The organism is Cohnella sp. OV330 (assembly GCF_900112065.1).
Lineage (GTDB): Bacteria > Bacillota > Bacilli > Paenibacillales > Paenibacillaceae > Cohnella.
Map to the genome: position 1 here is coordinate 172,089 of NZ_FOKE01000013.1, position 57,671 is coordinate 229,759.

A 57,671-nucleotide genomic window follows, 5' to 3' on the forward strand; every position below is an offset into this window, starting at 1 on the left:
AGCTCAGGCGCATTTACGCGCAGTTGAACGCGCATCCGTCCTTTGTCCTGTTCGCGATGGGCAACGAGCTCGTCGAAGACAACGGCCACCCGCGCTTGAACGAGCTTGTCCGGCTCGCCCGCGAGCTCGATCCGACGCGGCTCGCCACGGACAACACCGGCTTCGGGCAACTGCCGGAGCAGGACCGCGAGGGCGACTTCTTCATCCCGTCGTTCAACTGGCACGCGCCGCTCAAGACCGAGGAGATCGCGATGCCCGCCACGGAACGCGACTTTTCCGCCGTCGCCAGGCTCAGCGCCAAGCCGGTTATCGGGCACGAGCATGCGCAGTTCGCGATGTACGCGCGCCCCGAGGAGAAGGCCAAGTACACAGGCGTCCTGCGTCCGACTTGGCTGGAGACGATCGAAGAGACGTTGGCGGAGAAAGGATTGGCGTCGCGCGTGCCCGCGTTCATTGAAGCGACCGGCACCCATCAGGCTCGGGCGCTCAAGGAAGCGATGGAGCGGGCGCGCCGGACGCCGGACGCGGCGGGCGTGCAGCTGCTGGACATTCGCGACTTTCCCGGACAAGGCCATGCGACGACGGGGCTGCTAGACGCGTTCTGGGACAGCAAGGGGACGATCGAGCCGGCGCGCGTGCTGGATTTCAACGGCCCTACGGTACTGCTGATGTCCTGCGCCACGCGTACGCTTTTCGCCGGCGAGCGCATATCCGTCCGATTGTCCGTCTCCCATTACGGCGAGGCGCCCGTACTGGAAGGACGCGTAGCATGGCGGTTGTCCTCTGGCGGGCGAACGCTTGCGGAAGGGGAACTGGCCGTGGCAGGTCTAAACGCCGGGGAAGTGACCGAGGCCGGCGTCGTTCAGGTCGGATGCGGCGCGGACGCCGAGGCCGCCGAGCTTGTGCTCGAGGCGCGGTGGGCAGACCTCGGCACGGCGACGGACGCGGCGAAGATCCGCAATGCCTGGTCGTTCTGGGCGTTTCCCCGGGTCGCGTACGGCGATACCGAGGCGATATGGACCAGCGCGCCCGCCCTTAAATCCGTGTTGTACGGCGCGATCCACGAGCCGAACGCGCGCTTCGATCCCCGCCTCGATCCCGTGCGGCGCGGCGTCCGCCTCGCGATCGTCGAGCGTCTCACGACCAACGTGCTCCAGTACCTCGTCGCGGGCGGCCGCGTGCTGCTGCTCCCCGGCGAATCCGAGCTGTACGACGCCGTCATGACCAAGTACCTGCCCGTGTTCTGGAACTATCTCATGTTCTCCGAGCAGGCGGGCGGCACGATGGGCGCGATCGTACGGGACCATCCGGCGCTCGGCGGCTTCCCGCACGACGGCCGTTCGGACTGGCAGTGGTACCATCTGCTGAACGGCACGCCGGCCATCTGCCTGGACGCGGCGCCGGGCATTAGTCCGATCGTCGAGATCGTGGACAACTTCAACCGCGCCAAGCGCCTCGCCGCCGTCTTCGAGGCGCGCGTCGGAGCGGGCCGCCTGCTCGTGTCCACGCTGGCTTGGCGGACGCCGGCCGACTTCAAGCGACCCGAATCCGCCTATCTGTTCGGCGAGCTGCTGGACTATGCCCTCGGCGATCACTTCGAGCCCGAAGCAGAGTTGACCGTCGGGCAGCTGCTCGGCATGGTGCGACTGCGCGGCATCCATTCGTTCTTATAGCGATCACGGCGCAGTTGCTGTCCCTTCTCTCAACCGGCGGGGACAATGACTGCGTTTGTCTTTGCTTTCGTCCCGATTTGTATCGCGCAATTGTGCATGATCCCGCAACAGCGGCGCGTTCATCGGGGGGCTATCAAGCAAAAGTGCATCATTCAGCGCTTAATATTTGCAAAAAATGGCCATTTGCCGGGATGCATCATGCAGATTTGCGCGATAGACACGGTAAAACCCGCTTGTTGGCTGCCTATCCTGCACTTTTGCACGATGCAAGAATTCTTGTCTATTCCTGCTTGTCTATCCTGCACTTTTGCGCCATGCGCGAGGTCTTGCTTTTTCCGCCCTCGCATGACGATCTCCCGCCCCGCCTCAGCTCCCCGTCTGCCGATACTCCGCCGGCGTCAGCCCGGTATATTTCTTGAACACCTTGTAAAAGTACGTGCTGTTGTTGTACCCCGTCCTCTGCGAGATCTCCTCGATCGAGTGCGGCGTGGCGACGAGCAGCTCCTTGGCCCGCTCCACGCGATACTCGTTCAAATAATCCGGCACCGACTTCAACGTGAGCTTTTTGAAAATACGGCCGAGATACGCGGGAGACATATCGAGCATCTCCGCGATCTTGTACAGCGACAGCTCCCGGTCGGCATACTGCTGCCGGATGATGTCGTCGATCGAGGCGATCAAGTTATCGTGCTTCGCATTGTTTTTCTTTTCCCGGAAGCCCTGGCACAGCTGATCGATCAGCTCGCCGAAGTGATCGCGGACATCCTGCAGCGTCTCCAGCTGGTGCATCCGCTGGACGAAGGCGCCGAAGTCGTAGTCGGCCGCCGCGCCGGAGCCCTTGTCCATATAAGCCGTCGCCGAGCTGATCGAGAAGGCAAGCTGGTTGAACAGCATGTTGTAAACGAGATAAACGGGCGGATCGACGCAGCGGACGATCTCGTCGAACCGCCTCCTGGCTTCTTCGGCTTTGCCCAGCTTAAGCGTCTCCAGCATATTGTGCTCGAGCGTGGCCGGATAGATGAAGGCCGCGGTCGCCTGCGGCCGATGCCGGCGGCCGTGCAGCAAGCAGCGATAGCCTTCGGTGAACTTGAACTCCCATTGCAGGTGCGCCTCCTCGTACAAGTCGGACACCTCCGCGAGACCGTCGCCGATCCGGCTGACGGACGCGGACAACGACAGGCGTAAATATCGCTCGGTCGCATCCTGAACGCGCCTGACGGCTTCGTGGATCGACGGCTCGGCCAGCGCGCCGCCGTTCACGAGGACGGCGATCGTCTTCTCGTCCATATCGACGCACTCGCGGGCGCCGCCCATCGCGGCGAAGCACTCGGAGACGATATTCATGACGCCGTACTTCAGGAGCACCCGGTCGTTGAACGGATACTGGCCGGCGAACGCGTCGAACCGGTCGATCTCGAACAAGACGACGACGAAGTCGCCGGCAGGGTCCAGCGCAATATCGAGCGCCTTCATTTCCGATTCAAGGTTCGGCCGCCATCGGTGTCCGCCGTGACGCAGAAGCTGGCGCATGAAGTTCTGCTTGAGCTGGTAATCGTTGTTGCGCTTCTCTTTCACGAGCGCGTTCAGCTTGGCGAGCACTCTCTCGATCGGCTTGTAGAGCGATCTGGACAAGAAGAAGGATACGCTCAGTCCTAACAGTAGGATGATGAAGCAGACGATCAACACGGTCTTTTTCATCGCGTCGATTTTCCCCATGATCGTGTCGTAGGGGAGCACGCGCATGAAAATCCAGCCGGTGGCCTCGTGCTTGGAATAGACGACGAGCGAGCGGGCCCCCTCCACTTCGCCCACGAAGTAGCCTGTCTCGCGCTCCGCGGAGCCGTTCAGCGCTTTCCGGACATACGGCTTGCCGCTCAAGTTTTTAAGAAAGGGATACGACTCGGTGCTGGTCACGAGCGTGCCCTTGCCGTCGACGACGAACGTCGATCCGTTCTGGTTGCGGTCGAGGCTCGCGATCGTGTCCTTCATCCAACTCTCGGGCACGTTCAACATGACCATATTATCGATATCGCGGGACGCGCCCTGCAGATCGTAGAAGACGAACGTATAGACGTTGGCCGTCTTCGGGTCCTGAAAGGGCGTCGGGACGGGTAGGATTCGCGGAATCGGGGCGAGCCGCTTGTAATCGCCGAACCGCTCGACCAGTCTCTTCGCGTCTCCATCGTAAAAGTCCTGATAAGCTTGCACCGCGTTGGCGGAAGACATGGAGGCGGTGTAGAACGTTTTCGAGTTTTTACTATAAATGTAGATCGAATGGAAGGAGTAGTTCACGTTCAAATAGGTCTTCAGCCGGTTAAGCGCGTTGTTCGTCTCCATGACGGTGCCTGGGGACGCATAATGAAGCAGCTTGTCCAACTGGGGATCGGCATAGATCTGCAGCGCATAGTTGGTCGAGTAGTCGATCATCGACTTGGCGCCGTAGCTCGTCTGGGCCAGGCTGCTCTTCTCCGAGGCATAGATGTTGGATAAGGCGATCTTCTCGAAGCTCGTATACAGCGCGAAAGACAACGTCGCGATTGTGAGGACGATGCACACGCAAAACGAAAGAAAGATCTTGGCGTAAAGCTTGTTGGAGGTGCGTGCCTCGGCGGGGTTCATCGGAAGTCCAGGCTCCTTCGTCGGGCGGGTTATGTGCTCATTATTATAATGAATAACGCGGCGACAAGTAAGGGAAGGTGCAAAAAGTGTAGCGCGAATGCAATTCGTATAATCCTCCTTTACGAACAACAGTTGAGAATAACATACAAGCGATCCGGCACCGGAAGCTCTGGTGCCGGACCTTCATGTCAGTACCTGTATCGTAATTCGCTACATTGACGGTGTTCCTTTGGCCCAGAGACGATTTCGCGGTGATACAAGTTTAGGACTGGCGACAACCGATTTACCGCCGATTGTCTACATATTCCGTATCCCTGCACATCCTTTAAAAGGCGCGGAGCTGAGCTGGGCTCCGCTCATGGCGTCGTGCCGTAGGCCTGCAACTCGACAAATTGATTGTAAGGGTCTGCCGAGTTCCCGCCTATCCAATACCTCGCGTATCTAGCCAATACCGGCTGAAAGTTGACGGTTTTCCCACTGCCGCTTTCCGCATATACGGCGTTGACGCCATAACCTTGGCCGGCACTGTTGTCCTTGTCGTTATTGAATACGGTCGTCACGTAACTGCTGAAATCCGCTGTTTGCGAGAGTTGGACGATGACGTCCCTGTACGTTCTTCCATCGGAGAAAAAGTGCCACATCTTCACTTTGCTGACCTCATAAAGCACTCCCAAATCGATCTGCGCATAGACACTCTCATTGATTCCGCCTACTCCAACGTAGTCCGTCGTACTGCCATCCGTCAGTCGAGATGGCGAGCTCTCGTAGAGAACGGAACTGCTGCTGTACGTTGGCGTAAGGCCAGCTGAGAGAAGAGATGGAGCCGCCCCGTATTGGATCGCGCCGATGCTCGGGTTTGTGGGGTCCCACGGATAGCCGTAGTAATCAACGAAGCCGCTGCCTAGTGCAGATGCATATGCATTCGTTCCCGAGGCCTTGATGGGCGAATTCGCGCTCAATCGGAAATCCCGGTTCGCAAAGTCCACGAATAGCGGGTCGCCTTCCGTGTTTGCATTGCATGTGTCCGGAGTCGTATTAGGGCACGTATTCAACTCCGCGACGGTATAGTGAGCGGCGTTTGCCGGATCCTTGAAGCGAGCGACCACTGTACTGGAATCCCAGAACGCGTTGTTATTCACATGCAGTGTCCCAGTCACTTTGGGCGTAACATCGAGCGCCACCTGCGCATTCACGTCTCCGTTGTAGCCGTATTGCCCGAATATGTTATTGGCGATCACATTATTCGTCACATTGCTGGGTGCGGCATTGTAGTCAGTCACTTGAATGGAAAACTGGTCCGTATTGAGAAACGTATTGTTTACGATATACAAATCACGAGCTTCCAAAGGGATTTTGTTTACCGTACTCCCTTTTTCGTTCACTGGCCAGGGAGCGATATCGAGCGCATAAGGCTGCTGTTTTTGCGTAGATTGCGTGGTTAACGGAACCCCGACGAAAAGGTTGCTGTAAATTTGGTTGTTGCTTCCTCCAGCATGACTTACGCTTGTGAAATCATGAAAATAGTTGCGCCTGATTATGTTATTGGTCGTTTTTCCAGGTAACCCGATCACGCCGAAGGCATGCATGTAGCCGGACTCGCCTGCCGAAACGTCATTTAATTCGACGATCACGTTATGAACGCCGTGCGTGCTTGAGGTTGCAGATGCAGTACCCGTCTCCAGCGAAATGCCGCCGTGCCCGAAATTGACGACTTTATTTCCGCGAATGAGTCCCCCCTGCACCGCATCGAGGAGATAGATGCCTTCTCCGTTCAATTTGATAGCGGGATCGTTTTCATACGTCGTCCATACCTTGTCGATCACATTGTTCGTAATCGTAATGTCGGACACGTATTGATTCCATTCGGTTGGAGTAGGGTCCGCTTTATTGTAGGCATCGTTTTTCCATACCCGAACCCCGGTTTGAACCATTTGCCGAATCGTATTATTATCGATCGTGATATGGGAGCTTGGCGCGTCGATATCGACGATTCCGCCCTTAATATCCAGGTTCTGAATGGTTACGTAGTTTGTGTTTTTCATATTAACGGTGGATTTGCTGTCGCGAATAAGCTCCACGTTCTTCGGTGCGCCCGTCGTGGAACCGACGTATACCCAGCCGGATTTGATGTACCATTCGTAGGATTGGTCAACGTTGGCTTCGTTGGCGCTCGTATTCGTCGTATTCACCTTGTATTTGGATACGCCGTTAACGAACAGGCGCAACGCAGTGGAGAAGTTTATCGCATGTTTCCAACGGTTGCCGCCATCGTTAACCCAATTGTCGTCAAGTCGGGTCAGGGTGGTGATGATCGGGGCGGCTCCGGCACCGTACGCACCGATCGTGATGGGCGAAGCGCTGCTCCCCGATTTATTTCTAAGATCAAGGCTGCCTTCCCAGACATCTCCTCGTTTGAATAGAATGGTTACTCCGGGGGCGATCAGGCTGATCGCCGCATTAATCGTTTTTTTGGGCTGGTCGATGGTACCTGAATTCGAATCACTGCCGGTCGAGCTGGAGAAGTAGTACACGGTTCCGCTGGCGGACGCAACCCGGGCCTGTGGGAAGGCAAAGGAGCCGACCGACATAACGAGGGTCAGAAAGGCAAACAACACGATTTTGAATGTCGACGCTTTAAATACTGATAACATGAAATCACTCCTCCAAAAATGGTACGTGCAAGGAACTCAACCTGCGCTGACGTTTTCACGGCCATTCGGATGCAAGTTCAAGCTGCTATTGCATGTAAGGAGAGCGATCACCTGCCTTTTCGAACATTCGTTCGAAGGATATCTATATCAAGCCAACCGTACAGACCTTCCTCGCAGTGCGAGCAAGCGGCAGGTTGGCGGGATACTCGGATTTCGTGATCGGTATGGAAGAAGCTAGAACGGGTAGGCGATCGAAAACGCCAGAAAAGAAGAGTGGGTATATCGCTGAGGATAATCGCATTGTAACGAATGCATCCATTTCATGTAAGTCGATGTACGAAAAGTATACGGAAAGATGTAATTTGTATAGATTGAAACACGAAGACCTAACGGCGTTTTGCTGCCGCTAGGTCTTCGTGTTTACGCTACGACTCCAACCGGTTTTCCGCGCGGAATTCACCGGAAACCTAGCCTTAATCGGGTGTTTTGGGCTCGCTATTATACCGAAAATGCAGATTCAAATTCAGTAAAGATGCGAAAAGTGTAAAGCAAGTCGGATTTGTATAGTTCGGATTCGCAAAAAAGTAGAGCCTTTTCGTCGATTTGTGAAGTATACAGGCCCCCCGCCGCTCTTCTAGTATGGAATCAGGAAATCGATTGTCCCCAGCAACGGACGGACGGAGGGCTTCATGAAAAAAAAAGCACGGATAGAAATGTATTCGTTTCAGATCATCGGCTATGTCTTCATCTCGTTGTTCGCGGCCTTGTGCCTGATTCCGTTTCTCATGATCGCGGCCGGCTCCTTAACGGAGGAGTCCCATATCGTGAAAAACGGCTACAGCCTCTTCCCGAGCGCTTTTTCATTAGAAGCGTATGCGCTCATCTTCAAAAATCCGAAGCAGATCATCGGCGCCTACGAGATCACGTTGCTCGTCACAGCGGTAGGCACGCTGGCCGCGCTGCTGCTGACGACGATGACGGCTTACGTCCTTCAGCGCAAGGATTTTGCCATGCGCAACGCGTTCGCTTTCTACTTTTTCTTCACGACGCTGTTCTCCGGCGGCCTGGTGCCCTGGTACATCCTGATCGTCAAGTACCTGGGCTGGAAAGATTCGGTGCTCGCCTTGATCGTGCCTTCCTTGCTCAACGTGTTCTATATCATCATCATGAGAGCGTTCATTAGCTCGACGATTCCCGACGCGATCAGCGAGTCGGCCAAGATCGACGGCGCCGGGGACTTCCGGATCTTCGCGTCGATTATCCTGCCGCTCAGCAAGCCCGCGCTCGCGACGATCGGACTGTTCATCGCGCTCCACTATTGGAACGACTGGTATCTTGCCACCCTGTTCATCAACAAGGACCATTTATATCCGCTGCAATATTTTCTCTATAAAATTCTAAGCAGCATCGCGTTCGCCAACTCGTCGGTGGCGCAGCAGGGCTCGTTCGTCGTCGACGCGCCGAAGGAATCGTTCAAGCTGGCCATGACCGTCGTCGCGACCGGACCGATCGTGCTGCTGTATCCATTCGTGCAAAAGTACTTCATCCAGGGCATCACGATCGGCGCCGTCAAAGGATGAATCCGGCCTCAAGCCGGTTTATCGCATATAAACAATAGGATCTGAAGGGGTGCGTGCGTCAATGATGAAAGGATCGAAAGCGCTAATGGCCGCTGGGCTGGCAGCGGCGGTACTAGCCGGTTGTTCGTCCAACTCGGGAAACAATTCCTCGGCTTCGCCCACGGCGAGCGAGAGCGGGAGTCCATCCGCAAGCCCAAGCGCAAGTCCAAGCGCGAGCGCGGCGCCGGAAGCGAACAAACCGGATACGTCCAAAGAAGTAAAGCTCAAAATGTACCTGATCGGAGACGCGCCCAAGGATCTCGGGCTCGTGTACGACGAGGTCAACAAGCTGATGAAGAAAGACATCAACGCCACGATCGAGCCGATGTTCCTGTCTTGGGGGGATTACGCCCAGAAATACCCGCTGCTGTTCGCGACGGGCGAAGACTTCGACCTGGTCTTCTCCGCCAATTGGAACAAGTACGGAGCGCAAGCGGACAAGGGGGCCTTCCTTGAGCTCACCCCTGAGATGCTGAATACCTACATGCCGCAAACGATGCAGGAGATGCCTCCGGAAGCTTGGGAGCAGGCGAAGGTGAAGGACAAGATTTACATGGTGCCTTCTTCGTACAAGGAATTCTCCCATACCGTCGTCGGCGTCCGAGGCGATCTGCGGGAAAAGTATGGCATCGCGGAGCTGAAGACGGTCGACGACTTCGAGAAGTATCTGGATGCGATCGCCAAAAACGAGCCGGGTCTGGTCCCGTTCGATGCAGGCGCTAGCACTTATGCGACCGGCGATCTGATCATCAATACCGAGTTCACGCCCAAGCTGATCATCGGCAGTTCGGGCGTCTCGATCGACCTGAAGGATACGTCCGGCAAGCTGATCGACATCTCGCAGACGCCGCAATACATGGAATACGCTAAGAAAATGGCCGATTGGAACAAAAAAGGCTACTGGTCCAAAAATGCGCTGCTCAACAAAACGCCGATCAAAGACTCGTTCCTGGCCGGCAAGAGCGCCTCCATGGCCGGCAATCTGCTCGATATGAGTCTCGGCATCGCGACGGCCAATCAAAACCACCCGGAATGGAAGGCCGAGCTGTTCGACCTGTACAACGGGGCGGCGACCTTCGTCAATCCGTATACCGGTAACGGCGTGTCCATTAACGCCAACTCGAAAAATCCCGAGCGCGCACTCATGGCGCTTGATCTGCTGCGCAATAATGAAGCCTACTTCAACTTGACGACGTACGGCATCGCGGGCACGCATTATGAAATGACGGCCGACGGCAAAGTACAGGCGCTCGGCGGCACGGAGTCCGGCTTCAAGGTCGACTCCGGCTCGCCGTGGGGGTGGAGAACGGCTGCGCTGTACAAGCCGCAAGCAGATCAGCCGCCTGCGTTCAAGGCGATCCAGGATACCTGGGCCAAAACCGCCGTCACGAACCCGCTGCTCAACTTCGTATTCGATACAACAAATGTGAAAAACGAACTGGCCGCGCTTAAAAACGTCGCGGAACAGTACCGGACGCCGATCACGCTCGGGGTCGTGGACGATCCCGTCGCGGCGGTGAATACGCTGAACGCCAAGTACAAGGAGGCCGGCCTCGAGAAGGTCGTGACCGAAGCGCAAAAACAAATCGACGCATTCCTGCAGGGCCAAAAATAACTAGCTTAAGAGGACGGGAGAGACGCGGTGCCGCTAAGCCCGACGTCTCTCCCGTTTCGTTTGATTGGAGGAGATTACCTTGCATCCCAAAAGAATATGGCGCGACCTGCGCAACAACCGCACGCTATACTGGATGATCCTGCCTTCCGCGGTGTTCTTCTTCGTTTTTTGCTATTTTCCGATGGCCGGCATGATCGTGGCGTTCAAGGGTTATTCGTATGCCAACGGCATTTTCGGCAGCCCTTGGGTCGGATTCGACAACTTTCAATTTTTCTTTCAATCAGGCAAGGCATGGCTCGTGACGAAAAATACGGTTCTTTACAATTTGGCGTTCATGATCGTGAACAACCTGCTGGAGATCACGATAGCCATCGTCCTCTTCGAGCTGGCGGGCAAGTATTTCAAGAAATTTTTGCAGTCGGTCATCTTCCTCCCGTACTTCATCTCCTGGGTGGTTGCCGGCGCGATCGTATACAACTTGTTCAACTTCGAATTCGGCGCGATCAACACGTTCCTCAAGTCGATCGGCGTCTCTCCGGTCAATTTTTATAACAATCCCGATCTGTGGCCATATATCCTGGTGTTTTTCAGCGCGTGGAAATCCGTCGGGTACGGCACCGTCGTCTATCTGGCGACGATCGCCGGGATCGACAAGGAGATGTACGAGGCGGCCAAGATCGACGGCGCGAACGTCTATCAGCGCATCCTTCGCATCACAGTACCTTCGATCGTCCCGACGATCGTCGTGCTGCTCCTGCTTAAGGTCAGCCAGATAGCGAGAGGCGACTTCGGCATGTTTTACCAGTTAATCGGAGGCAACGGGCCGCTATACGACAAGACGGACGTCATCGACACGTACTCGTTTCGCGCGCTGCTCGATCTGCAGGAGTTCGGGATGGCCGCCGCAGTGGGCTTGTATCAGTCCGTGCTGTGCTTCGCGATCATTCTGATCACGAACGAATCAGTCAAACGGGTTCGCAAGGACAGTGCGCTGTTCTAAGCGGTCGGTACATGAATGGAGGTGATGCGAAGGTCGGATCGGAGTTGGCAAGAACAAGCTAGCTGCAAGAAACGGCAACGAAATGAATAAGGGAGGCCGAACGATTTGATCAAACGTACGCGGCAAAGCAGAGTTTCAGCATTCATGGTCATGATCATGGGGTTAAGTTTATTTCTAAACTTGATCCCGTATCCGCATGCAAGCGCGGCTGTCGACAGCGCTGTCCTAGGACCCGAACTGGTGGCGAACCCAGGGTTCGAGCAGGTATCCGACGGCATGCCGGCGAATTGGACGAAGTATGCGAGCGGCACCCCTGCGGGTATTACCGTCGAAGCGGTCACAGACCAGGCAGCGGAAGGTTCATACAGCGCCAAGCTCACAGACACATCCACCGCCGCCGCAGCAGGCATTCAAAGTTCAAAGATTCCCTACTCGCCCGGAACGTCTTATAACGCCAGCGCCAAAGTTAGAGTCGAAGCCGGCGGCGTTTCCATGATCATTCGCTACTTCAAAGCCGACAATACGTCAACGCAAACTGTCACAAGCAGCAAAGGTACGGGTACACAATGGCAAACGCTTCAGCTTAGCGCGACCCCGCCTGCGGATACCGTGGATATTCAATTAATTCTGGTCGTTCCCAGCTCCCATAACGTCGGCACGATCTATGTGGACGATACGTCGTTTAAGACGAACGAATTGCTCCTGAACCCCAGCTTTGAAGCTGTGACCGGCACCAGGCCCGACGGCTGGACCGCTACGGATCATGGCGCGTCCTCCAGCATCGCTACCGTGATTGGAGCCGTTTATTCGGCTCACGGCAACAAATCTTTGCACATGCTTGATTCTTCCACGACGGATGCTTATCGCGTAAAAAGCGCGGCGACGCCCATCGTTAGCGGCAAGACGTATGCGGCGTCGGTCAAAGCGAAAGCGATGTCCGGCACCGCAAGTCTGATCGTTCATTTCATCGGCTCTGCCGGACAAACATTCGTGGAAGCCCAATCAACCGGCACGGACAGCTGGGAAACGCTGACGCTGACTGCCGCCCCCCCCGCCGGGACGACCGATATCCAGGTTGAATTGTCAACTTCAGCCGCCGGGACGGCCGATCTTTACTTCGATCAGGCGACGCTGACGATATCCGGCTCCTCGCCTAGCCCTACACCGCCCCTTACGCCTTCGCCTACCCCAACGCTTACGCCGCCTCCTGTCGGATCACTGGAGTGGCCTATCGTTCGGGACCCGGCGTTAATGAGGCCATTTCAGCCTGCTGACGATCTCGTCACGACCCAGAATCCGCCCGATTTTGGCTGGCCTTTTATCGATAACGCCGATTCCTACGAATTGCAGGTATCGACGGACGGCGCCTTTCAGTCCATCGCCTACCAAAAAAACGGTATTACTTTTAATTACTATAACTTCCCTTACACCTTCGAAGACGGTCAGTCTTACTTCTGGAGAGTCCGGTTTCATAAGTCGGAAGGATGGTCGGCCTGGAGCGATGTCCGCAAGTTCCGCATCGACGCGGATTCCGTGCCCTTCCCTGTTCCTCCCGTATCAGAACTCATGGCGAAAGTGCCTGTTTCGCATCCTCGCGTACTGGCGACTGCCGATACGCTGAGCGAATTCCGTCTTAGAAAAGATGAAGGCGGCAAAAAAACGTTCGAACAGATTAAGTCGTTGGTAGACCTTACAAAACACACCATGCCAGGCGAGCCTTCCTCTGATAAAGACGACGACATACTCGATCAAACGACAGCGGTAACCGAGCCGATGATTAACGCCGCCTTCGTCTATCTGATTACAGGCAATACCGCGTACGGGAACTTTGCCAAGGAACGGTTGTTGCACATCTCCACCTGGAGAACCAAGGAAGGCCCTACCCAATACGATAACCATGCCGGCGGAAACGACCAGGTTCACCGAGAGATCGCGCTGAGCGGCGCGATGGCTTATGACTGGATCTATGATCTCCTCAGCCAGTCCGAGCGGGAAACCGTATTGACGATGGTCCATGATCGCGCCTCAACGATTGCGAACCATGTCCTGTACGGCAGTAAACCGATCTCTAGCGCACCCTACGATTCTCACGGCTGGACCGTGTATGGCTATTTGGGAATGATCGCCACGGCTTTGCTGCACGACGACATTAGCGTGAACGGGACGGTCGTCTCGGACGATGCCCAAGAATGGTTTAATCTGATCGTTCCAGCCTACATTAACTTGGCGCCCACCTGGGGCGGCGAGGACGGCGGTTGGGGCAACGGCGTCGGCTACTGGCAGTGGTCTACGATGAGCAACAAGAGGTTCGTAGACACGCTTTATGTTGCAACCGGTTTCAGCATTTACGATAAGGCGTTCAATCGCAACGAGTACCTGTACCCCCTCTACACGCTGCCTTTCGGCCAGAAAACCGGCGAACTCGGAGACAACATCGAGGGTTCGGGCGGTCTCGGAATCGATCGCGGCTATGTGCACGCCAGCTCGACGCGCAACGCGATGATGCAGCAGAACGAGGTGGCGCAGTGGTACGCGCAGCAATACAATTACAGCTTCACCAACTTCATTACTTATCTGTATGAAGACGTCAACCTGCCGGCGCGCCCTCCTGTCGAGTTGCCGACGGCCAAGTACTTCGATCAGATCGGCCTGGTCGCGATGCACTCCAGTCTATTCGATCCGAAGCGAATATCGCTCTATTTTAAATCCAGCAAATACGGCAGCTACAACCATACGCATGCGGATCAGAACGCTTTCGTCATTAAAGCGTTCGGAGAGGACCTCACCGTTGACGGCGGGTTCTATGACGCATACAATTCCGACCATAACGGGAATTATACCAGGCAGACGTTTGCCAAAAACGCTATCACGTACGACAACAAAAAAGGCCAAAAAGTCTTTGACATGACAGCTTCCGGTCAAATTACGGGTTTCGCGTCGAATAAGGACTTCGATGCGGCTGTCGGAGACGCTACCCAGGCTTACAACACGGATCCAAGCAACAACGGACTTGATCTGGCTCAGCGAAGCGTCATCTACGTGAAGCCTGGCGCCTTTGTGATCGTCGATAATCTGGATGCGCGCGCGCAAGGCGGCTCCAGCTTTGAATACTGGCTTCACGCCGACCGAAGCATGACGCAGGATGCGGAAAATAATGCGGTCACGATCGTACAAAACAAAGCGGCTCTGGACGTGAAGCTATACGCTCCGGGGTTAACGGCGATCCCCGTCACCGACAAGTATCTGGACGCCGATGGCGTTGAGCATCCGCCTCTTGCAAAATCTCAATGGGCGGACGTCAAACGGCTTCATGGCGGGTTTGCGACGCCAAAAACGGAGTATGCGACGATCGTTTCTACCTATGTGCCCTATCAGGTCGGCACCACGCCGCAGCATATTGTCTCCGAGGATCACGGCACCTATAGAAAGCTGCACTTCTCCGACGGAACGGACGTTTATGTACGTACCGCGCAAAGCGGCGTCGTAGACACCGGCACCATGCAATTCGACGGCATCGCGGCTACGATAAAAGGAGAGTCCATACTACTGGTCGGCGGTACCCGATTGGTCATGAACGGAGTGACGAGGATCAGCAGCACGCAGGCGGCGACGGTCGCGCTCTCCGGTGAAGAGCTGTCGATCACAAGTACGCAAGAGGCCCAAGTCAGCCTGCATAAATCGGACGTGACGACCGTGCTCGACGAAAAGTACCGCAGTCTTCCGAAGGGCGGCAGCGTCACGGAAGCCGTGTACGCGCGTGGCGTTCACTGGGATTCGGTAGGCAGCACCTTAACGCTGAATGTCGAGCCCGGCCAACACCACCTCCTTCTCGACGATGTCCCTGCGCCGGCTCCGATGGCTCCTATCTCCTATCCCATCGAGATTGACGGCAAGGCGTCGACGGTCACGCTGTCCGTGTATGGCGACGGACGAGGCGGCAGCGCCGCTTGGGGGTCGCTCTCGAACGCGGCTGGTCTGTACAAGGTTCTCGAGGCCCCGCCGGGCTTATACTTCGACAAGCTCACGATGGCGCAGCCGACCATCTTCTTGGGCGCGAACGCCCGTATTATTCTTCCTGATGTTTCCGGCACCTTGAAGCTGCGCAGCGTAGGGTCGGGCGAGACCACGCCAACGACCGCGACGCAAGATTATGACGCCGTCAAGGAAGGCATGGATGTGTTCGCGGAAGCCGAGAGCTTCGTAGAGACCGATGGAGGCTCGTTTAACGTATACAGCTCGCGGCCTTGGCTGTCGGGCGGCAAGGGCGTCAGCAACTGGGCGACGCTCGGTCAAAATATTACGTGGAATCTGGACGTTCCCGAGGCCGGCACCTACGATCTCGTCGTCAAATACGCCGCTTGGGAAGCGACCAGCGGTCTCCCCACGCGCCTCATTCAGCTAGGCGACCAATTCTATACGGCGGAAGCGGAGACCACATTTGATTGGGGGACGCAGCCGGAATATTGGAAAGCCCTCACCGTTCACTCGGGCACAGTTCTGCCTGCCGGTCCGGTACAGCTCAAAATGTGGAATATCAGAGGTCCCATGAACATGGACTGGATCGGCTTGGTCAAGACCGATGCGGCCGCCGAACCGACCGTCAAGGCGAGCCCGAGCGCAAGCGCGATAGCACCGGGTCAGCCGCTCGACGTCGGGCTCACGCTGGAACGGTCCGAACCGGCGGCTGGCATAGATCTGACGCTGTCCTACGATCCGGCTAAGTTTTCCTATAACGGATATGCAAAGGATTATGAGCAGCAGGCGGTGATCGTAACGAACGACGAAGCGTCAGGCATGCTGCGCATTCTGTCCGGACGCATCGGTAGCGGCATGCTTCCGGCAGACGTGCCCTTCCTGACGCTCCGCTTCCTGGCGAAGGCGGACGCGGCTGCAGGGGCGGCGAGCTTCACGACGTCAGCCGGATCAGCTTCTTCGGAATCCGGCGTGATCGAATCGTTGTCAGGCAGCACGGCGCAGGTCAGCATTTCGGAAAAAGCGTCCCTAGGAGAGTTAATCGCCCAAGCGGAAGCGACTCGCGACCAGGCTGTCGCGGGGACGATCACCGGTACCTTCTTCGGCTCCGTGCTGGCCGGGTTGAAGTCGGTGCTGTCCTCGGCCATCGATGCCGCTAAAGCGGTGTTTAATCAGGCTGACGCGCCAGAGATACAGGTGCAAGCGGCGAGAACGAACCTGTCTGCTGCGATCGCGGAATTCGAGTCCCATCGGATTACGGCGATGACGGGCAATATGGACGATAACCCGATCTTTAATATTGCCGATTTCGTAAGGGTATCCACCTATTACGGAAAAGATTCTTCCAGCTCGGATTGGGCGGAAGCGAGTCTTGCGGATATCACTAGAGACAGCGTCGTCGATATTGAAGATTTAGCGTTCATCGCTTTCCGGATTATCGGGTAACTGCTGGCGTTTTGACGCGGCGCCTCCTTGCTCTTGCGGGGGGCGCTGCTTTCCAAGTTGAACGGTAACCATTGAGATTCTGGAGGACCCCAAATGAAAAACGGCTTTTACAAGCGCGCAGCGGGCCTGCTACTCTTCATTTGCTTGTTAGGTTCGGCCTCAGGGCTGCAGAACGCGATCGCCGCAGAAGGAGCGACCACGTTCGATATTCGCGTAAATAAAGCTTCGGCGGAAGTTGGCGATAGCTTCGTCGTTACCATCGACGGCGTGAACCTCGACCGGTTGTACGCTTATGAATTGACGCTCGAACTGCCCGCAAACGCTACATTCGAGCGATCGAAAACGAAGGATTACCTACCCGACGGATTATCGGTTTACCACCAAGAAGGGCATACCCTTCGCTACGGATCGACGAAGTCCGGCCAAGCCGCCGGGGAAAACGGTACGAAGACACTAGCCGCGTTGACTTTGCTGGCGAATGCCTCCGGCATCGCGGAAATCCAATTGGTCAGCGTCAAAACGCTCGATCCCGAATTGCGCGCAACGCTCCATACGGTGAACAAAAAGATCAGCGTTCAGGTCCGTTCGAACAGCGCTCCCAATGAGGGAACCAACAACGGAACAGAAAATTCAGCGGTTCCCCGCACGATCACCGCAGCGGACGGCAGCGGTCAGGTTGAATCAGGCCGGATCGTCGTCTCTTCGGACGGTCCCGTACAAGCCCCCCTGGCGCTGCTTCAAGCCTGGGCCAAGCAAAACTCGGCTGCCGTACTCGAGCTTCAAGCGGGCAAGATAACCTACTCGCTTCCGTTAAGCGAGTTGTCTTCGCCCGGACTGCTGGCGCTGCTCGGGGCCGATGCGAGTCAAGCGGTCATCAAAATCTCTATTACCGAAGCAAGCGGCATGCAAAAGGATCTGGCGAAAATCGGCGCGGCGGACCTTGGCTCCAAACTATTGATCGATCCGGTGGAATTCGAGGTCACTGCCGTCAGGCCGGACGGAAAGTCCGTACGGCTATCCAGCTTCTCAGCCTATGTCCACCGCTCCTTCCAGCTCGAATTCGACGTCGATCCCTCCCAAACGACCGGCGTATATCTGGATGAAGCAACCGGACAACTGCTACCGGTACCGACTTTACTTCGTGTCGTGAACGGAAACGTCGTTGCCGATCTGTTCAGAAAAGGCAACAGCGCGTACGCGCTCGTTCAAACGAATAAGCGCTTTGCCGATCTGGAGGGTCACTGGAGCCAAACGACTGTAGAAACGATGGCCAACAAGCTGCTGGTCAAGGGAATATCGGAGCAAAGCTTCGCTCCCAACAAACCGGTGACGCGAGCTGAGTTTGCGACTTTACTGATGAGAGCGCTGACCCTGGAGGCCGTGGCAGGTCAGGCATCGTTTAAAGGCATTCAAGGAAAGTGGTACGAGAGCGCCGTTCAATCGGCCGCGAACGCCGGTCTGATGAACGGCGATCCGGACGGGAGCTTCCGGCCCAATGCGCAGATAACCAGGCAGGAATTGGCGGTTGTGCTGAAACGTGCGGCCGGCTATGCCGGAAAATCGGTTGAACGCACGGACCAAAACCAGTCTCGTGCGCCATTCGCCGACCAAGCGGCGATAGCGTACTGGGCACGGGCTGATATAGCCGACGTCGCGGCCGCAGGGATCATGGAAGGGGACGCGTCGAGCACCTTCAGACCCGAAGCGCCTGCTTCCAGAGCCGAAGCAGCAGCCGTTCTAAAGCGATTGTTAGTTTACGCCAAGATGTTCAGCGAATAAAGCAAGGTAGCTGCCCGCAGCCAAGGCGCCACGACATGGGGCACCGTACGCGCCTCCCCGTCTTCAAAGTTTAATTTCGTTTGAAAACGCGCCTTGCATCCGCGGATGCAAGGCGCGTTCGTTCTGCAGTTCAAATGCGGCATCCGCAAGGGCGCGTTCGACCTTTCCAAGGAACATATCCCGAACTCGGTCGACGGCATTCTGAAGCGCCTGAAGACTGACTACCTGGACATCCTGCTTCTTCACCGCCCGGATGCGCCGGTCGAGCTCGAGGAAGTAGACACACCGAGCACCTTACACTAACTCTCCACAGCGGGTAGTCGGACGATGACCGTCGTCCCTTCGCCGAGCGCGCTTTGAAAAGCAAGACCGTATTTATCGCCGTAGTGAATTTGCAATCGCTCGTTGATGTTCTTCAAGCCATAACCCGACTCGCGGGAAGCAGGCGTTTCCCCGGATAGAATGCGGCCCGCCGTCTCCTCGCTCATGCCGACGCCGTCATCCTGCACATAGAGGACGATAAGGTCGGCGATTTGCTCGCCGCGGATCATGATCGTTCCCGTCTCGTCCTCCTTTTCGAGGATGCCATGGATAATCGCGTTTTCAACGATCGGCTGCAGCGCGATTTTGAGGATTGGATGGTCCAGCAGCGAATCGGGCACGTCGATATCCAGCCGGATACCATCTTGGAACCGCATATTTTGAATTTGCACATAAGCTTGCACATGCGCGAGCTCGCTGCGGATCGTCACCGTGTCCTCGCCTTTGCTCAGGCTGAGCTTGTAGAACCGGGACAAGGCGCGCGCGACCTCTCCGATCTCCGGCGCGGCATGCTTCACCGACATCCAGTTGATCAAGTCGAGCGTATTGTACAGAAAATGAGGGTTAATCTGCGCTTGCAGCGCTCTCAGCTCCAGTGTCTTGATCTCCTTTCCCAGGCGGTATCGCTCGTCAATGCTGCTTCCGATCGTGCTCAGCATGTGCTGAAAATTCCGGACCAGCTCTCCGATCTCGTCCTGGCTGCTCGGAATGCTCGTCATCTCATAATTCCCGCGTACGACCTTGCGCATCTGATGGATGAGCGCCTTGATTCGCTTGACGGCCGACGATGCCGCCAGGAACGACAATGGCAGCGCGATCATGGCAATGATCAGGAACACGGCGATCATCGGCTTCCTCGATTTGTTGCTAAGGCTCATAATGTCGCTGTAGGGCGTGATCAGCATCAGCGTCCAGTCCGAATCCTCGACCTCCTGGGCGCCGACCAGCCACTTTTCCTCGTTATAATCGAGCGTTTTCAGGATGCCGTTGCTCAGATTATCCTTTGCGAAGGCGGGCAGAACGGATAGGGCGGTATCGGAGATGCCGAGATTCTGCCCGGTGCCGGCCGTGCCGACGATCTCGCTGCGGCTGTTGATCAAGGCGGCGGTCGTATCGGGCGTATAAATCGTCTGATCCAGAATCAATTGGATCTGTGATTGCGGAATGCCGAGCTCTGCGACCCCGATGCTCTGGTGGAGGTCGAGATGGCTTGGGATATTGCGAAGCACGTGCATAAAATCGTCTTCGCCGGCGTCCGTCTCCTTAAAGTAGCGCTTGTCGAACCATTCGATATGCGTCGTGCTCAGTAAGCTGAACCAGGGGGCATCGTCGTATCGACTCAAATCTTTAAGCTCATTGCTCTCCGCAAATGAGGCAAGCCCTTGCTTCATATAAATTCGCACGTAGCTGATATCCGGATTGTTCTTGGCGAGCAGAAACTGGGCGTTTAGCTTATCCGCGTCGATGATCCACCGCCCGATATCGTTAACATAACGCTCGGAGTTCACTTGAATCAATTCCTGGATATCCTCGTTCAACACGAGCATGTTCAGCGTATTTACGGCCGACTTCGTCTTGAATTCTAGATAGGAATTGGTCTGCTTCAGCACCTGGCGCGCCGAATAGATCATTTCCTTTTCATTTTCTTTCCCCGTTACGAACGTATTGACAAGCAGAAAGACGACGAGAGGAATGAGGATAAGCCCCAGGTAAGATAGAAACAATTTGTATTTAATGCTCAGGTTGCCGATACCCTCGATCCAGGGCCGGATCATAGATAGTACTTCTCCATATACCTGGCAGGCGTAACGCCCGTATGCTTCTTGAACAGCGTCGTAAAGTAATTGGCGTCCGTATAGCCGAGCGCCTGGGCGATCTCGTATTGCTTCAGCCGGCCCTCCCTGAGCAGCTGCTTGGCTTTTTCCATGCGGACTTCGGTAATGTAGGCATTAACGGTCGTACCGGCGTGTTTCTTGAAAAAGGCGCACAGGTAGGTGTGGCTGAAGTGGACATGATTAGCGATGGACTGGGTCGAGAGCGCCGGATCCGCATAATGCTCCCTGATATAGTTGGTGATGAGATACAATTTCCGGCCGGTCGAATCCTTTTCTGCAATGGCGCTGAAATGGCGCTCGATATCTTCAATAACGCTGTCGGCCAACTCGAGGAGCGTGCAGGCCGCTTCGACCCGCTGCCAGGCCAGGTGAGAGCGGCTGTCGTGATCGGGGCCTGGAGAGGTGCCCAGATCTCTGGCCGTGTCGCCGACGATTTGAAGCATTTGATAGAACAACGATTTTACGCGATTCGTATCGGGATCCTGTGAATAACCGGCCGCCTGTGCGGTTTCGCGCACGAGCGCGATTGCTTTATCCCGGTCGTCGGCATGCAGGTATTGTCGGAGACGAACGCCGACGGATGCATCGACGAGGAGCGCTTTATCGACCTGTTTTTCGAAGCCTAGGTAAAATCGCTTTGACGCTGCGAGACGGGAAGCTTGTCGGCTTCTGCTTTCTGTAATCGCTTTCATGATGACGGCTTCGATCTCTTTTACGTCAAGCGGCTTCTCGATATAACTGACCGCTTTCAGATGAATCGCTTCTTTTAAATATTCTTTGTCCGCATACCCGCTCAGGAAAATAATCTGGCAGTCGGGAGATAGCTCCCGGATCTTGGCCGCAAGCTCGATTCCGTTCATTTTGGGCATACGGATGTCGGTCAACAGAAGGTCCGGCATCTCCCGCAACGCCATCTCAAGTGCCGCCAGACCGTTTTTGGCGGTCTCTACCGACCCGACTCCCATTGCACGCCAAGATACGAATTCGCGCAAGCTGTCCCGCGTATTTTTCTCGTCGTCGACGATGAGCGCTTTGATCATGCCCGTCTCTTCCTCTCGTGCGCGATAAAGACTGCATTTTTATCCAGTGTAGCAGACAGGCGCTTGCAAGAGAATGAGCGTCCGGCAACATCGTAATATAACCAAGCAAATCACAAATTCATGTCGTATATTTCTTCGACGCGTCCCTTTACGATTACATTATCAAATGCGGCGGGAGAGGATGGATGAATTGAAAACGCTTTATGACATTCGTAAGCACAAAGTACTGTACATGATGTTTTTGCCGATTGCGATTTATTTCTTGGTCTTCTCCTACTTTCCGATGGCGGGCATTATCATTGCCTTCAAAGACTACAACTACGCGGGTGGAATCTGGGGAAGCGCCTGGAGCGGATGGGACAACTTCGCCTACTTCTTCAAATCGGGGAAGGCCTGGCTCGTCACCAGAAATACAATCGGTTACAATGTCGTATTTCTGGCCTGTTACACGTTCTTCTCGGTCGCGGTCGCGATTTTTATCGCCGAGATGCGGAGCAAGTGGTTCAAAAAAACCGCGCAATCGTTCATGCTGCTGCCGTACTTCGTCTCCTGGGTCATCGTAGCGGCGTTCGTCTACAACCTGTTTAATTACGAGTTCGGCGTCGTCAACACGGTCATCGGGTGGTTCGGCGGCGAACCCATCGACATATACGGATCCCCCAGGTACTGGTACTTCCTGCTGCCGATCTTCTACGTGTGGAAATGGGTCGGATTCGGCAGCATCCTGTATTTGGCCGCCATCATGGGCATCGATCAGGAATGCTACGAAGCGGCTGTTATCGACGGCGCGACTGTATTCAAAAAAATCTATTACATCACCATTCCGCTGCTCATGCCGACGATGATCATCCTCGTACTTCTCGGTCTGGGGAGAGTGCTTCGCGGAGAATTCGATATGTTCTACCAACTGATCGGGAACAACTCGATGCTGATGGACGCGACGGACATCGTGGACACGCTCGTATTCCGGTCGCTTGTCGGGACGCCTGACTTCGGACTCGCTTCGGCAGCAGGCTTCTATCAATCCGTCCTTTGCTTCGTCATCATTCTAGCCGTAAACGGTGCAGTGAAATTGTACAACAAAGAATACTCGCTATTTTAAACCAACCGGATCGTTCGGAGGCATGGCCATGAAGATCAAGCATACGCTGGACATCAAAATTTTTAATGCGATCTCTTATACGGTCGTTGGGTTTTTAGGCATCGTGACGCTGCTGCCTTTCGTCGTCCTGCTGGCAAGCTCATTCTCCTCGGAGGCTTCCATTATTCGAGAGGGCTACTCGCTGATTCCAAGAGACTTCTCGCTGCAAGCCTACAGCCTCGTGTTCAAGGAGCCCGACGAGATCCTGCGCGCTTACGCAATGACGATCTCGCTGACGATGATCGGAACGGTGGTCGCCTTGTTCTTCTCGGCGATGACCGCCTACGTGCTGTACCGAAAAGAAGTGAAGCATCGCAACAAGCTATCCTTTTTCCTGTACTTCACGACCTTGTTCAATGGCGGACTCGCTTCTTTTTATATCACGGTCAACAACCACCTGCATCTCAAAAATACGTTTCTCGTGCTGCTGCTCGTGCACATGTTCAGCGTCGTTTACATTCTGATGCTCAGAAGCTTTATGCAAGGCTCGCTGCACGATTCCATTCTGGAGTCGGCCAAGATCGACGGAGCCGGGGATTTCATGATGTTCGTGCGCATCGTGCTGCCTCTGATGAAGCCTGCGCTGGCAACCATCGGCCTGTTCACGGCGCTCGGATATTGGAACGATTGGTGGACGCCCATGCTGTTCATCGAGAATGACAAGCTGTTCCCGCTGCAGTACGTCTTGTATCGCGTGCTGTCGAACGTCGAGATGGCAGCGAGCATCATCAAGGCGCCGATCGCGGTGGAGCTGCCCAAAGAGACGTTGAAGCTGGCGCTGACCGTCGTGTCCACCGGGCCGATCGTCCTGCTGTATCCGTTCATGCAAAAGTACTTTGTCAAAGGCATAACGGTCGGTGCCGTCAAAGGTTGAACCAAGGGTGCGGGAGCGGGCAAACCATGGTGTCCGGCTCTTGACATACAGCCTGCACAGTCGACAAGATTGGTAGGCCAAGCTCTGGAGAAAAAAAGATATTCTTGGGAGGGTATTGGATGGCTGGAACAAGAAAGAAAATGGGACACTTCACCCTGCTCGCGGTGCTGCTCGCTTCGATGCTGGCCGGGTGCAGCAAAAACAACGAAACGCCATCGGCAAGCGGGAGCTCTTCAGCGGCGCCAACAAAAGCAGTTGCTACGGAATCCGCGTCAGCGACTTCATCGGCTTCCGAGCCGGCGATCGACACGTCGAAGGAAGTGAACCTGAAAGGCTATCTAATCGGCGAAGCGCCGAAGGGATTGCCCGAAGTGGTGACCGAGCTGAATTCCCGGCTCAAGCAGGACATTAACGCGACACTCGAAATCGATTACGTCGGGTATAGCGACATGAGCACCAAATATCCGCTGATTTTGACGAACAGCGGCGGGACAGACTGGATTTATTCCGCCAACTGGCTGAATTATGTTCAACACGCTTCCAAAGGCGCGTTTATGGAGCTGACGGAAGAGATGATCAAGAAGTATATGCCGACCTATTATGAGTCGATCGACAAGGAAGCGTTCAAGGCGGCATCCGTCAACGGCAAGCTGTATATGGTGCCGGCCCCGGCGCGGTCGCCCAGCATTCCTGTGGCCGTCATTCGCGGAGATCTGAGAAAGAAATATGGTATAGCGGAGATTAAAAGGCTGTCCGATCTCGCTCCCTACTTCGAGGCGATCAAGAAGAACGAACCTGATATGATTCCTGCAGCGCTCAGCTCAAACGCATCGGACTTGACCATGATGTACTCGCTGATGGCCGATCAAGGTCAAGCGCCCATCCAACTGATTAACGGTTACGGCTTGGCTTATTTCATGGAGGATCCGACGGCAAAACTGATGGCTTTCGATGAAGAGCCGCTCAAATCGAAGCTGCTGCAAGCCGCAGGTACGATGAAGGAATGGTACGATGCCGGTTATATCAACCGCAATTATTTTTCGAACAAAGTGAACAGCCTTGACGCCTTCGACCAAGGCAAGTCGAGCATCGGGTTCGCCAATACGATCTCGGTTCGCAGATACCTGGATACGGGCAAGGAAAAGGGATACGACATCGAACTGATTCCTTTAGTAGACGGCGAAGGCAAGACGATGGCGCCTGAATGGACATCCGGCGGCATCTCCATACCGGCGGGTGCCAAAAATCCGGAGCGTACGCTTATGGCCATGGATCGCATCATCTCCCACCAAGACTATAATTATCTTGTTTACTTCGGGATTGAAGGCAAGAATTATGTACTGAACAGCGAGGGCAAGCTTGAGCTTCCTCCGGGCGTAACTTCGAAGACGAACACCTATCCTCCAGACGCGGCCGGGTTCTGGTTCACCGACCTGCGCCAATTCCCGGCATATGCGTCCTGGAGCGACCAGTACATTCAACTGCTTAAGGATATACAGGATCATATGCTTTACGATGGTCCATTAACCGGAATGAACTTTAACTTCGAGTCCCTGAAGGCCGAAGTTGCCGCATTAACCACCGTCCGTACGCAATATTTGCTGCCGCTGACGATGGGATCGGTCAAGGACGTAAATGAAGCGCTCAATACGTTCATGGAGAAGGCTAAGGTAGCAGGCTTCCAGAAGATCAGGGACGAAGCGCAAAAGCAAATCGACGCATACGTACAAACCAAATCGTCCAAATGAACGCCAAGCCCGTCAGGCAGCATGCGATGCTGCTTGACGGGTTTTTAACAGAAAGGCGGGCGTCAACTCCATAATCCAACCAAGAAAATCTTAATTCTGTGTCGTATATTTATAAATTCGCCATCGGTAGAATGAGTTTGGAAACGCCGCAGGACAACAATTTGAAAGCGCTATTGTCGGGCAAGGAGGTGATGCGAACGTCGGAAGATTGGAGTTGGCAAGGAATAGCTGGCTGCAAGAAACCGCAACAAAATCGACAAGGGAGCTGATCGTTGAAGATGATGGGTCAAGCGACGAAAAGAAGAATCGCGGTAACAATGGTGTTCGTATGGGTACTCGGCTGCTTCGCCAATTTCCCGTTCGCCAAGCTGCCTGCCGCTGCGGCCGCTGCTGCATGGCCGACAGAACTGATGTCCGGCAACAACCTGCCGTTCCGGCCCGCCGACGGGCTCGTCACGACGCAGAATCCGCCGGACTTCAGCTGGCCGGCGGTTCCCGAATCGGATCAGTATCAGCTGCAGGTGGGCCGCAGCGCGTCCGTCGCCGATGCGGTGTACGATCAGACGCTGGAAGACAACTTTTACAACTTCCCTCATATTTTTGGCACCGGTACATGGTACTGGCATGTCCGCTATCATACGGACGCCGATGGCTGGTCCGAATGGGGCGACGCCCGCAGATTCCGGATCGAAGAGGATTACGTGGAATTCCGCGTTCCCTCTGTCGAATCGCTGATCGACAAGATCGGCACCACGCACCCGCGCATCTGGACCAACCCGACGACGCTTGACGAATTCAAGGCGTTGAGCACGACGCCGGGTCAGTCGCAGACCTTTTACCAGTCCGTCTACAATGGCGTGAACAAGGACGTAGCATGCACGCCGACGACAGCGGAACCGAATAAATGCAAATTCGTCGAACCGATCTGGACCGCGACGACTAATGACCGAACGTCGCAGGAATACATCGACGCGACGACTGCGATCCGCAAGTATACGGAGCCGCTGATGAGCAGGATGCTGAACGCGGCCTTCGTCTATTTGCTTACGGATAACGCCGAGGTTGGACAGTACGCGAAGGCAAGACTGCTTGAAGTCGCCGCCTGGGATCCGTCCGGGGCGACGAGCTACGAGCACCAGGATCAGGTGTTCCGCCTCATCGCGCTCAACAGCGCGATGGCTTACGACTGGCTGTACGGCATCCTCAGCCCGACCGAGAAGCAGGCGGTTCAGGATATGATCGACGTCCGCGCCTCTAAGATGGTGAGCGAGCTCGTCGACGCGCATCCGATCCAGAACAGCCCGTTCAACTCGCACGGCTGGACGGCGTTCGGATACATCGGCGTCATCGCCACCGCGATGCTGGGGGATCTCGAAGACGCAGACGACTGGTTCCGCAAGGTCGTGCCCGCCTATATCAACCTCCTGCCCCCTTGGGGCGGAGAGAATGGCGGCTGGTCCCAGGGAACCGGCTACTGGCAGTGGTCCAGTCTATATTCCAAAGAATTCACGGACGTTCTGCTGAGCGCCAGCGGCTTCAACCTGTACGACAAAGCCTACTCGCGCAACGAAGGCTTATATCCGATGTATGCATTCCCCAAAGGGTCCCCGAAGGGCATCTTCGGACACGACAGCCAATACGTGCCCCACAATCCCAGCACGACCATCTACAACCGTCTCGCGCAGCTGTATCAGGACCCCCGGCTGCAATGGGCGGCCCAGACGATCGGCTCGCCCATGAACGGTCAGCTTTACAACTATTTCTACGGAGACGACGATCTGGAGATGAGGCCGCCAGTGGACCTGCCGGACGCCAGATGGTTCCAGGACATCGGACTCGTGACGATGCACTCGGAGCTGTACGATCCGGACCGCGTGTCCCTCTACTTCAAGTCCAGTCCGTACGGCTCCTACAACCATAGCTTGGCGGATCAGAACAGCTTCATTCTGAACGCCTTCGGCGAATCGCTGGCCGTCGAGGCCGGCTTCTACGATTCTTACGGGAGCGTCCACGACAAGTACTTCGCGAAGCAAACTTTGGCCGCGAACGCGATCACGATCGACGGCAAACAAGGGCAAGCCTACGACAGTCTGGACGCGGATGGCAAGATCGTGAGCTTCGTCACGCACCCGGACTTCGACGCCACGACCGGTGCAGCCGCGCCTGCCTATGCAGGCAAGCTGACCGAAGCGAACCGCAGCATCGTGTACGTCCGGCCGGACGCCTTCGTCGTAATAGACAAGCTGAAGACGGCGAATCCGGCGGGTTCGAAGTTCGAATGGCGCCTGCACGCCGACGACGAGCTCGTCATCGACGAGGACCAAGCCGGCGCGACGATCCGGAAACGCGACGCCGCGCTGAAAGTTCGCATTCAGGCGCCCGCCGGGCTGACCGCGACGCTTGAAGACGAGTACCTCGATGAAGAAGGCATCGTGCGGAATCCGTCCGCAGCTTCAGCCTTCGCGAACGAAAGGCAGCTGCATGCAGCCTTTATCACGCCGCAGACGCCCGCCACGACCTTCGTCTCCACGATGGAGGCTTACAAGGAAGGCACAGAACCGGCAGAGGTCACGTCGGAAAATCACGGTACCTACGAGAAGCTTACGTTCGAAGACGGCTCCGTCGTGTATGTCCGGCTTGCGGAGAGCGGCCAAATCGACGCCGGCAGCGTTAAGTTCGACGGCACGGCCGTCGCGGTGAAGGGCGATACGGTTCTGCTCGTGGACGGCACGAAGCTGGTCAAGGACGGGGTCACCGTCATTCAGAACGACCAGCCGGCAACGGTCGTATATGGCGGGGACCAACTGTCCGTATCCGGTCCGTCGGATACGCAAGTGAGACTTCTTGCGCCGGACATCGTGCGTCTGCGCGAGGCGGACACCGGTACGGACATTCCGCAGGGCGGCACCGTCTCGGAGGCGGTTGGCCTGCGCGGCGCGCAATGGGATAAATCCGGAGACACGATCACCCTTCATGTCGAAAAGGGCCATCGCGCCTTCAAGCTGGACGACGCGCCGATGCCGCACCCGATGGCGCCGATCGCCGTGACGACCGAGATCGACGGGGTGCAGGCACAAAAGACGCTGCAAGTGTACACCGATACGGAAGGCGTGCCCGTCGCCTGGGGCAAGCTCGGCAATACGGCCGGTCTGTACCACGTGACGGAAGCGCCGGCGGGATTTGTATTCGACCGGCACGGCTCGCCCAAGGACGTCTACCTGGAAGACAATGCGTCCTTCATCATTCGCGGTCCCGTCGGGCCCGTGAAGCTCACCAAGGTCGGCGGAGACGACGTCGCGCCTTCCGAGGTTTGGACGGATCCCGAGGCGGCGAGGAACAAGCTGTCCTTCGATTGGGTGGAAGCCGAATCGTATACGCACGCCGATGCAGGCGTGACCACGTACACGACCCGTCCATTCTTGTCGGGCGGCAAGGGCGTCGGCACTTGGAGCGTGGTAGGCCAGCAGATTGACTGGACCTTGAACGTGCCCAAGGCGGGCACCTACGATCTGGTGCTTAAATATGTGGCGGGCTTCAATCTAACCGCCGGCCAGACCATCACGACCCGCAGCATGATGATCGGCGGCGAGGCGACGGCGTTCGAGGCTCCGACGACGCTGGATGCGAGCGGAAAGCCGGATTATGGCACGCTGCCCGAGTATTGGCGCGGGCTCCGGGTCAAGCTCGGCAAGCAGCTCCCTGCAGGTCCGGTCGACATCTCCATGTGGTACGACGTCGGCGCGATGAACCTGGACTGGATCGGCCTCATCGAACGCAAGGACGACGAAGAGCGCCCGGCGAAGCCCGGCGGTCTCCATGTCGTCTCGCAGACGGACACGTCGGCGACGGTCGCTTGGAGCGCTTCGACGGATAACGTCGCCGTCGACGGATACGCCGTGTACGTAGACGGCGTCATGAAAAAGACCTTGCCGGCCGGTACGCTGACCGCGACGATCGACGGGCTCGCCGCCGGTAAGACGTACGCCTTCAAGGTGGAGGCGACGGACACGAGCGGCAACCGTTCGCAGCCCAGCGAAGCGCTGAGCGTGACGATGGGAGACGACACGGCGCCTTCATGGGGCGAAGCCGCGCTGCGGCCCGTTCACCTGTTCCCGAACGCGGTCCGGCTGGCCTGGGATCCCGCGGCGGACAACTCGGGCGCGGTGGCCGCGTACGAGATCTACCGGCAGGACGCGGGGCAGTCGGCCTCTACGAAGATCGCTACCGTAAGCGGCAGCACGTATGGCTACGACGCGATCGGGTTGCAGGCGGGAAGCGGATATACGTTCCAAGTGCAAGCGCTGGACGCGCAAGACAATAGGACGACGGACGGTCCGAGCTTGGCGGTCACGCTGCCGCAAGCAGGCGGATCCGGCGACTACTACGAATCGTTCGACGACAAGCCGATCGGCGATATGTTAAGCGGCAGCGGCTGGACGGTGGAGAAGAGAGCCGAGACGTCGGTCGCGATCGAAGCGCTGCCGGACGCAGGCGGTCAGGCGCTGGCGCTGACGGATCAATACCCGACGTCTACCGTTGCGAACGAAAGTCCGGTCGCGCTGCGGTCGAACGCAGGGATCGACGGCAAGGTCGCGTTCGAGACCAAGTTCATGTACAAGAAGGTGGACGCCAACAGCATCGGCAACTTCGAGCTGTGGCTGCGCGGCAACGGCAAGGACGTCGCGCGGTTCAACGGCTTCTCGGACGGCACGGTCGGCTATTGGACCATGGCGGGCGGCACGCTCAAAAATGTCAGGATCCCGGGGCCTTCGCTCTTCCTGTTGCCGAACGACAAATGGATCACGCTCCGCGTCGATCTGGATACGGCGACCAGGAAGTTCGACGTCACGTTCCAGACGGACGCGCTCAAGGACTATTCAGGATCCTCTCCTGCCGCTCCGGCAACATTGGACCGGACGACCGGCACCTATAAAGTCAGCGGCATTCCTTTCTACAACAACAATGCGACGACGACCGCCATCGATGCGTTCCGCTTCAGCACGTTCGCGTCGACGAGCAAGTTCCTAATCGATTACGTGACCTTGTACAAGGACGTGCCGGTAGACGCGACGGCTCCGGCTTGGGAGGAGACGGCCGCGCTCCGCGCGAATCAGCTGTTCCCGACGACGGCCAGACTGGATTGGGATCCGGCAACGGACGATTCGGGCAGCGTGCACGCGTATTCGATCTATCGCAAGGAAGCCGCGCAGTCTAACTTCACGAAGGTCGCTTCGGTGAGCGGCAGCACGTACGGCTACGACATGACCGGTCTGCAGGCGGGCGGCACCTATACATTCCAAGTGCAGGCCACGGATGCGAAGGGCAACGACTCGATCGACGGCCCGACCGTGACCGCGACGCTGCCTGCCGCGACGGCGGGCGGCGACTACTATGATTCGTTCGACGACAAGCCTATCGGGAACATGACGAGCGGCGGCGGCTGGACGGTGAGCATAAGAGACGGAACGTCGGTCGCGATCGAAGCGCTGCCGGGCGCGGGGGGCAACGGGCTCCGGCTGACCGACAACTATGCGCCGTCGAATACGGATACGACGGAAAGTCCAGTGGCGCTCCGGTCGAACGCGGCGCTCGCCGGCAAGCTGACGTTCGAGACGAGGTTCATGTTCGGCAAAGTGAACAGCGACATCGGCAACTTCGAGCTGTGGCTGCGCGGCGGCGGCAAGGACGTCGTGCGCTTCAACGCCTTCTCGGACGGCACGTTCGGATACTGGAAGCCGAACGGCACAACGACGGCCGCGGTCAAGATTCCGAAGGCCGCCGGCATCCAGCTGCCGCGCGATAAGTGGGTCACGCTTCGGTTCGATCTGGATACGGAATCGAAGACGTACGACGTCACCGTGCAGACGGAGGCGCTCCAAGGTTACGCAGGCACGGTGGATGCGCCGGGCACGGTGGACGCTGCCGCCGGCATCTATCGCGCGACTGGCATTCCGTTCTACAACGGCACGGCGTCCTCGGTCGACGCCTTCCGGTTCAGCTCCTTCAGGTTCACCGGTATGTACACGCTCGACTACGTGACGCTATACAAGAAGGCCGAGACGCAAGCAGACGCCGTCAAGGTCTCGCTGAAGGACAGCGCCGGCCAGCCGCTTAGCGGGGCCGTCGTGTCGTACTATGACGGCGGCTGGAAGGACTTCGGCGTCACGGACGCCTCGGGCTCGGTCAGCAGGTCCCTGCCGGACAAGAGCTATTCCTTCGCGGTGTCGTACGAAGGCACCCGCGGCCAGAAGGAACAGAACACCGGAGATAACGCGAACGTCGTCTTCCAGACGAAGAGCGTCAAGGTGCAGCTCAAAAACAGCGCGGGCCAGCCGCTCGGGGGCAGCGCTACGGTCAGCTATTATGCGGACGGCTGGCGGTCGTTCGGCACGACGAGCGGCGGCGAGGCCGGCAAGGAGCTGCTGCCAGGCAACTACACGTTCAACCTGTCGTACGCCGGCGCCTACCAGAGCAAAGTTCAGGATGTCGGCAGCGAGTCGAACGTCGTCTTCCAGACGAAGAGTGTCAATGTGCGGCTGGAAGACAGTGAAGGCGATCCGCTGGACGGCGGCGAAGCAAGCTACTACATGGACGGCTGGCACACGTTCGGCGCATTGACCGGCGGCGAAGCGACCAAGGAGCTGCTGCCCGTGAACTATACGTTCAGCGTATCGTACGAGGGCGCAAACTTGAGCAAACAGCAGAACGTCGCGGCGAATGCGACCGTCGTTTTTCAGACGTCGAACGTCGCGGTCCGGCTTGAGGACGGCCAAGGGAATCCGATCGCAAGCGGCGAGGCCAGCTTCTACGCGGGCGGCTGGCGAACCTTCGGCACGACGAATGCCGAAGGCGAAGCGCGTAAGAAGCTGCTGCCCGGCAACTACACGTTCGCGATGACTTATGACGGCAAGATTAAATCGCTCACGCAGGATACGTCGGTCTCGCCTACGGTCGTCTTCAAGGTTTAACCTTCTTTGAAAAGGGCCTGGCATCCATGGATGCCAGGCTCTTTTTTTCGCTCCATGACGCGCTTTTTGCGTAGCACGACTATTGTAAACGCGTGTTCGCCTAGCGCTCTTCGCGCGAAAGCGTTATGATAGTGCCGTAAACGATACTTAAACCAAGGCAGGAGGCATTCGAAGTGAGAACGATTCAATTGGGGACAAGCTCGCTCGAGGTACCCGTAATCGCGGTCGGCTGCATGCGCATTAATTCGCTGGAGAAGGCGGAGGCCGAGCGCTTCGTGCAAGCGTCCCTCGAGGCGGGCGCGAACTTTTTCGATCATGCCGACATCTATGGCGGCGGAGCTTGCGAAGAAATTTTTGCCGACGCCATCCATATGAACGACGATATTCGCGAGAAAATCATTTTGCAGTCCAAATGCGGCATCCGCAAGGGCGCGTTCGACTTTTCCAAGGACCATATCCTGACCTCGGTCGACGGCATTCTGAAGCGCCTGAAGACCGACTACCTGGACATCCTGCTGCTCCACCGCCCCGACGCGCTCGTCGAGCCCGAGGAAGTCGCCGAAGCGTTCGATAAGCTGGAGAGCTCCGGGAAGGTCCGTCACTTCGGCGTCTCCAACCAGAAGCCGATGCAGATCGAGCTGCTCAAGAAGCACGTCAAGCAGCCGCTCGTGGCGAACCAGCTGCAGCTGAGCATCACGAACGCCAACATGATCTCGAACGGCGTCAACGTGAACATGGAAAACGAGTCCGCGATCGACCGCGACGGCAGCATCCTGGACTATTGCCGCCTGAACGACATTACCGTTCAGCCTTGGTCGCCGTTCCAGTACGGATTCTTCAAGGGCGTGTTCCTGGACAACGAAGAGTTCCCGGAGCTGAACGCGAAGATCGACGAGATCGCCAAGAAGTACGAGGTCAGCAACACGACGATCGCGATCGCCTGGCTGCTCCGTCATCCGGCGCGCATGCAGCCGGTCACCGGCACGATGAACATCGAGCGTATCCGCGACTGCGTCAAGGCGAGCGACGTTCATCTGACGCGCGAAGAGTGGTATGAGATTTACCGCGCGGCGGGCAATATTCTGCCTTAATCGCCGCCTGCGTGCTGCCCCGGTCCTGACGGATCGGGGCTTTTTTGCGCATCCAACCGCGGAAAAACGGCCGCCGGCACAGAGCCCGGCGGCCGTACTCGTATGTGCTTACTTGACTTCGTTCAGGCGCTCCTCGAGACGATCCCACGTCTCGGAGATGCCCTGCAGCATGCCCATGTCCATGACGGTCTTGAGCGCTTCCGCGGACGCGTATTCGCTGCGGCTGACGAGCTTCGTACGGCCGCCCTCGTCGATGAACTCCATCGTGACCAAAGTCGACGGCAACGCTTCGTTCGAACCGCCTTCGGCATCCGAGAAGTAATCGGTATAGACGATCTTCTCCCCGTCTACCATTTCCTTATAGATGGCTTTGCCCCAAGATTCCATGCCGTAAAACTGGCCTTGGTTCTCATCGATACACTTCATGCAGTAGTGCCAAACGCCACCCGGCCGGAAGTCGACGTTGCATACTGGAAGCTCCCAGCCCCGCGGTCCCCACCAGCGCTTCAGATGCTCGGCTTCCTTGAACATTTTGAACACGAGCTCGCGCGGCGCGTCGAATACGCGCTCCAGCACCAGCACCCGATCTCCTTCTACTCTCGAAGCCATGGCATTATTAGACATTGTAAATTCCTCCTCGATTCCATTCGTTATTTAGGTTCTTCCGTTCGTTCGGTTCGTTCCTTGTCCTGCAATTCCCGCAAGTAATCGTCCAGCTTGTCGTACCGCTCTTCCATCATGCGGCGGAAGGTGCCCAGCCACGTATCCATCGCTCGGAACGGTTCGGGCCGCAGCTTGTAAATCCGCCGGTTGGCGTCAGCCTTCGCTTCTACGACCCCGGCCTCCCCCAGCACCTTCAGATGCTTGGAGGCTTGGGGCTGCCGCATGCCCAGCCGTTCGGCGATCTCCCCTACCGTGAGGGGGCCGTCGCGCAGCAGCTCGACGATGTGCATGCGGTTCGGTTCGGCCAGCGCGCCGAGCGCCGCCATGTCCATGCCCGGTCGATGTCCCGACATGTCGTTCACCTCTTCAGCGTGTGATCTCCCGGGAGTCTCATCTCCTTCGTCTTCAGGTTATCTTCCTGATGAGTTAAATATACACCACCAGGAATATTCCTGTAAAGGAATATTTAAAAGAAATTTAAAGCCGCCCTGTGCGGCGGCTTCGTGCGCGGCAAAGCGCGGGGGTTGCGGGCGCTAGATAACGCTTAACCGCGGTGCGCGACGCAGTCGATCTCGACGAGCGCGTTTTTCGGCAGCTTGCCGACCTGGACCGTAGCGCGGGCAGGCAGCACGCCACCGTCGAAGTAGCTCGCGTAGATCTCGTTGACCTTCGCGAAGTCGTCCATGCTGTCCAGGAAGATCGTCGTCTTCACGACGTCGCCGAGCGAGAGGCCGGCTTCTTCGACGACAGCCTTCAGGTTTTGCAGCACGCGATGGGTCTGCGCTTCGATGCCGCCCTCGACGATCGCGCCGGTGGCCGGGTCGAGCGGGATCTGGCCGGACGCGAACAGGAAGCCTCCTGCGAGCACGGCTTGGGAGTACGGCCCGATCGCGGCTGGCGCCTGGGCGGTTGATACAGCTTGGTTCATTAGCGGGATGCCTCCTCGATACTTCGTTAAGTGAGCGCCTTCGGCTGCCTGCGGACGTTCCGCTCGGGAGCGGCGCATGCTCTCCCTTCCATCCTATATGCCCGGCGTGCTTCGCGCAACCTCAGTGGTGCATGTCCTCCATATTGGCTGGCCCGCGGTCTGGCTGGGGCAAAGGGGTGTTGGACAGCGCCACATCTCGGGGACGCGGCGCCAGCCGAGTTGAAGAGACGCTCTACAGCGTCACATCGCTTGGCCTCGGCACCAGACGAGGCAAAGAGGCGCTCTACAGCGCCACATCACTAGGCCCTGGCACCAGACGAGGCAAAGAGGCGCTCTACAGCGCTACATCGCTGGACCGCGGCGCCAGCCGAGGCAAAGAGGCACTCTACAGCGTCACATCGCTAGGCCCCCCGCACCCGCCGAGGCGGATTTTGCTGGGCATATCGGCTCTGCCGCATAAAGAAGCCGCCTATTGAAGGCGGCTTGTTAGAAAATAGTCCCTTATGCTGCTCACGTTCGCACCTAGCTGCGCATGCTTGCTTTACGCCCGTGCCCGCTCCTCGAGCGCGAACCGGAACATCTGCTCGAACAGGAGGAAGTGGCAGTCGAGGATCTCGTCCGGCGTGAAGCGGAGTCCCGGCCCGTCGATGCCCATGTTGGACTCGTACGTCATGCTGAGGCCCCCGCATACTTGATGGACCGCGGTGGTCAGGTTGAACGACGGATAAGGGTACGTTTCCCCATCCTGCACCATCTGCTCGACCACGTCGAACGGCAGCCCCCGCACGCGGTGCGCCTCCGCCATCCGGAGGTTGAACGCCTGCTGTCTGCGCTTGACGTCGACCGGCAGATAAGGGATCCACGGGAAATGAACCGCCGTGTCGGCGCCCCCGTGAAGCGACATGTGGAAATCGACCGCCTCGCGGTCCGCCAGCCCGAGCAGCGCGGCCGACTCCTTCGCCATCGGCGCGAAGAAGTTGTCGTGCATCATATTGACGCCGTCGTCGTTGAAGTAAGAGCCGAGGAACGCCGAGGCTTCCTTGATCGGATGAACCGCCTTGCAATCCGGCCACCGGCAGAGGGAGCCGTCCTTCCAAGAGCCCTGCATATAATAAACGAACTGCTCGTACGGCACGCCGATCAGCGAATCGACCGGCAGACGCGCCCGGCCGTCGGGATTCATGCAGGGAATGAGCAAGAGACGGAAGCGGCTCGCGTTTTCATAAAGGTAATCGTACCGCCTTCCCCGGTAATCCTCGCCGGTCTCGAGCAGACGGATCAGGTTCATGACGCCGACGATGCCCTCGAGCTCTCCGCCGTGCACGCCGCCGACGATGAGGAGCACGGGTCTCGCGTCCTCGCCCTTGTTCGCGTACTTCGACGGATCCCGCGCGCCGCAGGCCGAGCTGTAGTTCGCCTGCCGGCCAAAATCCTGCTTGTCGCCGTACTCGGCCAGATAGACGTCGCGGCCGCCCGCGGACGACGTCAGCACGCTCGCTTTGCCGAGGTTCAGATTCGCCATCGCGTCCTCGATATCCGTCAGCTTCCCTTTCCAGAACGTTGCCTCCAAGATCGATTCCTCCTGCGACCGTTGTCGTAAGCGCTGTTTTGGTCTTCTGTATTATGCAGGCGCACCGGGGAAGGCGCTATCCATTTTCCGCTTCATTTTTGAACTTTTCAGCGATGGCCGTTTTTTAGACGGTCCAGGCCGACCTGGTACGCGTCGATGAGCTTCTGGGCGCCCAGATTGAACAGTCCCTCCAGAAAGCCGTCCCATTCGGACATCGGCGTCTCGCCCATAACGAACTTGACGACCGACGTCTCGTAATACTTGTTGACCGCCTCCTCCGTGAGCACGATCGCGCTGCGCTCCTCGGGGGTGAGCGGCGGCAGCGCGTTCGTGACCGGATACTGGTACTTCTCCGCTTCGGCGTAGGCGTACCGCTCGTTGTCGCTCATAAGCGACTTGGTCGCCTCGAAGTCGGCGCGTCCGTAGGCGCCCGTCGTGAATACGCCCAGCTCCTTGCGCAGATCGTTCGGCTCCTCGAACCGCGGCAGAAACTTGCGCTTGCCGTCCACGATCTCGTAAGTCTCGCCCTCCTTGCCCCAGCTCAGCAGATCCTTGCCTTCGTCCGAGTAAATGAAGTCCAGGTAACGCAGCGCGGCGTCCAGATGCTTGGTCCGGGAAGATACGGCGAAGCCGTATTCCTCATAGGCGGCGTTCGGAATATAGGCCCTGTCGCCATAGCCGACCGGCGGCGCCATGAATTTCAGGTGCGCGCCGCCCTTCAACTGCGCGTTCATGATCTCGATCTGGCCGATGAATTGGATCGTCATGAACGACTTGCCCGTCGCCATGAACTGCGTCCACGCCTTGTAGTCGATCGAGAGCCAATCCGGCGGCGTCAGGCCCTCCTCGTAGAACCGGTTCAGGTCTGCCACCAGCTTCTTGAAGCCGGGATCGGTTACGCCGTATTTGATCTTGCCCGTCGACGCGTCTTCGTAAAAGAAGGGATAGACGCCGTACGCCGGCGCGAAGTACTTGAGCGTATTGACGCCGTGACGGAAGGCGAACGGATAGCTGTCGGGATACAGCGCCTTGAGCTTCTTGGCCGTATCATACATCTCGTCCCACGTCTTGGGCGCCTCGAGTCCGTGCTTTTTGAAGATATCTTCGCGGTAAAAGTAGACGGTCTGGATACCCGGTCCCAGCCCGTCGTTCAGCACGTTGTAGATCTCGCCACCGGGAGCGGCGATGCGCGCGGCGATGTCCGGCCGCGAAGCGAGGAACGCCTTCAGATGCGGCATTCTGTCCATATACTTGGACAGATCGAGAAACGCGCCCTGCGGACCGTACTTCGGGACGTCCGTCGGGAAGACGGACATCAGGTCCGGCATGTCGCCCGAAGCGATGGCGAGCGCGAGCGATTCGGGACCGGTCTGCAGCTCCTGCTTGATCGTGATGTTCGTCTTCTCTTTGATCCACTTCCATACGGCCCAGTCTTCCTTGACGGGAGCGGCGGACGTAGCGTCCGTCAGCAGGCGCAGCGTCGACGGATCGGAGGACGAAGCGGAAGAATCGGACGAGGAGCCGAAGCTCGGCGACGAACCGCCCGTGGCCGCCAAGCTCGAGCCGGCATCCGAGCCGTCGACGCCGCTGCCCGAGCAAGCGGAGAGAAGCGCGGTTATGACCGCCAGAGCGGCCGCAGCGGGAATGGCGCGCTTGCCGATTTTCGGCTTGCGGATTGACGACAAAGGTAACGCACCGTCCTTTCTCGATCGTATTTTTGGCGCCGCAGCCAAAATCGGGAGAGCCCTCGGCGGCGCAGCGCCGCTCCGGGCTTCCCGATTCGAGGATTGGTCGAAGCGAGTTGTCGTGGACTATAGCTACAGCGGCACCTCTGGCTCGTCCGCAATATCGAATGCGCCGCTGTCGGCTGCACCGCCGTGAGTACCGTTGAACGTATAAGTTACCGGCAGCAGCTCCTTGTGCGCGATTCCGGCTGCGTCCGTCGTGCCGAAGGTCCGCCAGCCGCTGGCGTAGAAGCTGATCTGACCGCCTTCGACCGGATTCCCCTGGCCATCCTTAAGGCTAACCGCGACGTTCACGGTCGCGAAGACGACGTTCGCGTCAGTCCCGGCATTCTGCGGCTTGCTCAGATTCGCGCCTTCGTACGACACGTTAAATGTATAGTTTACGGGCAGCAGCTCCTTGGACGCTTCGCCGCCGGTCACGGTGCCGAACGAATGCCAGCCGTCCATGTAGTAGCTCGCTGCGCCGCCGTCCAAAGGATCGCCCTTGCTATCCTCGAGCCTAACTTTGACGCTCGCGGTTTGGAAGACGACGACGGGGTCGGCGCCGATGTCCTGCGCCTTGCTCTGGTAAGCGCCTGCGTACGTCATGTTGAACGTATAATTGCCGGGCAGCAGCTCTTTGCGGGCCTCGCCGCCGTTCGCGGCGCCGAAGGTGCGCCAGCCGTCCGCGTAGTAGCTGACGTCGCCGCCTTCCAGCGGCTGGCCCTGGCTGTCCTTGAGACGTACCTTCGCCGCGACGGTCTGGAAAACGATCGTGGCGTCGCTCCCCGTATTTTGGGCCATATTCTGACGAGTGCCCTCGTAGGACATCGCGAACGTATAATTGCCGCTCGGCAGCGCCTTGCTGACCTTGCCCGAAGCGTCCGTGACGCCGAACGGCTTCCACCCGCCGTCGTAGTAGCTTACCGTGCCGCCCGCGAGCGGCTGTCCGGCGCTGTCTCGCAGCCGCACGGTCGCGACCTGCGCGGCCTGCGCGGCCGGGACTGCGTCCGTCTTGTACATCGTCGCATAATCGAACTGATAGACGCCCGTAAAACGCCCAGGCTTGAAGACGAACGCATTCAGCTGGGAGACAGCCGCGTTGTTGTAGAAGTTGATGCCGGTCAGGCGATAGATCCCGGCTTTCTTATCCACCGTGCCCGGCGCGCCCGTGCCCGCATAGCTCTTCCAGGCGTCCGCCTGCATCGAGATATCGTACTTTTTGGCGTCCAGGTCCACATCGAAGCGCAGCGTGATCCATTGGTCGCGCGGCAGCGTCAGGTCGGTCACGAACTTAACGGCGGTGTTCGTGCCGCCCTCGGTCTTCCAGTATCCGAACGTCCCGTCGGAGAAAGTCAGGAACCGAGCGACATCTATATCGGATCCGCCGAGATTCAGGTCGAAGTTCCCGAAGTCGGTCGTCAGCTTGCTGTACTTGAACCGGGTCTCGAACGTGACCTTGCCGCCCAACGGGGTCGTTTTCTTCAGCACGATCGGGCTGTACCCGTATTCGTCGGCCGCCGTATTATAGTTGTCCGTCACTTTAAGCGCCTTGCCGCCGAGATCCGCCAGCGCCGCCGTCTCCACGGTCGTAGTCGCGCCCGCCTTGTGCGTGATCGTCCAGCCGTTGCCGGTAGACACCGGACCCGTCGTCCACTCGTCGAAGGTCTCATAGTACTCGCCGCCCGCATTCGCGGCCGGCAGCGTCAGCGTCATCGCCGGGCCGTCCTCCGACTCGTTGCCGAGCGCATCCTTCGCTTCGACCTTGAATGCGTAGGCGCCGCCCGCCTGTAGGCCGATCGCGTCGTACGTGACGCCGACGACCGAGGCGATCTTGGTCAACGCGCCGCCCGGCAGCTCCTGCCGGTAGACCGAATAGCTCGCCGCGGGGCCGGATTCGTCGATGGCGGGATCCCACGCCAGCTTCACCGCGTTCGCAAACGCGTGCTCGGCACGGAGCGCGGCGGTCTCGCTCCAAACGGGCGGCGTCATGTCCGTCATCGTCACGCTGACGGCGGCGCTAGCTAGCGACCGGTTGCCGCTCGTATCAATGGCGCGCACGGTCAAAGCGTAGGTCTGGCCCGCCGTCAGGCCGTCGACCGTGGCGGTCAGCATGCCGGCCGGCACGGTCTTCTTTTGCACGCCGTTGACATAGACGGCGTAGCTGTCGATGCCGGCGTTGTCGGTCGAGGCGGTCCAGCCGATCGTCGCCGTCGCGGCCGTCTGCGATAGAAGCTGCACGCCGCCCGGCGCGCTCGGCAGCGTCTCGTCGTCGCGGACCTCGACGAGCCCGATCCAGTCGAGGTTCAAGCCGCCGGCTTCATGCCACATCGTAATATCTACGGGACCTGCCGCGAGCTGCTGTCCGGTATGAATCCGCAGCCCCTTCCAATTTTCGGGGAGCGACCCCCAATCGACGGTTTTCGGCGCCTCGAAGTAATAAGCCCCATCGCCGACCTTCGCGTAACGTCCCGCTCCCACGCCGGGCGCGATCTGATCGCCGGTCGCGTATTTGACGACGAGATCGTACGTGCCGGCCTTAGGTACGTTTAACGTCCACTTCGCCCATTGTCCGCGCTGGCTCCAGTCTCCCAGGCCGGTGCCTCCCGACAGGAATGCGCGCGTCGTGTATTTCAGGAACGACTTGCCTCCGAAAGCGTTGAAGGCCTCGGCTTCCTGCCAGAGAATCGGGAAGGTGTCGCGCTTCGCGTCCGGATCGTTCCACAGGTTCGCCGCGGTCGCTCCGCCGCCCCCCACCGAGCTGAGCTTCAGCGTCCCACTCGTATCCCCGTTCACGAGGATCGCGGCATTGTCCTCGAGATACGTGCTGCCCGGCTTGCCGTGTCTGGCGAACATAAACCCGGCCGGCGCTTCCTCCACCGTATACAGGCCGGATGGATTGCTCAGCTTGCCCCAGGCAACCGGCTGTCCTTCGGTGTCGCTATGCCGCTCCAACGTCACCGTGCCCGGCACGCCGTCGATCTCGGTCTCTAGCGTCACCGGCGTCATCGCCTCAGGCACCGGCGCATCGTTCAGCTTGAACGCCCGCTGTCCGCGTTCAACGCGAATGTTCAGCGTATCGCCCGCCATCGCCCAGTGCACGCCGCGTTGGTCCATGGCCGCCTGTACGGCGCCGCCCTGCAGAATCTCCGCGCCGGTCTCCTCCGCGCGGAGCGCCGTCGTGCCCGGCGCATGCACGGCCACCTGCATATCGGCAAGCCCCGATACGGACAACCGGTCGCCTCCGTAGACGATCGTCGCCGGCCGATCGCTCTCGATGACCGTGACGCCGTCTACCGTCAGCTTCGTGCCGCCGACGAGCAGCGCTGTGTCGCCCTTGATCGCGGCCGCCGTCCCGTTGAACTGGACGTCGCCCGCGTCGATCTCGCCGGTGCCCGTCAGGCGCACGTAGACGACGGATTCGTCGGCGAAGGTAAGCTTGATATAATCGCCGTGATTCTCGGCGTCGACCGTGTGAGGCGCGCCGCTGCGCTCGTAGGCTTCCATCGTGGACACGATGGTCGTCGCGTTCGTCTTCGGCGTGACGAACGCCGTATGCTTCTGCGCTTCGGTCGCGTACTTGCCCGTAGGCTGGTGCGCAAGGCCGTCCTGCCCGATGAACTGGTCTTCGATCGGCTGCGCCGTCAAGCCGGACGGCGTATACAGCTTGACCTTGAGGCCTGCGCCGCCCTTCAGGATCGTCGCGCCGGATTGGTCGCCGTCGATCTGCAGGTCGTCCTCGGCGTGCAGCCGCCACTCGAACTTGGCGCCCGCCGGATCGGCCGTCGCCAGCTTGTCGACGACGACGAACGTCGACGGCCGCACGTAGATGATGCTGCGGTCAGCCTGCGTGAGCACGCCCGCGTAGGCCTTGGATGCATCGCCGCTCGTCGCGTCGAAGTCGGGATGCGCGACGAAGCCCGTGATCTTGCCGTCGGCGTCGATGCTATTGATGGGCTGACCCTTTTTGCCGTCGTACGTGATCGCGTTCGAGGCGAGCGTCTGCTTGCCGTAATTCTTGTCGTGGTCGGTAAAGTATTCGTCGTAAAAGCCGCTCTCGATCACCAGCGATTCGCCGAACGCCTTCACCACGAAACTGTTCTGGTCCGCATGGCTATGGTTAAAGCTGCCGAAGGGACTGGACTTGAAGAACAGGGAGACGCGCTTCGGATCGTAAAGCTCGGAGTGCATGGCGACGACGCCGATGTCCTCGAACCACTTGGCGTCCGGCAGATCCACCGGCGGCATCTCGCCCAGATCGTCGTCTCCGTAGAAATAGTTGGCGAGCTCGTCGCCGATGGGCGAACCGATCGCCTCCGCCTCCCACTTGAGCCTCGAGTCGCCATAGATCTGCGAGAGACGGTTCAAGATGGTTACGCTAGGGTAGCCCGGATAGTCCTCGCTGCCGTCGCCGAACACGCCGCCCGGGCTGCTGTGCGGGAAGGCGTAGAGCGGGTACAGCCCCTCGTTTCGAGAATAGGCCTTGTCGTAAAGGTTGAAGCCGCCCGCGCTCAGCAGGACGTCCATGAACTCCTTGCTGAACAGGGACGACCACTGCCAGTAGCCCGTGCCCTGCGACCAGCCGCCGTCTTCGCCGCCCCAGGGAGGCAGAAGGTTGATGAAGGCGGGCACGATCTGGCGGAACCACTGCTCCGCGGCCGGCTCGTCGTGCAGCAGCGCCGTCGCGATGACGCCCATGTAGCCGAAGGCCGTCCATCCATGCGAATCGTACGGGTTTTTCCAGATCGTGTGGGTGTCGATCAAGTCGCTCACCATCGTATTCGTCCGCTCGACGATCATATTCCGCACGGTCTGCCGCTCCGTCTCGGACAGCAGATCGTAGATCCAGTCGTAGGCCGTCGCAGACTTGAGCGCGATGTAACGGTGAACCTGATCGTTGATGACGTAGCTGGTATCGCCGTCCGGATCCCAACTCGCGATGCTGAGCAGCCTCTCCTTGGCGTCCGCGCCCGCGTCCGCCCGGCCCGTCACGAGGTAGATGAAGGCCGCGTCCAGCATCTTGCTCACGATGGCATCGGATTCCGCGCGGAATTTGGACAGCGCTTCAATGTACGCCGTATCCCGCGGGTGGGACGAATCGAACGGAAAGTCCGGCTGGGCCGGCGGACTCAGCGGAATGTTGGCTTCGACCGTCACCAGCTTCTTGTCGTAGGTCTCTTTGCCGATACCCGTCTTCAAATCTTGGAACTCGTCCAGCGTATCGTCGGTCGTCCAGATCCGCGGGTGGCCCGTCGTAACCTGTTCGATGATATCCTCGATGGGAGGTACGGGGAACGGCATGTTCTGCTCCTCTATGCGGAACCTTCTGACGTCGCTCCATTCCGACCAGCCGTCCGCCGGCTTGTGATACTTGACGCGCCAATACCAGGTGCCGGCATCGAACGCGTGCGGGAAATTATAGTAGTTGACCGTCAACGCGTCATTTTCATAGACGACGTCGGCCACCGAGCTGCTGCGGCTGACCTGCAGGTCGTAGCCATCCGCGCCCGGGACCGCCGGCCAGTGAAAGTCCGGCGGATTCTGCGTCGTGACGAGTCCGTCGCTTGGTCCGAACGGCATATTGGTGCCGTCGAGCACGGACGCGGGCCACCCCGTGGCGGCTGCGGCAGGCTGGACAAAAGGCCATCCGCCCAGGCAGCCGAGCAGCATCGCAAGCGCCATCGCGCCGGCGATCCTTCTTCTGAAGCGCCGTCCCATGAGCTGTGCTTGAAACATCAACCATCATCTCCTTTGTTTATGTATTCGCTTACATTTTAGGGCAGGCTTCGCTCGCCGGTAAATCGGCTGAATTGTCGCACCATCGACTTCTTCTCGATTTTCCGGTAAAAGTATTAGGCAATTGAAAAAAGCCCAGGGTGACTTGGGGTGGCGGAGCGAGAGTAGACCGTGGCGCGTTCCTGTGGGGGTTTACGGCGGCGTGGGCTAGGCGTGAACGTGCGTGAACGTGAGCTCGTTCTTGGACGGGCTGCGCAGCGGACCTGGTTCCGTTATTCTAGCGTGTCATGCGAACATCGAGGTGCTCGCGGACCGCGGTTCCGCTATTTCCTCCGGATGAGGCTCGAAACGCCGCTTTTACACGAAATAGCGTCACCTGTGTCCGATAACTCTCCAAAACGCCGTTGTTGGCGCAAATAACGGATCCTGGGTCCGCGCGCGGGAGGCGAGCCTCCTGTGCCAGTACGTCATTGCGTGCAACTACAACTCAATCGGCTTGATGCCAAGCAACGACAGCCCTGGACTGAAAATAAAGTCCTGGGCTGCCGCTATCATATAAATTGAACTTATTCGGTTTTTTCAAATCCATAATCCCGTTCGACCTTACAAATTCTTGTTTTATAAGTGAGGTACCAATCAGATATACCCTTGCGTTGGGCGAGTAAATGTCGTTCGTTTTGTTTCCATTTTTGTATCGCTTCTAACGACTCCCAATAAGATACAGTAATGCCTACGCCTTCTCTAGCGCTCTCCACGCCTAGAAATCCAGGTTGGACGGACGCGAGTTTTTCCATTTCATCTGCCATTTCCGCATATCCGTTATCCCCATCCGTTCGTTCGGACGTAAAAATCACTGCATAATAGGGCGGTTCCGGGGTATTGACGATTCCGCTCATGTCAGTACCTCCTATAGGTGTCTTAACTTTTCCGGATTGGCGACCGTATAGATCGCTTCGATCTTCTGATTTTTATAAGCAAAAGAATAAACGTATTTCACCTCATCGCCCAGACGTATAAGGATTCCGGGGAGCCCATTCACCGGAAGGAACGAGAACGTCAATTTACCCGCATGCATGAGGATCGCGTTTTGATGCAGCTTCAGCACGTTCTCGAATCCGACGACAGGCACTTGCGCCGCTCTTACTTTGCCTCCGCCGTCCGAGTAGAGCACGACGTTTTCGCTTACCAGTTCAAGAAGCTTCGTCGTATTTCCTTGCAGCAGCGAATTCACGAACTCTTTGATCTTATCCTCCGCAACGGAAACCGACGGCTGCTTATCCGGGTCGAAATGGATGCTTTTTTTGGCGCGGTGGAATATTTGCCGGCAATTCACGCTGCTTTTCCCGACGATATCGGCAATCTCGTCAAACGAATAATGAAAAATCTCTCGAAGAAGAAAAACCGCCCTTTCCGTTGCGCTCAATTGCTGCAGAAGCAGAAGATAAGCCGTGGAAATCGACTCCGACCGCAAATATCGATTAGATGGATCGATGTCCGAAGCCCCCTTTTCGAGCAGGGGCTCCGGAAGCCATGGGCCGACGTACATTTCCCGCTTTCTGGCCGACGAGCGCAGAAGATCAAGACAACGATTCGTTACGATTTTATATAGGAATGCCCGTTCGTTATGGATTGTCCCGGCGTCGTTCATTCCGTCATAGCTCAAAAAAGCATCCTGTACGATATCTTCCGCATCCATGACGCTGCCGAGCATTCGATAGGCTAACGAAAACAGCTCCGTCTTATGACGATTATATAACTCCTCTGTGTTCATTAAAGCCATTCCTCTCCTTACGCTCAAGGGAGAGCATGTGTTGTACGGCTCTTCTGGCGCTTGCCGTCGCGGCATCGACCAATACTTCACCGTGCGACGCCCATTCTCCTGCTACATATAATCCTTGTATTTCCGGAACGGCGGGTCCGGGATTCTCATGACGTTTCAGATGCATAAAGTCGTGACAAACGGTCATTTTCGGAAGGTATTGCTTGACGATCAATTCTTCCCGCCATCCCGGCTGCATCAAATCCAGCACGCCCTCCAGTTCTTGCAAATCTTTATCCGGGTCCGATTCTTTCCCTTGGTACTTAATGAGCGATATGACTTGGGCGCCATCGTCGCTTAGATAAGCCGCACGCGAATAATTGCTAAAGAGCACGGTCTGATCGATCCCGTAAGCAAATTGTTGTTTGGGCTCGGGAAGTCGCTTCAAAGCCACATCCAAGCAGGCCGCGTTGACCTCAATCGCTTGTTGTTTCCAGGTATGAAGGGAGGTTTTTTCCGCAAAAGGCACCAACTCATTGGCGATAGCAGGCGATGTGGCAAGGATAACATGGTCCGTATCGATTTTCGTTCCGTCTTCGCAGAGAACCTGCCGCACGATCCCGCCACGGGTATCGATGGACGAGACTTTGGTATTTGTTAAAAATCGCACGCTCAGGTCGGATGCCTTTTTGCGCAATTCCTCGATCAATTCTCCCCAGCCGCGATCCAGGTACAACGCGCCGTTAAGGGCATTCTGCAGCTGTTTCAATGCAGGACCCGCGGCCGGCAAATCCGGTCCGACTACATAACTGGCGGCACGAAGCAACGAATAAAAAATATTGCGCACCATGGGATCTTGCAAATTCCCTTCGACCCACTCGCGGATACTGATCCGGTCAAAATGACGCGTATCCGCTTTTTTAACTTTCATAAGGCAGGAAGCAAACTCCATCTTTCCTTTCCAAGACAACAGCGGGGTCGTAAACAAGGATTTCATATCCGAAGGCAAGGCGCTCAATTTCCCTTTCCAAATGCCGTAAGCGAACGAGGAAGGCCGCTTTCCTTGCAAGGTCAGCCCCAATTCCCGGAAAGTCGCATACGCATCTCCCTTATACAAGGAATGCGCGCCCAAATTGAAGTAGGCTCCTTTTTTCTTATTGGAAATGGCTCGGCCGCCTAAGCGATTCTGTTTTTCAATGACCACCGTTTGTTTCCCGGCTTTGGCTGCATAAATAGCAGCGGTTAAACCCGCAATCCCTCCGCCAACCACGACCACGTCAACCTTTTGCATCGCTCATCATCCCTTCGCAATTTTACCCGTATGACGGGGAAGGGATTTGAAGTGTGACAGGATACGCAAAAAAAAGGGAGCAGTTACCGCGGCGGCGAACTGCTCCTGGATTACTCGAATAACATCTTAACAAGGCGGTTGAAGCGCTGTATGCGAGCCGTCTCGCTATTATGCCGTAACCTCGGCGCCGTCCGCTTGCCCTTTTCGTCGATTTATGCACAAGATTCGCGCAGACGTTGCCGCACGACAAAAAGAGGACGCTCTCGCGTCCCCATTCGCCGGTGCATGGGCGTTTAGGCCTTGCCCAGGATTCCTTCTTTGAAAATGTTCAACAGATATTCGAGCGTCGTCGGATCGCTGTAGCTGGAAGCTTCGGTATCGATCTCGATGACATGGCCCGCCTTGACGGCCGGCATGTTCTTCCAGGTGTCCGTGTTCAGGGCGCCGTTGTCTCCGGTCGCGCTCCTGCTGAGGATGATATAATCGCCGGCGTACTCCGGCAGCACTTCGGTCGACAGCGTGTAATAGCCCGGGCCGAGCGCGTCCTTCTTGACCTTCTCCGGCATGCCGAGCCCCATCGCCTGGTACACGATCTCCGTGCCGCGGGCCCAGTTGTTGCCGAAAACGTAGAACTGCTTGTCGAACAATTCGAATACCGTCACGGTGACGTCCGCGCCCGCCTTCGCCTTGATCTCGGCGCCGATATCGGCTGCGCGCTTCGAGAAGTCGTCGGCCCAAGCCTGCGCTTCCTGCTCCTTGTTCAAGAGCTTGCCGATCTCGATCTGCTGCTTCAGGTAGTCGAGCTTGCCCCACGTGTAGACGACGGTCGGCGCGATTTCCTTGAGCTTGTCGATGTTTTTCTCGGTGCTGCCGACGATGATGAGGTCGGGGTTCAACTCAATGATCTTCTCCAGATTCTCGGCGGAGACGATCTCGACGCCCTGCACCTTATCTTTGAAAAGCGGGTTGCCTGCCGTCCATTGGTCGACGCCGACGAGCGTGCCGCCCAGCGAGAGGACGTTGGGCGCGCTGCTCAGCGCGATGATGCGCTTGGGCGCGGCGGGGACTTCGACCGGTCCGTTCTCGGATTCGTAGGCGATCGTGCCGGAGGCGTCGGCGCTCGCGGATGCGCCGGCCGACGGCGATGCCGATGCGCTCGCGGACGGCGAGGCGGATTCGCCCGCGCTCTGCGACGCGCCTGCGTTATTGTTGTTCGCGTTGTTGCCGCACGCGCTCACGACCAGCGCGAGCAGCAGAAACAACGGGGCCCACATTTTCTTTTTCATTGTTGGTTCGACTCTCCCTTTTCCGTTCATTCGATAATGATTATCAGTATCACTGATCTAACTATAGAGATGCCTTCCGTCAAAGTCAATACGGGCGCGGGGCAACTACTCGCCCCAAACGCTGCGTGTCTCAAAATAGTCATAATCTTGCCCATCGGATAGCCTGCGCCGGTCGACCGGCCGGAATCCGGCCTTCAGCAGCACGCCGCGGGAAGCGCCGTTCATGGGCTTCACGATGGCAGCCACCCGTTCAAGTTCGGTATGCCGGAATATAAATGCCCGTATGGCTTGGACCGCACTCGTCGCATAACCGCGGCCGCGATAGTCTTTGGAGACGGCATACGCCACCTCGCGGTCCGCCGGATCCAGAAGATCGTTCGGAAATACGCCGCACCAGCCGATCAGCCGTTCGTCCGCCTTGTGCTCGATCGCGAGCAGGATGCGCACGTCCGCCGGATCGAAGCGGCCGTAGCTGCCGATGACGAACGACAGGAAATCTGCCAGCTGTGCCTCGGTCATCGCCCAATCGGGCAGGAGATCGGTAATCTCGGTCTGCATGGTGAGCGCGCGCAGCGCGTCCAGATCCTGCGGCGCGAACGCGCGGAGGCGGATCGAATCGGTTTCTATCGTAAAGGAAAGCGTCATTTGGAAAGCACCTCGTCGGTTTATTGGTATTCGGCATTCGGCGCAAATCAAAAAGCGAAGCGCCTTAAAGAAAGGCACTCCGCAAGTATCGTTTGCATACTTGTCTTGAAGTCCCTTGTAACGGCTCATGAAGACGCACGTATCCCGTCTATGAAATCACGAGATTTTTTGCGCGTGCTTCGTCCATTACAAGGAAACTGGCATAAAGGATAAATGCTCCTTCCGCATACAACCTGAGTTCAGGATAAAACGTACTGCGTCCGTTGTAAAGAAGGATCAGGCCGCTTCCGGCGTCGGAAGCGCTTGGGCCTTGGGCTTCATCCGCTTCCAGCCGGATCCGATCAGCAGCAGCAGGAATCCGCCTCCGACGTTCCACAGAACGGCCGCATTCGAGGACGCCGCGTCCCAACCGCCGAAATACATGACTTCCCGCAGCCCGACGGCGGCGAAGCGCAGCGGCGTCCAGGCGTAGATCCAGTCGCGGGATGCCGCCGACAGGAACTCCGGCGCCATGTTCAGCATCGGCATCGAGAAAAACATCAGCAGCACGAGAATCGCCATCGCGGGCATCCCGAACCAGTTGAGCAGCGCGGATTGTACCATATAGAAGGCTGCGCCGGCGAGCCATAGGAACAGCCAAGTCTGCGTCGCCTCGGCCAGCTCCATGCCGTACCAAGCGGTCGCTTCCCAGACGAGGAAGGCGGAAGCGATCCCGGCAAGCAGGATGCCCGCGACGGGCTGCCAGACGATCGCGGTCGGTCTGCGCGAGCCGACCTTCATGGCGGCGCCGCCTGCGAAGAACAGGATTAGCGCCGATACCAGGCTGCCCATCCACATGATCTGCGTGAGCAGGCCCGGCGCGTTGCCGGTCGCGTTGTACGCGCCTACCGCGTGAACGGTCTCTTCCTGTACGACGATGGGGGACAACAGCGCCGCTGCGGTAGCCACGGACACCTGCTGCGTCTGCGCGCCGATCCGCTCGAGCATCGACTTCGACAGCTCCGCGCCGGCGAGCCGCATCGCCTGCGCGAGCCCCTGCTTTACGACCGTGGAGGCCTGCGCGTTCAGCCCCTCGTTCGCGACGATCTTCACCGTCGCCGGCTTCGGCGCGGCACTGGCCAAGGAGGCGACGCCGGCGCTGAGGTCCGCCGGCACGATCAATGCGCCGTAGTATTGCCGGTCGTCCATCCCCTTGCGGGCCTCGGCCTCGGAGCCGACGACCGTCCAGGCGATCGGCATCTGCGCGTTCGACGTCAGCTTCTCCTTCAGCATCTCCCCGACCGCCAGCGATTCGCCGCCCGGCAGCGACGCCGGCTGATCGAGCATCACGAGCGCGACCGGCACCTCCTTCGGCTTCGCCCCGAGCACCGAGCCCATCATCGCCGCCCCGAATACGACCAGCACGATCAACACGATCAACGTGCCGATCCATACGATTTTTTGCTTGAATATCGTCATATCTCTATTCGCTCCTCTTGTCCGCGTTATTGAACATATTGTTGATTAACGTCCACATTGTTCATTATAATGACGAGACAGCGGCGTTCAATCGTCAATATGCGATTGCGATGTTCATAAATCAGCAGATCGATAGCCGGCTGTTGAATAACGCAGAAAAAGAGGCGGAGGCACGGCGATGACGGATAAATTGGACAGGCGAAAAGCGCGGACCCGACAGCTCCTCCACGACGCGCTCATGGCGCTGCTTCAAGAAAAGAGCGCCGAATCGATCACGGTCACGGACGTCACAGGCCGCGCGGACGTCAACCGAGGCACGTTTTACTTGCACTATCGGGACGTCGGGGATATGGTGCAGCAGCTGAAGGACGAAGTGATGACCGGCGTGCGCGCCCGCGTCGAGAAGCTCGACATCTCGGCGGCCATGCAGTATATCGATCGGGACGAGCCCTATCCGGTTAGCGTCTCGATTTTTGAGGAGATCGCGAAGCATGGGGAATTTCTGCGCATCATGCTCGGCGAGAAAGGCGATCTCTCGTTTGCGAGGCAGCTTCGGGAGCTGTTCGCCAGCCGCGTTCATGCCAAACTGAGTACGCTGTCGCCGAACGAGAGCGCCGTGCCGCTCGACTATCTCATCTCCTACATCGCCTCCGCCAACTTCGGCATCGTGACCCACTGGCTGGACACCGGCCGGCAGCTTACGCCCGCGCAGATGGCCAAGGTTATGATCAGCTTGATGAACTACGGCCCGCTCGTATCGAGCGGGATCCGGAAGAGGCTATAATAAAGAACGGTCAAAGAAGCTTGACCGTTCTCCAAAGCACTTCTTTTTGCACACCCGGGCAGGAAACATGCCTGGCCAAAAAACGGACCATATCTGCGTTGCGCGCTTCGACGAACAGGAGCCATTCTGAGAATGCCGGATCGCGGATCAAGCGCCGTCCCCCTTCGGCCGCCAAAGCGATGCCGCGCCCCATCCGCTGATGCCGGGGATGCACGAACATCGTTTTGAACAGCATCGTTCGGGTGTCAAACGGCTCGAAGATCATCCATCCGACGACCGCTCCGCCATAGCGCAGGAGCAGGCTGCGTTCCTTATCAATCAGGTTTTCATCCGCAAACGGCGAGTAGTCTGGCGTATACCAAACGCCCTCTCCTTGCCGTACTTCCTCGTACTCCTGCGTCGTCAACGTCGTGAAGGGTCTGACCGCAAACACATCCGGCAGCCGTAATCGATAGACCCACGGCATCTCCGGATGAAGCCCCGTCGAGCCGCCCCAAATTTGAATGCCGTGTCGCGGTTTGCCAAATCCGCATGCCTTTAAAAAAGCGGCCTCTACCGTGTCAGGATCGGCGCCTCCGAGATATTCGGCTCCGATTGCGCGCGTTCCCGTCTGCCTCAGCGCCGTCTCGATCTCGCCGAATAGCGCACGCCCCACGCCCTGGCGACGCTCCGGCTCGGATACGGTCAGCGCGAGCAAGCCCGCCGTATCGGATGCCTCACGCCGCTCGGCAATCGCCACTCCGACCGGCTCGGCTCCCCGACGGGCTCCCAGCGCCAGGAACGAAGCCGGAAGCCGCTGCTGCAACACATGGCTTAACACAGGGGGGATCAGGCCTGTGTAAACACCTGGCACTGCGTCCTGAATCGCCTCAATCTCCAGGGCTTCCATCTCAGTATTGCGGTACGTCTATCGTTGAATCGACGGAAAGTGCGTTCCCGGCATGGTCTGTAATGCCAGTCGCGACAATCCTGAATTTGCTGGACGATTGAGGCACAAATAAAGCTTTTGCTCCATCTCTCAACGTAATGATAATGCGCTTATCGACGAATTCGACAGAATACTGAGTATCCACAGTTAATGGCTCGAAATCGACGGCATTGCCGCTCTGAGAAAACTGTACCTGCAAACTATATCCCATTATTGATGTCGTCAACAATTCGTTTGCCGTTAGCGTGAACTGATCGTTGCCGTAGACACTGCTGCTCAACGTCGGAACCGTCTCGTCCATAACGATCGGCAGCGTCACCTGGCTGACCTCCTCGTTACCCTGCTTGACATGGAATACAAGGGCAGCCTCCGTGCTTTCGGTGGCGGCGTCTAACGGGTGAATGGTAATCCCGGAAGAGTCCGGAGTGAGCTCCACAAGCGGAGATGTGGATTCAACCGTGATGGTGCCCACCACGCCGCTTCCGCTCTCCGTTACGGTAAACTGTTTATTGACGGTATCGTATTCGATCGTCTCGGATACCGCGCCGCGTTTGATTTGCAAATAATTTTTAATACTGCGCTTATTGTATTGCTCATAACTGTCGGTAGACAGAAACGTATCTCCGGTCGTGCCGGTTCTGCCGCTGTTGAGGTAGAAAGGACGCCCCTCCAAGGAGGCCTTCAGCGAAGGCGAGCTAACGTCCTCAAACGCCGTAATTGCATCCTGCAGTGCCGCCTTCGCGCTGTCGATCTCCGACTGTATTACTCCAGCCTTCGCCTTTACTTCTTCCGCAGCTTGGATCGCGTCGTTCAGCGCGTCGATAGCGCTCTGCGGATATTGACCTTCTTCGGTGCCGGCCACCGCCGCATCGACAAGGTCCCAGGCGTCAGCGATCGCTGCAGCCAGCTGCGTAAGATCGATATGGACGGCAGTCTTCTTAAATGCATCGATCGCTTCCTGCAGGGTTGCAGTTGCGCCGTTGATCTCTGCCTGCGTGGCTTCGGCGTCTCCCTTCACTACTGCTGCTGTCTCGATCGCATCGTTCAACACATCGATCGCGCTCTGCGGGTACTGGCCTTCCGCGCCGCCGGCCACTGCCGCGTGAGCGACGCCCGAGGCTTCTTCGATCGCCGCATCTAACCGTGCTGTACCGACGTGCACGACTGCAACCTTAAATGTATGGATCGCCGTCCGAAGCGAAGCGGCTGCGCCGTCGATCTCAGCCTGCGCTGCACCTGCGCTGGCCTTCGTCTCTTTTGCAGTCGCGATCGCGACATTCAGCGCGTCTATCGCGCTCTGCTGATACTGGCCTTCCGCGCCGCCGGCCACCGCTGCATCGGCAAGGCTCGAAGCTTCTTCGATCGCCGCATCCAGTGTTCGCGTGTCCGCGACAATCGGAGCGCTGTTAGATACCGAGGCGGACGGCTTGGACACCGGTACGCCGCTTGCCGAGACGATGCTGCCGATCTGCGCTTGAACCTGACCCGGATTCGTAACGATATCCGTCAGCGCGACGCCATCCGGCAGGACCAGGCGGGTAATACGCACATCGCTGCCGAGGGTCAACTTGGCTTTTGAATTGGTAACCTCGATCTCGCCATAGGAACCTTTGCCGGACAGCGTCACCGTCTGCCCCGTAAGCTTCAGATGGTCAACGATCGCATCGACGGATACGTTAGCCGCTTGATTTTGCAATGTCAGGTTCGTGACCGATCCGCCGCTGATCGCTACATAGTCGCCCGATATCTTCAACGTCGCTCCCGCGGGCATCCCTGTCGTATCCAGCTTAACCGAAGACCCCGCCTTCCCTGCAGCGACGATCTCCAGCTCCGACAGATCGTTCAAGCTCCGAACGGCAGATTTGAACCTAAGCACCGCGCCTTGAAGCGCCTCTATGTTGCCGTCGCCTAGCAGAAGACGCTTCAACGCGTCCGATACGAGCAATGGCGTCCCGTTAATCGTTATTACATCCCCGTCTACCTTGGTTACGGTTGCCGTTTGCTCTTTTTCCGGGAAAATATCGACCAGAAACTGTGCAATATCCGCTCTTGCGACTTCCTGCCGCGGTTCGAAGCCGTTCGTCTGCGGGGTCATCAGCCCAAGCCGGAGCGCGGTTTGCACGGACGCTGAGGCCCAGCCGCTCGCCTCGGCGGCAAGCGCGGGGTCCGTCTCAAGTCCGCCGGTCGTATTCTGGCCGTTGACGGCACGTACGAATACGGACGCCAGCTCCTGCCGGGTAATCTTGCGATTCGGCTCGAAGCCGGCATTCGATCCGTTCATGAGACCGGCCTTGCGGACCGCCTCAATATAACCGACGCTCCAACTGTCGGAGGCTACATCCTTGAAGGTTGATCCGGCATTCGTATCTACCGAAAGCTTCAGTGCTTTGGCCAGCAGCACGGCCAACTGCGTCCGTGTCAACGACTCGTCCGGCTTGAACTCCCCGTTCGGATAACCGCTGATCAGCCCTAGCGAGACCGCTTGGTTGATGGCTGCCTGTCGGTCGGCCGGGACCGGACCGATATCTTTAAACGAAGTTTGCTCCGAGGATACCGAAGGGGCGGCGAGTACGTTCCTGGCCCCGAAAGTTGTTGTAGCGATCATGCTTGCCAGTAAAACTGCTTTCCAGTTGGTTGCCAGTTTAATCCCATCCTCTTGGTTGAAAAGTCTTAAGGTCAGTATAATCTTCGTCGATGACGGTAAAATGACAGATTTCGATGAATTACGACACAATGTGTGCAAACCGAAGAACCGCCAGGAGAAACTCCCGACGGTTCTTTGGCCTTTCTTTTCATAGCCATGCGCCGCGATCGGAGGGATAGATCAGTCGATCAGGTCCGCATACTGCATGAACCTCTTCAACATAACGGCCGCTTGCGCGCGGCTCGCCTGCGCCGAAGGCACGAACGTGTCGGTCGTCATGCCGGTGATGATGCCGGCATCGACGGCTTGCGCCACGGATACGCGGGCCCAGCTGCCGATCGCGGACTTGTCCTTAAAGGCGTTCAGCGAGGCTTCCGAAGACGCTGCCGTCGAAGCGGAGCCTTGCGCGTACGCGACGGCTCTCGTGATCATGATCGCCATCTGCTCGCGGGTGATCGTAGCGCCTGGCTTGAAGCTGCCGTCCTCGAAGCCTTCGACCAGCTTCGCCTTTACGGCTGCGCCAGTCGCGCCTGCGTACCATGCGCCGGATGCGACATCCTTGAAGCCGGCAGCGCCGGAAGCGTCCGGCGTGAGGCCCAGCGCACGGACGAGCAGCGCCGCGAACTCGGCGCGCGTGATGCTGCTGTTCGGCGCGAACTTCGTGTCGGACACGCCGTTGACGACTAGCTTGGAGGCGAGCAGCTCGATGTCTGCTTTTGCCCAATGCGTGCTCAGGTCGGAGAAAGCTTTGGTAGCCGTCAACACCGTATAGATGCTGTTGCCGTTGCGCTTGAACGTAATCTTGACAGTGCCATCCTCTTGCTTCGTGAATAGTGCAGGCACGAAGGTAAGGGCGCCCGTCTGCGGATCGTATAGCGCGACGGTCGAATGCGAAGCGTCAATCGTGCCGGAAGCGACGACCGTACGCGACACATAGGTCGAGCCGAATTCATTCAGCTCGGAAGTCTTGCCGCCGCCGGAAGCGACGATCGAGAATTCGATCGCGCCGCCCTGCTGCGAGGCGCCGATACCAGCCGCGCTAGCCTTAATCTTGGCGTTGATGTCATCCGCGGACGGGACGATATTGACTTGAATGCTGATGCTTCCCGGCTCAGCGCCGAGGCTCGCCGCGATCGCGTCGAAGTTCAGCACGCCGAGCGGCAGCGAATATTCGCCTTCGCCGGTTTGCAGCGATACGATCGCACCCAACGAGGCGGCGTCCTTCAGGACGGAGAACGGCAGGTTAAACTGCACGGCATCGCCCTGCTTGCCCTCATAGGCAATGTATACGACAGGTGCTGCGCCCTTGTTGTCCTGCTGCGCAGCCTTTTTCAGCGCGTCGGCGAGCGATGCGCCGTCTTGCGTGATGACGGTCGTCGAGCGGCCGTTGACGTCTACCGTCGAAGTCTTGTTCTTGCTCGTGTCGACCACGACCGGTACAGCGCCGCCTACCGGCGTGATGACCTTGCCCGGCGTCGGAGGAGGCGTCGGCGTCGACACCGACCCGCTCGGAGGCGGCGTGACTATCTTCGCCGTCACCTTAAAAGTCTTGCTGGCTACCTCGCTGCCTTGCCCCGCAACCACGGTATAGGTACCAGCGGGTTCGCCAGATCCGATCGTGAACGGCGCAGCGAACTGACCTGCGGTCACTGGCACGATATCGAAGTACACGACGCTGGTGTCCGGCCGCAGCACTTTGACGATGACCTCATCCAACGAGGTATCGCCTTTAATATCGACTTGATCACCCGCCGTAACGTCCGCTACGCCCTGCAGCGAGACGCCCGAGCTCTCGGCATAAGCCGCCGCGGACGGCACGAAGGCCAGGCATAGCGTCAGAATCATGAATATACGAAGCATGTGCGATTTCACTGCTTGTTTCCCCGCTCCCTTAAGGTCTGTTGTTGTTATTATATTGCGACAGCATCATTGCTTCGTCGATCTCCGTCTGCGTCTTGATCGTGCCAAGATTCAGTCCGAGGTTCAGCGTATCGCTGTCGAAGCTGCTGACTAAGAAGGCCTTGACCGTATAGTTTTTTGTGGCTGCGTCGTTAACGCTGAAGTTCGCCGAATAAGTACCTGTGCCGATTGCCAGCTCCGCTGCCGCGATGCTCACCGGCGTATTACCGTCGAACAGCTCGAACACGACGGCTTGCGTACCTGTGTTGCCGCCTGACTCGGATGACTTCAACAAATTAACGTAATTGTTATTACTATTGCTATTGCCATAAGCCTGATTGTAAATAAACACTTTTGCCGTAATGCCGCTCGTCTTCGTGATCGACGGAGGCGTCATATAGAAGATATCGGACGACTTAAAGGTCCCGCCGCTATACGTTTGCGTTTGATAGCCGTCCGCTTCGACGCTCACGTAGTAGTAATGATCCTTCAAGAAGACGCCCTTACGAATCGTTAACTTGCCGTCTTCAACGCCATACTCCGTTCCCGTCAACTCTCTATAACTGCAAGTGTTGTAGTCCCAGACCGTAACGCTAAGGATGTGGCCGATCCATTCGGCATTCTGGTCAAGCTTCAGTACGGTATCCGCATCTGCGAACAAATAACCCGTAATCCGGGGAGCAGCAGCGACGATCGTCGTCACGAGCTCATCGTTCGATACATAGCCATGAGAATCCGTTAAGGAGTTCGCATCAATCTTAACTTGAATGGTGCCCGCCGTGATTCGGTTCTTCAAGAAGATCCCGATCTGGTTGCTTTGTACGACAATTCTATCGTCGGCGGACAGCTTCGTGAATGTCTTGCCGTTGTCCGTCGAGATCGAGATTTTGTCCTGCAGGTGGGTGCCCACTTCGTCCAAAGTCAAGTCAGTCAACTTATTAGAATAAATGGCATCGAGTTCCAG

32 protein-coding genes and 1 pseudogene (2 of these 33 cut by a window edge) are annotated in these 57,671 nt (G+C 57.8%); 13 read left to right on the forward strand and 20 right to left on the reverse strand.

Going from position 1 to position 57,671, the window contains the following annotated elements:
- A protein-coding gene (locus tag BM235_RS26490; protein ID WP_090117253.1) for a glycoside hydrolase family 2 TIM barrel-domain containing protein crosses the window boundary here: on the forward strand, nt 1-1,673 show its 3' portion. It extends 1,315 nt beyond the left edge of the window; 1,673 of the gene's 2,988 nt are visible here — the last part of the coding sequence; its start codon lies beyond the left edge, outside the window; it ends in the stop codon at nt 1,671-1,673.
- Between the two features lie 366 nt (nt 1,674-2,039).
- Here the strand turns inward: BM235_RS26490 and BM235_RS26500 are convergent, their stop codons facing one another.
- Together BM235_RS26500 and BM235_RS26505 are read right to left on the reverse strand one after the other, a co-directional pair.
- Entirely contained in the window at nt 2,040-4,292 is a 2,253-nt protein-coding gene (locus BM235_RS26500) for a helix-turn-helix domain-containing protein (protein ID WP_090117255.1), read from the reverse strand.
- A gap of 356 nt (nt 4,293-4,648) precedes the next feature.
- Complete coding sequence (locus BM235_RS26505; protein ID WP_090117256.1) at nt 4,649-6,943, reverse strand: right-handed parallel beta-helix repeat-containing protein; 2,295 nt, start codon at nt 6,941-6,943, stop codon at nt 4,649-4,651.
- A gap of 689 nt (nt 6,944-7,632) precedes the next feature.
- On the opposite strand from BM235_RS26505, the gene BM235_RS26510 reads away from it, so the two are divergent.
- From BM235_RS26510 to BM235_RS26535, 6 genes and pseudogenes are all read left to right on the forward strand, one after another.
- A complete protein-coding gene (locus tag BM235_RS26510) occupies nt 7,633-8,523 on the forward strand; it encodes a carbohydrate ABC transporter permease (protein ID WP_090117257.1) in 891 nt (296 codons plus the stop codon).
- Between the two features lie 61 nt (nt 8,524-8,584).
- Nucleotides 8,585-10,177: an extracellular solute-binding protein gene (locus BM235_RS26515; protein ID WP_090117258.1), complete on the forward strand. Its 1,593-nt coding sequence runs from the start codon at nt 8,585-8,587 to the stop codon at nt 10,175-10,177.
- 79 nt (nt 10,178-10,256) lie between these two features.
- On the forward strand, nt 10,257-11,177 hold the full coding sequence (locus BM235_RS26520; protein WP_255374614.1) for an ABC transporter permease: 921 nt from the start codon (nt 10,257-10,259) through the stop codon (nt 11,175-11,177).
- Nucleotides 11,178-11,282: 105 nt separating this feature from the next.
- Entirely contained in the window at nt 11,283-16,595 is a 5,313-nt protein-coding gene (locus tag BM235_RS26525; RefSeq protein ID WP_090117259.1) for a DUF4962 domain-containing protein, read from the forward strand.
- Nucleotides 16,596-16,688: 93 nt separating this feature from the next.
- On the forward strand, nt 16,689-18,374 hold the full coding sequence (locus tag BM235_RS26530; protein WP_090117260.1) for an S-layer homology domain-containing protein: 1,686 nt from the start codon (nt 16,689-16,691) through the stop codon (nt 18,372-18,374).
- 114 nt (nt 18,375-18,488) lie between these two features.
- Nucleotides 18,489-18,653: pseudogene (locus tag BM235_RS26535) on the forward strand (aldo/keto reductase); the annotation flags it as partial.
- A gap of 20 nt (nt 18,654-18,673) precedes the next feature.
- Here the strand turns inward: BM235_RS26535 and BM235_RS26540 are convergent.
- The gene (locus tag BM235_RS26540; RefSeq protein ID WP_090117261.1) at nt 18,674-20,470 is read right to left on the reverse strand and encodes a cache domain-containing sensor histidine kinase; all 1,797 of its coding nucleotides are present in this window, start codon (nt 20,468-20,470) and stop codon (nt 18,674-18,676) included.
- Nucleotides 20,467-21,570 (reverse strand): response regulator transcription factor, encoded by a 1,104-nt coding sequence (locus tag BM235_RS26545; protein WP_090117262.1) that lies wholly within the window; start codon nt 21,568-21,570, stop codon nt 20,467-20,469. Before BM235_RS26545 ends, BM235_RS26540 begins: the two co-directional genes overlap by 4 nt.
- A 232-nt stretch (nt 21,571-21,802) precedes the next feature.
- Here BM235_RS26545 and BM235_RS26550 point away from each other — a divergent pair, with 232 nt between their 5' ends.
- From BM235_RS26550 to BM235_RS26570, 5 genes are all read left to right on the forward strand, one after another.
- Nucleotides 21,803-22,672 carry an ABC transporter permease gene (locus BM235_RS26550; protein ID WP_369803560.1) on the forward strand — a complete coding sequence of 290 codons (870 nt, stop codon included), beginning with the start codon at nt 21,803-21,805 and terminating at the stop codon, nt 22,670-22,672.
- Between the two features lie 28 nt (nt 22,673-22,700).
- Nucleotides 22,701-23,585 carry a carbohydrate ABC transporter permease gene (locus BM235_RS26555; protein ID WP_090117264.1) on the forward strand — a complete coding sequence of 295 codons (885 nt, stop codon included), beginning with the start codon at nt 22,701-22,703 and terminating at the stop codon, nt 23,583-23,585.
- A 119-nt stretch (nt 23,586-23,704) separates the two neighbouring features.
- On the forward strand, nt 23,705-25,333 hold the full coding sequence (locus BM235_RS26560; RefSeq protein ID WP_090117265.1) for an extracellular solute-binding protein: 1,629 nt from the start codon (nt 23,705-23,707) through the stop codon (nt 25,331-25,333).
- 278 nt (nt 25,334-25,611) lie between these two features.
- Nucleotides 25,612-32,301, forward strand: coding sequence for a DUF4962 domain-containing protein (locus BM235_RS26565; RefSeq protein WP_143106733.1), 6,690 nt, complete (start codon nt 25,612-25,614; stop codon nt 32,299-32,301).
- 173 nt (nt 32,302-32,474) lie between these two features.
- Nucleotides 32,475-33,392 carry an aldo/keto reductase gene (locus tag BM235_RS26570; RefSeq protein ID WP_090117267.1) on the forward strand — a complete coding sequence of 306 codons (918 nt, stop codon included), beginning with the start codon at nt 32,475-32,477 and terminating at the stop codon, nt 33,390-33,392.
- Nucleotides 33,393-33,500: 108 nt separating this feature from the next.
- Here the strand turns inward: BM235_RS26570 and BM235_RS26575 are convergent, their stop codons facing one another.
- The 12 genes from BM235_RS26575 to BM235_RS26630 all read right to left on the reverse strand — a co-directional run bounded on the left by BM235_RS26575 (nt 33,501) and on the right by BM235_RS26630 (nt 50,452).
- Nucleotides 33,501-34,016, reverse strand: coding sequence for an SRPBCC domain-containing protein (locus BM235_RS26575; protein WP_090117268.1), 516 nt, complete (start codon nt 34,014-34,016; stop codon nt 33,501-33,503).
- 26 nt (nt 34,017-34,042) lie between these two features.
- Nucleotides 34,043-34,408: an ArsR/SmtB family transcription factor gene (locus BM235_RS26580; protein ID WP_090117269.1), complete on the reverse strand. Its 366-nt coding sequence runs from the start codon at nt 34,406-34,408 to the stop codon at nt 34,043-34,045.
- 191 nt (nt 34,409-34,599) lie between these two features.
- On the reverse strand, nt 34,600-34,983 hold the full coding sequence (locus BM235_RS26585) for a RidA family protein (protein WP_090117270.1): 384 nt from the start codon (nt 34,981-34,983) through the stop codon (nt 34,600-34,602).
- A 541-nt stretch (nt 34,984-35,524) separates the two neighbouring features.
- Entirely contained in the window at nt 35,525-36,553 is a 1,029-nt protein-coding gene (locus BM235_RS26590; RefSeq protein ID WP_090117271.1) for a M14 family zinc carboxypeptidase, read from the reverse strand.
- 107 nt (nt 36,554-36,660) lie between these two features.
- Complete coding sequence (locus BM235_RS26595; protein ID WP_158543797.1) at nt 36,661-38,238, reverse strand: extracellular solute-binding protein; 1,578 nt, start codon at nt 38,236-38,238, stop codon at nt 36,661-36,663.
- 132 nt (nt 38,239-38,370) lie between these two features.
- Nucleotides 38,371-44,013 (reverse strand): DUF4962 domain-containing protein, encoded by a 5,643-nt coding sequence (locus BM235_RS26600; protein ID WP_090117273.1) that lies wholly within the window; start codon nt 44,011-44,013, stop codon nt 38,371-38,373.
- 566 nt (nt 44,014-44,579) lie between these two features.
- Complete coding sequence (locus BM235_RS26605) at nt 44,580-44,909, reverse strand: antibiotic biosynthesis monooxygenase family protein (protein WP_090117274.1); 330 nt, start codon at nt 44,907-44,909, stop codon at nt 44,580-44,582.
- An 11-nt stretch (nt 44,910-44,920) separates the two neighbouring features.
- On the reverse strand, nt 44,921-45,784 hold the full coding sequence (sigJ, locus tag BM235_RS26610) for an RNA polymerase sigma factor SigJ (RefSeq protein WP_090117275.1): 864 nt from the start codon (nt 45,782-45,784) through the stop codon (nt 44,921-44,923).
- Nucleotides 45,762-47,063: an NAD(P)/FAD-dependent oxidoreductase gene (locus tag BM235_RS26615; protein ID WP_090117276.1), complete on the reverse strand. Its 1,302-nt coding sequence runs from the start codon at nt 47,061-47,063 to the stop codon at nt 45,762-45,764. The genes sigJ and BM235_RS26615 overlap by 23 nt, the downstream gene beginning before the upstream one ends.
- Before the next feature lie 293 nt (nt 47,064-47,356).
- The gene (locus tag BM235_RS26620; protein WP_090117277.1) at nt 47,357-48,349 is read right to left on the reverse strand and encodes an iron-hydroxamate ABC transporter substrate-binding protein; all 993 of its coding nucleotides are present in this window, start codon (nt 48,347-48,349) and stop codon (nt 47,357-47,359) included.
- Between the two features lie 105 nt (nt 48,350-48,454).
- Nucleotides 48,455-48,994, reverse strand: coding sequence for a GNAT family N-acetyltransferase (locus BM235_RS26625; protein ID WP_158543798.1), 540 nt, complete (start codon nt 48,992-48,994; stop codon nt 48,455-48,457).
- 276 nt (nt 48,995-49,270) lie between these two features.
- A complete protein-coding gene (locus BM235_RS26630) occupies nt 49,271-50,452 on the reverse strand; it encodes a YhgE/Pip domain-containing protein (RefSeq protein ID WP_090117279.1) in 1,182 nt (393 codons plus the stop codon).
- 178 nt (nt 50,453-50,630) lie between these two features.
- On the opposite strand from BM235_RS26630, the gene BM235_RS26635 reads away from it, so the two are divergent.
- Nucleotides 50,631-51,236: a TetR/AcrR family transcriptional regulator gene (locus BM235_RS26635; RefSeq protein ID WP_090117280.1), complete on the forward strand. Its 606-nt coding sequence runs from the start codon at nt 50,631-50,633 to the stop codon at nt 51,234-51,236.
- A 10-nt stretch (nt 51,237-51,246) separates the two neighbouring features.
- On the opposite strand, the gene BM235_RS26640 is transcribed toward BM235_RS26635, so the two are convergent.
- The 4 genes from BM235_RS26640 to BM235_RS26655 form a co-directional block, all read right to left on the reverse strand.
- Entirely contained in the window at nt 51,247-52,125 is an 879-nt protein-coding gene (locus tag BM235_RS26640; RefSeq protein WP_110468892.1) for a GNAT family N-acetyltransferase, read from the reverse strand.
- Nucleotide 52,126: 1 nt separating this feature from the next.
- Nucleotides 52,127-54,769: an S-layer homology domain-containing protein gene (locus tag BM235_RS26645; protein ID WP_090117282.1), complete on the reverse strand. Its 2,643-nt coding sequence runs from the start codon at nt 54,767-54,769 to the stop codon at nt 52,127-52,129.
- Between the two features lie 219 nt (nt 54,770-54,988).
- Nucleotides 54,989-56,668, reverse strand: coding sequence for an S-layer homology domain-containing protein (locus BM235_RS26650; protein WP_143106734.1), 1,680 nt, complete (start codon nt 56,666-56,668; stop codon nt 54,989-54,991).
- 31 nt (nt 56,669-56,699) lie between these two features.
- Nucleotides 56,700-57,671, reverse strand: partial view of a hemoblobin-interacting domain-containing protein gene (locus tag BM235_RS26655; RefSeq protein ID WP_090117284.1) — the 3' end only. It continues 1,470 nt past the right edge of the window; the window shows 972 of its 2,442 coding nt (coding positions 1,471-2,442); the start codon falls outside the window, past its right edge; its stop codon occupies nt 56,700-56,702.

Excerpts from the sequence above, each read along its gene's own strand:
- BM235_RS26615 (WP_090117276.1), bottom strand. The coding sequence starts at position 47,063 with ATGCAAAAGGTTGACGTGGTCGTGGTTGGCGGAGGGATTGCGGGTTTA.
- BM235_RS26575 (WP_090117268.1), bottom strand. The coding sequence starts at position 34,016 with ATGTCTAATAATGCCATGGCTTCGAGAGTAGAAGGAGATCGGGTGCTG.
- BM235_RS26630 (WP_090117279.1), bottom strand. The coding sequence starts at position 50,452 with ATGACGATATTCAAGCAAAAAATCGTATGGATCGGCACGTTGATCGTG.
- sigJ (WP_090117275.1), bottom strand. The coding sequence starts at position 45,784 with ATGAACACAGAGGAGTTATATAATCGTCATAAGACGGAGCTGTTTTCG.
- BM235_RS26545 (WP_090117262.1), bottom strand. The coding sequence starts at position 21,570 with ATGATCAAAGCGCTCATCGTCGACGACGAGAAAAATACGCGGGACAGC.
- BM235_RS26585 (WP_090117270.1), bottom strand. The coding sequence starts at position 34,983 with ATGAACCAAGCTGTATCAACCGCCCAGGCGCCAGCCGCGATCGGGCCG.
- BM235_RS26500 (WP_090117255.1), bottom strand. The coding sequence starts at position 4,292 with ATGAACCCCGCCGAGGCACGCACCTCCAACAAGCTTTACGCCAAGATC.
- BM235_RS26625 (WP_158543798.1), bottom strand. The coding sequence starts at position 48,994 with ATGACGCTTTCCTTTACGATAGAAACCGATTCGATCCGCCTCCGCGCG.
- BM235_RS26560 (WP_090117265.1), top strand. The coding sequence starts at position 23,705 with ATGGCTGGAACAAGAAAGAAAATGGGACACTTCACCCTGCTCGCGGTG.
- BM235_RS26580 (WP_090117269.1), bottom strand. The coding sequence starts at position 34,408 with ATGTCGGGACATCGACCGGGCATGGACATGGCGGCGCTCGGCGCGCTG.
- BM235_RS26605 (WP_090117274.1), bottom strand. The coding sequence starts at position 44,909 with ATGAGCGGAATCGTCAATACCCCGGAACCGCCCTATTATGCAGTGATT.
- BM235_RS26515 (WP_090117258.1), top strand. The coding sequence starts at position 8,585 with ATGATGAAAGGATCGAAAGCGCTAATGGCCGCTGGGCTGGCAGCGGCG.
- BM235_RS26505 (WP_090117256.1), bottom strand. The coding sequence starts at position 6,943 with ATGTTATCAGTATTTAAAGCGTCGACATTCAAAATCGTGTTGTTTGCC.
- BM235_RS26565 (WP_143106733.1), top strand. The coding sequence starts at position 25,612 with ATGATGGGTCAAGCGACGAAAAGAAGAATCGCGGTAACAATGGTGTTC.
- BM235_RS26550 (WP_369803560.1), top strand. The coding sequence starts at position 21,803 with ATGATGTTTTTGCCGATTGCGATTTATTTCTTGGTCTTCTCCTACTTT.
- BM235_RS26635 (WP_090117280.1), top strand. The coding sequence starts at position 50,631 with ATGACGGATAAATTGGACAGGCGAAAAGCGCGGACCCGACAGCTCCTC.
- BM235_RS26650 (WP_143106734.1), bottom strand. The coding sequence starts at position 56,668 with ATGCTTCGTATATTCATGATTCTGACGCTATGCCTGGCCTTCGTGCCG.
- BM235_RS26620 (WP_090117277.1), bottom strand. The coding sequence starts at position 48,349 with ATGAAAAAGAAAATGTGGGCCCCGTTGTTTCTGCTGCTCGCGCTGGTC.
- BM235_RS26540 (WP_090117261.1), bottom strand. The coding sequence starts at position 20,470 with ATGATCCGGCCCTGGATCGAGGGTATCGGCAACCTGAGCATTAAATAC.
- BM235_RS26640 (WP_110468892.1), bottom strand. The coding sequence starts at position 52,125 with ATGGAAGCCCTGGAGATTGAGGCGATTCAGGACGCAGTGCCAGGTGTT.
- BM235_RS26555 (WP_090117264.1), top strand. The coding sequence starts at position 22,701 with ATGAAGATCAAGCATACGCTGGACATCAAAATTTTTAATGCGATCTCT.
- BM235_RS26645 (WP_090117282.1), bottom strand. The coding sequence starts at position 54,769 with ATGATCGCTACAACAACTTTCGGGGCCAGGAACGTACTCGCCGCCCCT.
- BM235_RS26510 (WP_090117257.1), top strand. The coding sequence starts at position 7,633 with ATGAAAAAAAAAGCACGGATAGAAATGTATTCGTTTCAGATCATCGGC.
- BM235_RS26600 (WP_090117273.1), bottom strand. The coding sequence starts at position 44,013 with ATGTTTCAAGCACAGCTCATGGGACGGCGCTTCAGAAGAAGGATCGCC.
- BM235_RS26530 (WP_090117260.1), top strand. The coding sequence starts at position 16,689 with ATGAAAAACGGCTTTTACAAGCGCGCAGCGGGCCTGCTACTCTTCATT.